The organism is Methylobacterium ajmalii (genome assembly GCF_016613415.1).
GTDB classification, from domain to species: Bacteria; Pseudomonadota; Alphaproteobacteria; order Rhizobiales; family Beijerinckiaceae; genus Methylobacterium; species Methylobacterium ajmalii.
Genome location: NZ_JACWCT010000117.1, coordinates 1 through 48,842 on the forward strand (window position 1 = coordinate 1; position 48,842 = coordinate 48,842).

Annotated in this window: 41 protein-coding genes and 1 pseudogene; 21 read left to right on the forward strand and 21 right to left on the reverse strand. The window is 72.0% G+C overall.

Going from position 1 to position 48,842, the window contains the following annotated elements; genetic code table 11:
• The 4 genes and pseudogenes from HPY23_RS21695 to serS form a co-directional block, all read right to left on the reverse strand.
• Nucleotides 1-294: pseudogene (locus tag HPY23_RS21695) on the reverse strand (peptidase M23); the annotation flags it as partial.
• A 128-nt stretch (nt 295-422) separates the two neighbouring features.
• Entirely contained in the window at nt 423-1,127 is a 705-nt protein-coding gene (locus HPY23_RS21700) for a protein-L-isoaspartate O-methyltransferase family protein (protein ID WP_091888692.1), read from the reverse strand.
• Nucleotides 1,124-1,885, reverse strand: a complete 762-nt coding sequence (gene surE / locus HPY23_RS21705; protein WP_060846546.1) for a 5'/3'-nucleotidase SurE — start codon at nt 1,883-1,885, stop codon at nt 1,124-1,126. Before surE ends, HPY23_RS21700 begins: the two co-directional genes overlap by 4 nt.
• The gene (gene serS, locus HPY23_RS21710; protein ID WP_091888694.1) at nt 1,885-3,201 is read right to left on the reverse strand and encodes a serine--tRNA ligase; all 1,317 of its coding nucleotides are present in this window, start codon (nt 3,199-3,201) and stop codon (nt 1,885-1,887) included. Before serS ends, surE begins: the two co-directional genes overlap by 1 nt.
• Nucleotides 3,202-3,623: 422 nt before the next feature.
• Here serS and argS point away from each other — a divergent pair, with 422 nt between their 5' ends.
• From argS to tatC, 8 genes are all read left to right on the forward strand, one after another.
• Nucleotides 3,624-5,381, forward strand: a complete 1,758-nt coding sequence (argS, locus tag HPY23_RS21715; RefSeq protein WP_091888697.1) for an arginine--tRNA ligase — start codon at nt 3,624-3,626, stop codon at nt 5,379-5,381.
• Nucleotides 5,382-5,565: 184 nt separating this feature from the next.
• A complete protein-coding gene (locus tag HPY23_RS21720; RefSeq protein WP_091888699.1) occupies nt 5,566-6,927 on the forward strand; it encodes an SPOR domain-containing protein in 1,362 nt (453 codons plus the stop codon).
• Between the two features lie 237 nt (nt 6,928-7,164).
• Nucleotides 7,165-8,178, forward strand: coding sequence for a beta-N-acetylhexosaminidase (nagZ, locus tag HPY23_RS21725; protein ID WP_091888701.1), 1,014 nt, complete (start codon nt 7,165-7,167; stop codon nt 8,176-8,178).
• Nucleotides 8,179-8,190: 12 nt separating this feature from the next.
• Complete coding sequence (locus HPY23_RS21730; protein WP_091888703.1) at nt 8,191-8,970, forward strand: segregation and condensation protein A; 780 nt, start codon at nt 8,191-8,193, stop codon at nt 8,968-8,970.
• Nucleotides 8,967-9,614, forward strand: coding sequence for an SMC-Scp complex subunit ScpB (gene scpB / locus HPY23_RS21735; RefSeq protein ID WP_060846540.1), 648 nt, complete (start codon nt 8,967-8,969; stop codon nt 9,612-9,614). Before HPY23_RS21730 ends, scpB begins: the two co-directional genes overlap by 4 nt.
• Nucleotides 9,615-9,823: 209 nt before the next feature.
• Nucleotides 9,824-10,150, forward strand: coding sequence for a twin-arginine translocase TatA/TatE family subunit (locus tag HPY23_RS33225; RefSeq protein ID WP_082742446.1), 327 nt, complete (start codon nt 9,824-9,826; stop codon nt 10,148-10,150).
• A gap of 209 nt (nt 10,151-10,359) precedes the next feature.
• Nucleotides 10,360-10,944 (forward strand): Sec-independent protein translocase protein TatB, encoded by a 585-nt coding sequence (tatB, locus tag HPY23_RS21745; protein WP_091888705.1) that lies wholly within the window; start codon nt 10,360-10,362, stop codon nt 10,942-10,944.
• Nucleotides 10,941-11,741 carry a twin-arginine translocase subunit TatC gene (gene tatC / locus HPY23_RS21750; RefSeq protein ID WP_060846538.1) on the forward strand — a complete coding sequence of 267 codons (801 nt, stop codon included), beginning with the start codon at nt 10,941-10,943 and terminating at the stop codon, nt 11,739-11,741. Before tatB ends, tatC begins: the two co-directional genes overlap by 4 nt.
• Before the next feature lie 64 nt (nt 11,742-11,805).
• Here the strand turns inward: tatC and HPY23_RS21755 are convergent, their stop codons facing one another.
• On the reverse strand, nt 11,806-12,681 hold the full coding sequence (locus HPY23_RS21755; protein WP_091888707.1) for an ATP-binding protein: 876 nt from the start codon (nt 12,679-12,681) through the stop codon (nt 11,806-11,808).
• A gap of 213 nt (nt 12,682-12,894) precedes the next feature.
• Here HPY23_RS21755 and yajC point away from each other — a divergent pair, with 213 nt between their 5' ends.
• The 5 genes from yajC (at nt 12,895) to HPY23_RS21780 (ending at nt 17,234) form a co-directional block, all read left to right on the forward strand.
• The gene (gene yajC / locus HPY23_RS21760) at nt 12,895-13,224 is read left to right on the forward strand and encodes a preprotein translocase subunit YajC (protein WP_048425523.1); all 330 of its coding nucleotides are present in this window, start codon (nt 12,895-12,897) and stop codon (nt 13,222-13,224) included.
• 88 nt (nt 13,225-13,312) lie between these two features.
• Complete coding sequence (gene secD, locus HPY23_RS21765; RefSeq protein WP_060846536.1) at nt 13,313-14,920, forward strand: protein translocase subunit SecD; 1,608 nt, start codon at nt 13,313-13,315, stop codon at nt 14,918-14,920.
• A gap of 91 nt (nt 14,921-15,011) precedes the next feature.
• Nucleotides 15,012-15,956 carry a protein translocase subunit SecF gene (gene secF / locus HPY23_RS21770; RefSeq protein WP_060846535.1) on the forward strand — a complete coding sequence of 315 codons (945 nt, stop codon included), beginning with the start codon at nt 15,012-15,014 and terminating at the stop codon, nt 15,954-15,956.
• Complete coding sequence (locus HPY23_RS21775; protein ID WP_060846534.1) at nt 15,956-16,360, forward strand: Mth938-like domain-containing protein; 405 nt, start codon at nt 15,956-15,958, stop codon at nt 16,358-16,360. The genes secF and HPY23_RS21775 overlap by 1 nt, the downstream gene beginning before the upstream one ends.
• A 7-nt stretch (nt 16,361-16,367) precedes the next feature.
• The gene (locus HPY23_RS21780; protein WP_091888709.1) at nt 16,368-17,234 is read left to right on the forward strand and encodes a phytoene/squalene synthase family protein; all 867 of its coding nucleotides are present in this window, start codon (nt 16,368-16,370) and stop codon (nt 17,232-17,234) included.
• 222 nt (nt 17,235-17,456) lie between these two features.
• Here the strand turns inward: HPY23_RS21780 and trmFO are convergent, their stop codons facing one another.
• The 7 genes from trmFO to HPY23_RS21815 form a co-directional block, all read right to left on the reverse strand.
• Entirely contained in the window at nt 17,457-18,902 is a 1,446-nt protein-coding gene (gene trmFO / locus HPY23_RS21785; RefSeq protein ID WP_091888711.1) for a methylenetetrahydrofolate--tRNA-(uracil(54)-C(5))-methyltransferase (FADH(2)-oxidizing) TrmFO, read from the reverse strand.
• 184 nt (nt 18,903-19,086) lie between these two features.
• Nucleotides 19,087-19,236: a DUF1127 domain-containing protein gene (locus HPY23_RS21790; protein WP_082173034.1), complete on the reverse strand. Its 150-nt coding sequence runs from the start codon at nt 19,234-19,236 to the stop codon at nt 19,087-19,089.
• A gap of 403 nt (nt 19,237-19,639) precedes the next feature.
• The gene (locus HPY23_RS21795; protein WP_158004209.1) at nt 19,640-20,446 is read right to left on the reverse strand and encodes a phosphatase PAP2 family protein; all 807 of its coding nucleotides are present in this window, start codon (nt 20,444-20,446) and stop codon (nt 19,640-19,642) included.
• 622 nt (nt 20,447-21,068) lie between these two features.
• Complete coding sequence (locus HPY23_RS21800) at nt 21,069-22,040, reverse strand: S1C family serine protease (protein ID WP_060846530.1); 972 nt, start codon at nt 22,038-22,040, stop codon at nt 21,069-21,071.
• A 214-nt stretch (nt 22,041-22,254) separates the two neighbouring features.
• Nucleotides 22,255-23,259 carry a transporter family protein gene (locus HPY23_RS21805; protein WP_091888715.1) on the reverse strand — a complete coding sequence of 335 codons (1,005 nt, stop codon included), beginning with the start codon at nt 23,257-23,259 and terminating at the stop codon, nt 22,255-22,257.
• Between the two features lie 364 nt (nt 23,260-23,623).
• Complete coding sequence (gene uvrA, locus HPY23_RS21810; RefSeq protein ID WP_060846529.1) at nt 23,624-26,629, reverse strand: excinuclease ABC subunit UvrA; 3,006 nt, start codon at nt 26,627-26,629, stop codon at nt 23,624-23,626.
• A 217-nt stretch (nt 26,630-26,846) separates the two neighbouring features.
• Nucleotides 26,847-27,311, reverse strand: coding sequence for an Lrp/AsnC family transcriptional regulator (locus HPY23_RS21815; protein WP_091888717.1), 465 nt, complete (start codon nt 27,309-27,311; stop codon nt 26,847-26,849).
• A gap of 167 nt (nt 27,312-27,478) precedes the next feature.
• Here HPY23_RS21815 and HPY23_RS21820 point away from each other — a divergent pair, with 167 nt between their 5' ends.
• Nucleotides 27,479-28,489 carry a 1-aminocyclopropane-1-carboxylate deaminase gene (locus HPY23_RS21820; RefSeq protein ID WP_091888743.1) on the forward strand — a complete coding sequence of 337 codons (1,011 nt, stop codon included), beginning with the start codon at nt 27,479-27,481 and terminating at the stop codon, nt 28,487-28,489.
• 308 nt (nt 28,490-28,797) lie between these two features.
• Here the strand turns inward: HPY23_RS21820 and HPY23_RS21825 are convergent, their stop codons facing one another.
• Nucleotides 28,798-29,658: a glycoside hydrolase family 25 protein gene (locus HPY23_RS21825; RefSeq protein WP_407942770.1), complete on the reverse strand. Its 861-nt coding sequence runs from the start codon at nt 29,656-29,658 to the stop codon at nt 28,798-28,800.
• Nucleotides 29,659-29,860: 202 nt separating this feature from the next.
• Between HPY23_RS21825 and HPY23_RS21830 the strand changes: the two genes are divergently transcribed.
• Entirely contained in the window at nt 29,861-30,304 is a 444-nt protein-coding gene (locus HPY23_RS21830) for a DUF488 domain-containing protein (protein ID WP_060846526.1), read from the forward strand.
• Between the two features lie 35 nt (nt 30,305-30,339).
• Here HPY23_RS21830 and HPY23_RS21835 read toward each other — a convergent pair whose 3' ends face one another.
• Both HPY23_RS21835 and HPY23_RS21840 read right to left on the reverse strand, forming a co-directional pair.
• Nucleotides 30,340-31,443, reverse strand: coding sequence for a glycosyltransferase family 4 protein (locus HPY23_RS21835; RefSeq protein ID WP_091888719.1), 1,104 nt, complete (start codon nt 31,441-31,443; stop codon nt 30,340-30,342).
• Nucleotides 31,440-32,321 (reverse strand): UDP-2,3-diacylglucosamine diphosphatase, encoded by an 882-nt coding sequence (locus tag HPY23_RS21840; protein WP_060846524.1) that lies wholly within the window; start codon nt 32,319-32,321, stop codon nt 31,440-31,442. The genes HPY23_RS21835 and HPY23_RS21840 overlap by 4 nt, the downstream gene beginning before the upstream one ends.
• 262 nt (nt 32,322-32,583) lie before the next feature.
• Here HPY23_RS21840 and HPY23_RS21845 point away from each other — a divergent pair, with 262 nt between their 5' ends.
• The 4 genes from HPY23_RS21845 to HPY23_RS21860 all read left to right on the forward strand — a co-directional run bounded on the left by HPY23_RS21845 (nt 32,584) and on the right by HPY23_RS21860 (nt 36,016).
• Nucleotides 32,584-33,567, forward strand: a complete 984-nt coding sequence (locus HPY23_RS21845) for a DMT family transporter (RefSeq protein ID WP_091888721.1) — start codon at nt 32,584-32,586, stop codon at nt 33,565-33,567.
• 138 nt (nt 33,568-33,705) lie between these two features.
• Complete coding sequence (gene thiE, locus HPY23_RS21850) at nt 33,706-34,419, forward strand: thiamine phosphate synthase (RefSeq protein WP_091888723.1); 714 nt, start codon at nt 33,706-33,708, stop codon at nt 34,417-34,419.
• Between the two features lie 40 nt (nt 34,420-34,459).
• Nucleotides 34,460-35,260 carry a bifunctional hydroxymethylpyrimidine kinase/phosphomethylpyrimidine kinase gene (gene thiD, locus HPY23_RS21855; RefSeq protein WP_060846521.1) on the forward strand — a complete coding sequence of 267 codons (801 nt, stop codon included), beginning with the start codon at nt 34,460-34,462 and terminating at the stop codon, nt 35,258-35,260.
• Between the two features lie 135 nt (nt 35,261-35,395).
• Nucleotides 35,396-36,016, forward strand: coding sequence for a helix-turn-helix domain-containing protein (locus HPY23_RS21860; RefSeq protein WP_091888725.1), 621 nt, complete (start codon nt 35,396-35,398; stop codon nt 36,014-36,016).
• Nucleotides 36,017-36,233: 217 nt separating this feature from the next.
• Here the strand turns inward: HPY23_RS21860 and HPY23_RS21865 are convergent, their stop codons facing one another.
• From HPY23_RS21865 to HPY23_RS21885, 5 genes are all read right to left on the reverse strand, one after another.
• Entirely contained in the window at nt 36,234-36,845 is a 612-nt protein-coding gene (locus tag HPY23_RS21865; protein ID WP_060849285.1) for an ABC-type transport auxiliary lipoprotein family protein, read from the reverse strand.
• Between the two features lie 122 nt (nt 36,846-36,967).
• Nucleotides 36,968-38,047 carry an MlaD family protein gene (locus HPY23_RS21870; RefSeq protein ID WP_091888727.1) on the reverse strand — a complete coding sequence of 360 codons (1,080 nt, stop codon included), beginning with the start codon at nt 38,045-38,047 and terminating at the stop codon, nt 36,968-36,970.
• A gap of 158 nt (nt 38,048-38,205) precedes the next feature.
• The gene (locus HPY23_RS21875; RefSeq protein ID WP_413231079.1) at nt 38,206-38,985 is read right to left on the reverse strand and encodes an ABC transporter ATP-binding protein; all 780 of its coding nucleotides are present in this window, start codon (nt 38,983-38,985) and stop codon (nt 38,206-38,208) included.
• 90 nt (nt 38,986-39,075) lie between these two features.
• Entirely contained in the window at nt 39,076-40,206 is a 1,131-nt protein-coding gene (locus HPY23_RS21880; protein WP_091888747.1) for an MlaE family ABC transporter permease, read from the reverse strand.
• A 106-nt stretch (nt 40,207-40,312) separates the two neighbouring features.
• Nucleotides 40,313-41,479: an MFS transporter gene (locus tag HPY23_RS21885; protein WP_244537635.1), complete on the reverse strand. Its 1,167-nt coding sequence runs from the start codon at nt 41,477-41,479 to the stop codon at nt 40,313-40,315.
• 178 nt (nt 41,480-41,657) lie between these two features.
• On the opposite strand from HPY23_RS21885, the gene HPY23_RS21890 reads away from it, so the two are divergent.
• Entirely contained in the window at nt 41,658-42,509 is an 852-nt protein-coding gene (locus HPY23_RS21890; protein ID WP_236012462.1) for a hypothetical protein, read from the forward strand.
• Between the two features lie 139 nt (nt 42,510-42,648).
• Nucleotides 42,649-43,089 carry a DUF1489 family protein gene (locus tag HPY23_RS21895; RefSeq protein ID WP_091888731.1) on the forward strand — a complete coding sequence of 147 codons (441 nt, stop codon included), beginning with the start codon at nt 42,649-42,651 and terminating at the stop codon, nt 43,087-43,089.
• Between the two features lie 373 nt (nt 43,090-43,462).
• On the opposite strand, the gene HPY23_RS21900 is transcribed toward HPY23_RS21895, so the two are convergent.
• Nucleotides 43,463-48,842, reverse strand: a 5,380-nt coding sequence (locus HPY23_RS21900; RefSeq protein WP_236017697.1) for an apolipoprotein A1/A4/E family protein, incomplete at its 5' end; no start/stop codon positions are given.

The following is a 48,842-nucleotide window of genomic DNA, read 5'->3' on the forward strand; positions in this document are numbered from 1 at the left end:
GGGCGTCAGCACCGGGGCGGCGGCGAGCGGCCGGCTCGTGACCGGCGGGGCCAGCGGCGCCGCGAGCGGCCGCGACTGGATCGGCGCCGAGCGCACCGGCGCCGTCAGCGCCTCACCCTCGGGCAGGCTGCCGGTGGCCCCGGGTTCCCCGCTGGCGCTCGATGAGAACGGGTTCGAGAACGGATCGAGCCGCACCGCATCGGTGCTGCAGGCCGCCGTGGCGCCCCCGATCAGCCCGATGAGGGCGAAGCGCGACAGTGTCCGCATCCCCTTGCCTGTCCCGCGATCCCGCATCGACGCACCCGTACATCCACGCAACCCTATGACCGGGATTCAAACAGGATTCAGGTTAAGCTTCCGTTGCGGGGCGGTGTTTCGGGCTCACCAAGCGGGGCGGCGGCGGGAACGGACGCGGCAGCGCGTCAGAGCGCCGCCGCGAGGCCGGGCGTCAGCGGGCCGATGCGCAACGGCGTCTCGCGCACCTGCCGCCACGGACCGTCGGCCTCCTGGGCGATGGCGACGAGCCGCGGCCCCGCCGGCGTGGTGAGGGCCCCGACGAGGCGCCCGCCGGGGTTCAGCCGCGCCAGCAGTCCCTCGGGCAGGTCGCGCAGCGTGCCGTTGACGAGGATCCGGTCGAACCCGCCGGCCTCGTCCGGCGGCGCGTATCCGTCGGCCAGCGCCACCATCGCGGCGTCGAAGCCGAGCGCGTCGAGGCGCGAGCGGGCGTTGCGGGCGAGCGTCGCGTAGCGCTCCAGGCTGACCACCTCGGCGGCGCCGAGGCGCAGCAGCAGGGCGGTGGCGTAGCCCGAGCCGGTGCCGATCTCGAGCACCCGGGCCCCCTGCGGGGTGAGCGCCGCCAGCATCGTGGCGATGACGCTCGGCGCCGTCATGGTCTGGCCGCAGGGAAGCGGCAGCGCGAGGTCGCGTCGGGCGAGGTCGCGGAAGGCCAGGGGGGCGAAGGCCTCCCGCGGCACCCGTTCCATCGCGCCGAGCACCGCGGCGTCGCGCACGCCGCGGGCCCTGAGACCCAGCACGAAGGCTGCGGTCTCGACCGCGCCGGCCGAGGCCTCGCCCGGCTCCCTGACCGATTCCGTCCCGGGTTCGCCGTCCGACGGCCCGGCGCTCACGCGAGGGCCTGGGCGTAGCGCGTCAGCGTCGGCTCGTCGGTGAGGTCGAGGCGCAGCGGCGTCACCGAGATGAATCCGTCGGCGATCGCCTTTAGGTCGGTGCCGTGGCCCGGCTCGAACCGCGCCTTGGCGAAGGCGAGCCAGAAATACGGGTTGCCGCGCCCGTCCATCCGCGCGTCGATCGAGAGCAGCGCCTGGTTGCGCACCCCTTGTGCCGCTACCGCGAGGCCCTTGACGTCGTCGGGCTCGCAATCAGGAAAGTTGACGTTGACCAGGATGCCGGGCTCGATCCCGACGTCGAGGATGCGCCGGACCGTCGCCGCGCCGTGCTGGGCGGCGGTGTGCCACTTCACGTTGGCCCGCCCGCCGATGCCGTAGGCCTGGCTCAGCGCGATCGCCTTCACGCCGAGGATCGTCGCCTCCATGGCGCCCGCGATGGTGCCCGAGTAGGTCACGTCCTCGGCGACGTTCTGACCGCGGTTGACGCCGGACAGCACCAGGTCGGGCCCGTGGTCCTTCAGGATGTGGCGGATGCCCATGATGATGCAGTCGGAGGGCGTGCCCTTCACCGCGAAGCGCTTCTCGCCGGCCTGGCGCAGGCGCAGCGGATCGTTGAGCGAGAGAGAGTGCGACACGCCGCTCTGGTCGGTCTCCGGCGCGACCACCCAGACGTCGTCCGAGAGCTGCCCGGCGATCTCCTCCAGGCAGCGCAGGCCCGGCGCGTGGATGCCGTCGTCGTTGGTGACGAGAATGCGCATCACCGATGTCCTTCGATGCGGTTGAGGCCGCCCATGTAGGGCACGAGGGCCGACGGGATGGTGATGCTGCCGTCGGGGTTCTGGTAGTTCTCCATCACGGCGATGAGCGCGCGGCCGACCGCGACGCCCGAGCCGTTGAGGGTGTGGACGTAAGCCACGCCCTTGCCCTCCTTGGGGCGGTAGCGCGCCTCCATCCGGCGGGCCTGGAAGTCGCCGCAGACCGAGCAGGACGAGATCTCGCGATAGGTCTTCTGGCCCGGCAGCCAGGCCTCGATGTCGTAGGTCTTGGCGGCGGCGAAGCCCATGTCGCCGGTGCAGAGCGTGACGACCCGAAACGGAATGTCGAGACGCTTCAGCACGGCCTCGGCGCAGGCCAGCATCCGCTCGTGCTCCTCGGTCGAGCGCTCGGGCGCGGTGACCGAGACGAGCTCGACCTTGCTGAACTGGTGCTGGCGCAGCATGCCGCGGGTGTCGCGCCCCGCCGCCCCGGCCTCGGCCCGGAAGCAGGGGGTCAGCGCGGTGAAGCGGAGCGGCAGCTCGTCCTCGGCGAGGATCGCTTCGCGCACGAGGTTGGTGAGCGGCACCTCGGCGGTCGGGATCAGCCAGCGGTTCGGCGCGCCGCTCTCCTGGGCGATCTCGGGAGAGCCCTGGATCGCCGCGAACTGGTCGTCGCGGAACTTCGGCAGCTGGGCGGTGCCGAACATCGCCTCGTCGCGCACGAGCAACGGCGGCACCACCTCGGTGTAGCCGTGCTCGCCGGTGTGCAGGTCGAGCATGAACTGGCCGAGCGCCCGCTCCAGCCGGGCGATCTGGCCCTTCAGCACCACGAAGCGCGAGCCGGAGAGCTTCGCCGCGGTCTCGAAGTCCATCAGGCCCATGGCCTCGCCGAGCTCGAAATGCTGGCGGCCTTCTTGCGCGAGGCCGCGGCCCTCGAACCGGTTCTTCTCGACGTTGTCGTGCTCGTCGCGGCCCTCCGGCACGTCGGCGCCCGGGAGGTTGGGGATCGCCGCCAGGCGCTCGGCGAGCGCCTTGCCCGCCGCGTCGGCGGCGGCGTCGAGGCCCGGCGCCTCCTCCTTGAGGCGGGCGACCTCGGCCATCAGCGCCTGGGCGCGAGCCTCGTCCTTCGCCTTCTTGGCCGCGCCGATCTCCTTCGACAGGGCGTTGCGCTTCTCCTGGGCCCCCTGCGCCGCCGAGATCGCCGCCTTGCGCGCGTCGTCGAGGCCGATCAGGGCGGTGGAGAGCGGCTCCAGCCCGCGGCGCGCCAGTCCCTTGTCGAAGGCGGCCGGGTTGTCGCGGATGGCCCGGATGTCGTGCATGGCGCGGTCCGAATCGTTGTCTCTACAGGGCCGGCGAATCCGGCCGGTGACGCCAGGACGCTTTGCAGCATCGGCTACGCGGCGACAAGGGAGAGAACAGGGATGAACGGCAGGCCTCGCGGTCGGTCGCGGCTCGCTCCTGAAATCCAATTCCTTGAAAAGGCGTGCATTTTCCCCTCTCCCTTGTGGGGAGGGGACAGGGGTGGGGGTGGTGCCGGAGAAGGCTCGCGCTCCACGCGGCACCACCCCCAACCCCTAGCCCCTCCCCCCAAGGGGGAGGGGAAGCGCTATGCTTTCATATCGATGAGGTGGTCCCCGCCTGCCCCGCTTGCCGCCGCCCGCCCCGGCGTGAGAAGAGCCCCCCGTGCAGGCTGGGGCCCCTTCGTCCCGGCCGGCCCGAACTTTGCAGAACTGGTCAACGCATGAACATCTTCGCCGCCTTCGAGGCCCGCATCGGCGAGGCGCTCGAGACGCTCACCCGCGCCGGCACCCTGCCGGAGGGGCTGGACCGCGCCCGCGTGGTGGTCGAGCCGCCGCGCGATCCGAGCCACGGCGACCTCGCCACCAACGCCGCCCTGGTACTGGCCAAGGAGGCCCGCACCAACCCGAAGGCGCTCGCCGAGGCGCTGGCCGCCGACCTGCGCACCGACCCCCGCGTTACGGAAGCCAGCGTCGCCGGGCCGGGCTTCATCAACCTGCGGCTCGACCCCGCGCTCTACGGCGAGGTGGTGCGGGCGGCGCTCCGCGACGGCGACGCCTACGGCCGCGGCGCCAAGGTGCCGGGCGGGGTCAACGTCGAGTACGTCTCGGCCAACCCGACCGGGCCGATGCATGTCGGCCACGGCCGCGGCGCGGTGTTCGGCGACGCGCTGGCGAACCTCCTCGTCGCCGCCGGCCGCGACGTGACCCGCGAGTACTACATCAACGATGCCGGCGCCCAGGTCGACGTGCTCGCCCGCTCGGCCTTCCTGCGCTACCGCGAAGCACTCGGCGAGACGGTGACGATCCCCGAGGGCCTCTATCCGGGCGACTACCTCGTGCCGGTCGGCGAGGCACTGAAGGCGCAGTACGGCGGGACGCTGCGCGACAAGCCCGAATCCGAGTGGCTGCCGCTGGTGCGCGACTTCGCCATCTCCCGGATGATGGACCGGATCCGCGAGGACCTGGCGGCCATCGGCATCCACCACGACGTGTTCTTCTCCGAGCGCACGCTCCAGGGCGGGGGCAACGGCGGCGCCGTGGCGGCGCTGATCGCCGACCTGCGCGAGAAGGGCCTCGTCTACGAGGGCCGGCTGCCCCCGCCCAAGGGCCAGCTGCCGGAGGATTGGGAGGACCGCGAGCAGACGCTGTTTCGTGCCACCGCCTTCGGCGACGACATCGACCGGCCGCTGCTGAAGTCGGACGGCAGCTTCACCTACTTCGCCTCGGACATCGCCTATCACCGCTCCAAGGTCGAGCGCGGCGCCGTCGAGCTGATCGACGTGCTCGGCGCCGACCATGGCGGCTACGTCAAGCGCATGCAGGCGGCCGTGAAGGCGGTCTCGGACGGACGCGCGGCGCTCGACGTCAAGCTGTGCCAGCTCGTGCGCCTGCTGCGCGGTGGCGAGCCGGTGAAGATGTCGAAGCGGGCGGGCGAGTTCGTCACCCTGCGCGAGGTGATCGACGAGGTCGGCCGCGACCCCGTGCGGTTCATGATGCTGTACCGGAAGAACGACGCCGCCCTCGATTTCGACCTCGCCAAGGTGGTCGAGCAGTCGAAGGACAACCCGGTCTTCTACGTTCAGTACGCGCATGCCCGCGCCGCCTCGGTGTTCCGCCAGGCCCGCGAGGCCTTTCCCGACCTCGACCTCTCGCCGGCCGCGCTGGCGCGGGCCGACCTGTCGGGCCTGACCGATTCGGGCGAGCTCGACATGATGCGCCTGATCGCCCAGGTGCCCCGGGTGATCGAGGCGGCGGCCGCCGCCCACGAGCCGCATCGCCTCGCCTTCCACCTCTACGAGCTGGCCAGCGCGTTCCATAGTTTCTGGAACAAGGGCAAAGACTTGCCGCAATTACGGTTTGTTAATCAAACCGACAGAAAGTCCACGGAGGCGAGGCTGGCCCTCGTCGCCGCCCTCAAGGGCGTGGTCGCGTCCAATCTCGGGATCCTCGGCGTCGGTGCACCCGACGAGATGCGCTGAGGCTCGGCGCCGGGATCGGCGCGCGACCGGACGCCGCGGGATGCGCAAAGGCGCGTGCCGCGGCGGGACGCGAGCGATGGGATCTGCCGGCCGCCCTCCCCATATCGGGGTGGGCGGCCGATGTCGCCGAGCCGGCCTGACAACAGCCGCGAGGTGACGCGAGGGCGAACAGGATGGTGCTGCCATGACGTCGAATGCTTCCCGGGTTCCCGTCGATTACGACGGCTTCGAGCACGATCGGCAGCCGGCTCCCGCCCAGACGGGTGCGCGGCCCGACCCGCTCGCCGAGCTCGCCCGCATCGTCGGCCAGGACGATCCGTTCCGCGCGCTGCTGGAGGCCAAGGAAGCCAAGGAGGCGACCCGCGCCGCGGAAAGCCGCGGCCGCGTCGAGCCGGTGATGCCGAACTACGGCGAGGCGGGCTTCTCCGCGCCCGACGGTGCCCTCGCCCCCGGCCGCTCCGAGCCCACGATGGGGGGGCCGTCGCATCCTCCGGCCGGCGCCTTCAACCAGTATCTCGCGGCGTCCGAGCACGAGGCCGTCGCCGATCCGGCACCGATGGCCGTCGAGGCGGAGCCCGGTCTCGCCGCCGAGCCGCGGCCCCGCGGCCGCCGGCGCATCGCCCTGGTGGGCACCGCGCTCGGCATCGTCGCCGCGTCGATCGGCGGCGCCCTGACCTGGAAGGCGTTCCACCACGGCCGTTCCGGCGCGCCGATCCTGGTCATGGCCGATCAGGCGCCGCTCAAGGTCGCGCCGCAGAATGCCGGCGGCGTCGAGATCCCCGACCAGAACAAGCAGATCTACGAGCGCGGCCCGATCGCCAAGGACGGGCAGATCCGCATCGTCAACCGCGAGGAGCAGCCCCTCGACGTGAAGCAGGCGGCCCGCGCCCTCGTGGCCGAGGCCGGCCCCGCCGCCTCGCCCGCCACCCCCGGCAACGCGCTCACCGAATCCCTCGGCGAGCCGCGCCGGGTGCGCACCGTCTCGGTGCGGCCCGAGCCGTCGCCGGCCGAGGCGCAGCGCGCCGCGCAGGAAGCCCAGCAGAAGGCCGCGCAGGCGCAAGGCGCCGCCGCCTCGCCGATCCCGACCATGACCCTGCCGACCGAGGCGACCGGCTCGACCCCGGCCGCGGCGCCCGTCACGCCGCGCAGCAGCGCGCGGGTCGTGCCGATCGCGCCCCAGACCCCGGCGGCCGCGGCGGAGACCCCGGCGCCCGAGACCCCGGTGCAGAGGCCGCCCCAGCGCGTCGCCTCCGCCGAGCCGCCGGTCACCACGCAGGCGGTGCCGACGCCGCAGGCGCCGGTCGGCGGCTTCTCGGTGCAGCTCTCGGTGCGCGCCACCGAGAAGGAGGCCGAGGTCGCGTTCAAGCAGGCCCGCGAGCGCTACGCCGCCGTCCTCGGCAACCAGTCGCCGCTGATCCGCCAGGCCGAGGTCAACGGCAAGTCGATCTACCGCGTCCGCGTCGGGCCGATGTCGAAGGAGAGCGCCGACGGCCTGTGCGGCAAGCTCAAGTCGGCCGGCGCGGCCTGCTTCGTGGCCAAGAACTAGTTTTCTCGGCCACCGGGTTTCTTGTTCGCCCGAGCCGGACTCCGTCGAAGCGAGGCTGCCTCGCCTCCGTCGGGCTTCCGGAAACCCTGCCGCTGTGGCGCCGTGCCGACAGTCCCGCACCGGCCGGACGCGCTAGAAACCGACCCCTCGAATCTGCCGGTCCGCCCGTCGGCGTCCATGCGCCGGGGCGGGGTGGCGTCCCCGTTCCAGCCCCCGAACCGACGAGAGTCGCCGTCGATGACGAGCCTTGCCCTGATCCTCGGCTGCGCCGGCCCGGTCCTGAGCGCCGACGAGGCCGCCTTCTTCCGCGCGGCGCAGCCCTGGGGCTTCATCCTGTTCAAGCGCAACATCGAGAGCCCTGAGCAGGTCCGCGCCCTCACGGAGGCGCTTCGCGAGACCGTCGGCCGGGCCGACGCCCCGGTCCTGATCGACCAGGAAGGCGGGCGGGTGCAGCGCATGACCCGGCCGCACTGGAACGCCTATCCGGCCGGCCGGACCTACCTGCGCGCCGGCGGACCCGAGAACGGCCCGGCGCTCGCGCATCTCGGCGCCCGCCTGATGGCGCACGACCTCGCGGCGGTCGGCATCAACGTCGATTGCGCCCCCGTACTCGACGTGCCGGTGCCGGGCGCCCACGACGTCATCGGCGACCGGGCCTACGGCACCGAGCCGGGCGTGGTGGCGGCCTTCGGCCGCGCGGTGGCCGAGGGCCTGATGGCCGGCGGCGTGCTGCCGGTGATGAAGCACGTGCCCGGCCACGGCCGCGCCGGCGCCGACAGTCACCACGCGCTGCCGGTGGTCGAGGCGAGCCTGGCCGAGCTCGACGCGCACGACTTCCAGCCGTTCCGAGCGCTCGCCGATCTGCCGATGGCGATGTCGGCCCACGTCGTGTTCCGCGCCCTCGACCCGGAGAACCCCGCGACCACCTCCGCGACGGTGATCCGCGAGATCGTGCGCGGCCGTATCGGGTTCGACGGCCTGCTGATGACCGACGACCTGTCGATGAACGCGCTCGCCGGCGGCTTTCGTGACCGCGCCGCCGCCGCCTTCCGGGCCGGCTGCGACGTCGGCCTGCACTGCAACGGCGTGCGGGCTGAGATGGAGGAGGTCGTGGCCGCAGCACCCATCCTCGCCGGCGAGGCCCTGCGCCGGGCCGAGGCCGCCCTGGCGCGGCTCACCCCCGACACGGCGTCCTTCGACCCCGCCGAGGCCCGCGCCCGCCTCGATGCCGGGCTCGCCGCCGCGGCCTGACGGGACGCGGCGATGCGGCGGGACGAGGCCGCGCGGGAGATCGACGAGGACGCGCCCGAGGGCGCGGCCTTCGTGGTCGACGTCGACGGCTTCGAGGGCCCCCTCGACCTGCTGCTGGAACTCGCCCGCCGCCAGAAGGTCGATCTCGCCCGGATCTCGATCCTGGCCCTGGTCGAGCAGTACCTCGCCTTCATCGACGAGGCGCGGCGCCTGCGGCTCGAGCTGGCGGCGGACTACCTGGTGATGGCGGCCTGGCTCGCCTACCTCAAGTCGCGTCTGCTGCTGCCCGCTCCGCCCCGCGGCCCCGAGCCCGCAGGCAGCGACCTCGCCGAGGCGCTGGCCGTGCGGCTGCGCCGCCTCGAAGCCATCCGGGCCGCCGCCTTGATGCTGTCGCAGCGCGAGCAGCTCGGCCGCGACGTGTTCGGCCGCGCCGCCGCCCCGCCGGAGCCCGCGGCGGGGGAGGGGGGAGCCTTCGCCGTCACCCTGCACGACCTGATCGCCGCCTATGCCCGCCAGTGCCAGGAGCGGGCCCGCGCGCAGGTCACCTTGCCGCCCCGCAACGTCTGGTCGCTGATCGACGCCCGCACCGCTCTGGAGCGCCTGGTCGGCCCCTGGGACGACTGGACCGACCTCGATTCCTGCCTGTCCCAGTACCTCGCCGACCCGAAGAGCCGCGCCACCGTGCGCGCCTCCTCGCTCTCGGCGGTGCTGGAGCTCGCCCGCGAGGGCCGGCTGCTGCTGCGCCAGGACGCCCCCTACGCGGCGATCCAGATCCGCCCGGCCGGCCCGTGAGCGCGAAACTCTCCCGCACGCCCGAGCCGCCCGTCCCCCCGTATGTCGTGCGCCTCGCCGAGGCGCTGATCTTCAGCGCGCCGGCGCCGCTCGGGCCGGCCGCGCTCGCCGCCCGGCTGCCGCCCGGCACCGACGTGCCGGCGGTCGTCGCCGAGATCGCCCGGGCCTACGGATCCCGGGGCCTGACCCTCGTCCGGGTGGCCGGCGGCTACGCCTTCCGCACCGCGCCCGACCTCGCCGGGGCCCTGCGGGGCGACGCGCCCGAGCCGCGCAAGCTGTCGCGGGCCGCGCTCGAGACCCTGGCGATCGTCGCCTACCACCAGCCGGTGACCCGGGCCGAGATCGAGGAGATCCGCGGCGTCACCACCTCGAAGGGCTCTCTCGACCTCCTCCTCGAGACCGGCTGGGTGCGCCTGCGCGGTCGCCGCCGCACGCCGGGCCGGCCGGTGACCTACGGCACCACCCCGGCCTTCCTCGACCATTTCGGCCTCGATGCCGTCTCCGACCTGCCGGGGCTCGACGAGCTGAAGGGCCTCGGCCTGATCGAGGGGCGGTTGCCGGCGGGATTCCGGGTGCCCCAGCCCGGCGACGGCGCCGATCCCGACGACGATCCGCCGCCCGGCGAGGGCGAGCCGAGCGGGTAGATTCCCCGACGCGGCATTCCGGTGCTCTCTGAGGAAGCGCCGGAGGAAACGCTTGTTTTCGCCTCCTGGCGTCCTTAGGTTCCGGCCGGACCGCGCGCTCGGCTCAGCCGGTGCGGCGACGATGAGCGTGCGGGATCAGAGGTTTGGGGCGTCCGCGAACGCCCCGTGACGAGTGCGGCAGCGAAACTGACGCTGCGCGGGAGAGAACCATGGGCGGCGCGAGTATCTGGCACTGGATCGTCGTCGGCGTGATCATCATGCTGCTGTTCGGACGCGGCAAGGTGTCCGACCTGATGGGCGACGTCGCCAAGGGCATCAAGGCGTTCAAGAAGGGCATGGCCGACGACGAGCAGGCCCCGACCACGACCGCGCAGGTGCCACACGCCCAGGTGCCGCCGGTCCAGGTGCCGCCCCCGGTCGTGCACCCCGCCCCGGTGCAGCCGGTCCACGCGCCGACCGCGGCGCCGCACACCGTGCCGACCGCCCAGATGCCGCCGCTCACCCCCCAGCCGAACACCGACCACAAGGTCGGCTGAGCCGCCGCCGTCGCGGAGGGGTGCGCGCGGCCCGGCCCGCCGCCCGTCCGCGTCGAAGATCGAAGGCCGGCGCAGGACCGCCCGCGGGCCCCGCCTCTCAACCGGAACCTGCGCGGCGCCGACTGGCGCCGGCGCCGCGGCGTGCTAGACAGCCCGCGCGGGGCGCCCGCCCGAGAGTCGCGCCGCGCGAGTAGCAGGGCCGTCACGCCATGTTCGATATGAGTTGGGGCGAGGTGATGCTGATCGGCGGCGTCGCGCTCGTCGTCATCGGCCCCAAGGACCTGCCCAGGGCTCTGCGCACCGTCGGCCAGGTCACCGGCCGCCTCAAGCGCATGGCCGGCGAGTTCCAGAGCCAGTTCAGCGAGGCGATGCGCGAGGCCGAGCTCGACGACGTCCGCCGCGAGGTCGAGGGCATCAACCGCAGCGTCGCCTCGGCGACGGCGACGGGATTCAACCCGGTCCAGACCATCCGCAACGAGATCAAGGGCGCGGTCGACGGCACGGCGGCCTACAAGCCGGCGACCCAGGCGTTGCCGGGCACCGACCCGCTGGCCGACCCCTATGCCGCGACGATCCCCGAGCCGGCGCCCGTCGACCCGGCCGCGCCGCCGGCCTACCAGGCGCCCGAGCCCGCCGCCGAGAAGCCGACCCACGAGGCCCTGGCCGCCGCGACCGCGCATCTCAAGGCCGATGCCGCCCGGGCGGCGCCGGAGCCGTCATCCTCCGCCACCCCGACGGCGGAGCCATCACCCTCGACTCCTCACGACACCGCCAGCACGGGCCGCAGCGCATGATGACCGAGGCCGATGAAGCCGAGATCGAGGCCTCGCGCGCACCCCTGATCGAGCACCTGATCGAGCTGCGTTCGCGGCTGATCAAGTCGATGCTCGCCTTCGGGGTGATGTTCTTTATCTGCTTCTTCTTCGCGCAGCACATCTACAACGTGCTGGTCTATCCCTACGTGAGCGTGGTCGGGGCCGACAAGGCGCGGCTGATCGCGACCCACTTCCTCGAGCAGGTCTTCACCAACATCAAGCTGAGCGTGTTCGGCGCCGGCTTCCTGTCCTTCCCGGTGGTCGCGACCCAGCTCTACGCCTTCGTGGCGCCGGGCCTCTACCGCAACGAGCGCCGGGCCTTCCTGCCCTACCTCGTCGCCACGCCGATCTTCTTCCTGCTCGGTGCCCTTGTCGTCTATTTCCTGGCGATGCCGCTGCTGATCAAGTTCTCGGTCAGCCTGCAGCAGATCGGCCAGCCCGGCGAGGCCACGATCGAGCTTCTGCCGAAGGTGGACGAGTATCTCTCACTCATCATGACGCTGATCTTCGCCTTCGGCATCGCGTTCCAGTTGCCGGTGATCCTGACCCTGCTGGGCCAGGTCGGCCTGATCGATTCGAAGTTCCTGAAGGAGCGGCGGCGCTACGCGATCGTGCTGGTCTTCGTCGCCGCCGCGGTGTTGACCCCGCCCGACGTGATCAGCCAGCTCTCGCTCGCGATCCCGATGCTGCTCCTCTACGAGGCATCGATCATCTCGGTCCGCGCGATGGAGAAGCGCCGCGAGCGCGAGCGGGCGGCCGAGGAGGCGGGGGGCTGAGCCCCCCCGCCCGGTGCCTGGGCAGCCCCCGGGGCCGCGCGAGCGGCGCCCGGTTCAATGACCCTCAGTCGAGCCGCTGACCCAGCCGCCCGGCGAGGTCCTGGATGTACTGGAACGCCGTGCGGCCCGAGCGCGCGCCGCGGGTGGTCGACCATTCGAGCGCCTCGGCCCGCAATTGCTCGGGGGCGATCGTCAGGCCGTGGCGGGCGACGTAGGCGTCGATCATCGCCAGGTACTCGTCCTGGCTGCACTTGTGGAAGCCGAGCCAGAGGCCGAACCGGTCGGACAGCGAGACCTTCTCCTCCACCGCCTCGCCGGGGTTGATCGCGGTGGAGCGCTCGTTCTCCATCATGTCGCGGGCGAGCAGGTGGCGCCGGTTCGACGTGGCGTAGAAGATCACGTTGTCGGGCCGGCCCTCGATGCCGCCGTCGAGCGCCGCCTTCAGCGACTTGTAGGACGTGTCGTCGCCGTCGAACGACAGGTCGTCGCAGAACACCACGAAGCGGTGCGGATCGGGCCGCAGCCATCCCATCAGAGCGGGCAGGCCCTCGATGTCCTCCCGGTGGATCTCGACGAGCTTGAGCGGCCGCTCCGGCCCGCTCGCGTTGATCTCGGCGTGGACCGCCTTGACGAGCGACGACTTGCCCATGCCGCGGGCGCCCCACAGCAGCGCGTTGTTCGCGGGCAGCCCGCGGGCGAAGCGCGCGGTGTTGTCGAACAGGGTGTCGCGCATCCGGTCGATGCCGCGAAGAAGACCCATCTCGACCCGGTTGACCCGCGGCACCGGCTGCAGCCGCCCCTCGGGCTGCCACACGAACGCGTCGGCCGCCGCGAAATCGGGGGCGGGGATCGCTGGCGGCGCGGCGCGCTCCAGGGCCGCGGCGATGCGCAGCAGCACGGGCATCAGATCGGAGACGGGGGAGGGGGTCTGATCGGTCATCGCGGAGATGCGGGCTCCTTGCGCGGGGGCGGACGAGCGGGTGGCGCCTCATAATCCCAAGGCACCGCGAACGAAAACCCGGCCGGATCGGCCGGGGACGCCCACCACCCCGCCGTTGCTTTCGGGTCGTCCGTGGCTATAGTCCGCGCGCTTTTGCAAGGCCGGCGGGGACCCGCCCGGCCCGTTTTCGTCTTGTTTCGGGAGACCTCGAGAGTGATCACGCCCGCCTTCGCGCAGGGAGCCGGGGCGACCGGCGGCACGGACATCCTCGTGCAGGTCGTCCCCTTCATCCTGATCTTCGTGATCATGTACTTCCTGATCCTGCGCCCGCAGCAGCGCCGCGCCAAGGACCACCAGGACATGGTCAAGAACGTGCGCCGCGGCGACACGGTCGTGACCACCGGCGGCATCGTCGGCCGGGTCGCCAAGGTGACCGAGGCCCCGGAGATCGAGGTCGAGATCGCCCCGAACGTCCAGGTCAAGGTGGTCCGCACCATGATCGCCGAGGTCCGGGCCAAGGGCGAGCCGGTCAAGGCCGCCTGAGCCCGCGCTGACGCTGGGAGAGGCCCGGACAAAAAGGCGCCGGGCCGCCCTATCTGACCTCCATTCGAGACCGGTTGGGACGCCGCGGATGCTCCGTATTTCCACCACGAAGGCCGTCGCGACGCTCGCCGTGATCCTCGTCGGCCTGATGCTCGCCGTGCCGAGCTTCTTCACGGCCGATCAGCGCAGCGGCTTCATCAAGTCCCTGCCGCCCTGGTTCCCGACCTGGATCGTGCCGACCCGTGCCATCGTGCTCGGCCTCGATCTCCAGGGCGGCTCGCAGATCGTGCTGGAGGTCGACCGCAACGACCTCGGCCGTACCATGGCGCAGGGCCTGCGCGACGACGTGCGCCAGGCGCTGCGCGAATCCGGCGTCCAGGCCGACGGCGGCATCCAGCTCCAGCCGCGCGGCGTGCAGCTGCGCGTCGGCGATGCCGCAAATCGCGCCAAGGTGATGCCGAAGCTGCAGGCCCTGTCGCAGCCCGTCACCGACGCCACCCTCGGCCAGACCGGCGCCCGCACCCTCGACGTGCGCGAGGAGCCGAACGGCCTGATCCAGCTCGCCTACACCGATGCGGGCTTCAACGCCCGGACCCGCCGGGCGGTGCAGCAGGCGATCGAGGTGGTGCGCCGCCGCATCGACGTGACCGGCACCACCGAGCCGTCGATCCAGCAGCAGGGCACCGACCGGATCCTGGTCCAGCTTCCCGGCGTGCAGGATCCGCAGCGGATCGAGACCCTGCTGCAGGGCACCGCCAAGCTCGAGTTCCGGCTCCTCGCCGACAGCCCGGCCGGCGACGTCGACATGCTGGTGTCCAAGGACGCCAACGGCCAGAAGGTGCCGGTGGAGCGCCGGGTGCTCGCCGACGGCTCCGATCTGACCGACGCCCAGCCGGGCTTCGACTCGAAGTCGAACGAGCCGATCGTCAACTTCAAGTTCAACCTGCGCGGCGCCCAGCGCTTCGGGCAGGCGACGAGCGAGAATGTCGGCCGCGCGCTCGCCATCGTCCTCGACAACGAGGTCGTGTCGGCGCCCCGCATCCTGCAGCCGATCACCGGCGGCCAGGGCCAGATCTCCGGCCGCTTCACGGTGCAGCAGGCCAACGACCTCTCGATCCTGCTGCGCGCCGGCGCCCTGCCGGCCAAGCTCACCATCATCGAGCGCCGGACCGTCGGCCCGGGCCTCGGCCGCGATTCGATCGAGGCCGGCAAGCACGCCACCATCGTGGCGACGATCCTCGTCGTCGTGCTGATGTTCGCCGCCTACGGCGTGTTCGGCCTCTTCGCCAACATCGCGCTGCTGGTCCATGTGGGCCTGATCCTCGGCCTGATGTCGGTGCTGGAAGCCACCATGACCCTGCCGGGCATCGCCGGCATCGTGCTCACCATCGGCACCGCGGTCGATTCCAACGTGCTGATCTACGAGCGCGTGCGCGAGGAGGTGCGGGCCGGCCGCTCGATCCCGTCGGCGCTGCAGGCCGGCTTCGACCGCGCCTTCGCCACCATCGTCGATTCGAACTCCACCATGGCGATCGCCGCGGTGATCCTGTTCTTCCTCGGCTCTGGCCCGGTGAAGGGCTTCGCGGTGGTGTTCATCCTCGGCATCCTGACCACGGTCATCACCGCCGTGACCCTGACCCGGATGATGATCGCCCTGTGGTACCAGCGCCTGCGGCCCAAGACCCTGCCGATCTGACGTCCTGCCAGCCGGGTGGCCACGAGCCACCCGGCTCATGCGCTGCGCTCCGGGCAAAGGGGCGCGCCGACACACCCTTCCGAGACCGACGATGCGCCTCCTCCGCCTCTGGCCCGACGAATCCCACTTCGACTTCATGCGCCTGCGGCGCCTCAGCTTCCCGCTCTCGGCCTTCATCTCGGTCGCCACGGTGGTGCTGTTCCTGCAGATCGGGCTCAATTTCGGCATCGACTTCAAGGGCGGTACCCTGGTCGAGCTGCGGCCGAAGCCCGGCGTCACCTCCGACGTCGGCGCGGTGCGCCACACCGCCAACGATTTCGGCTTCGGCGAGACCGAGGTCCAGGAGCTCGGCCAGGGCTCGATCTCGGTCCGCTTCCCGCTCCAGGCCGGCGGCGAGACCGGCCAGACCCTGGTGATGCAGAAGGCCCACGCCGCCTTCGACAAGGACTACGCCTTCGACCGCGTCGAGACCGTCGGCCCCCGCGTGTCGGGCGAGCTGGTGCAATCGGGCACGATCGGCGTCGTGCTCTCGGTCGTGGCGGTGCTGCTCTACCTGTGGTTCCGGTTCGAGCGCGAGCTGGCGCTCGGCGCCATCGTCGGCACCCTGCACGACATCGTCATCACGGTCGGGTTGTTCGTGATCACCCGGATCGAGTTCAACATGACCTCGATCGCCGCGATTCTGACGATCGTCGGCTACTCGCTCAACGAGACGGTGGTGGTGTTCGACCGCACCCGCGAGCTGATGCGCCGCTACAAGACCATGCCGACCGAGGAGCTGCTCAACCTCTCGATCAACTCCACCATGTCGCGCACCGTGATGACCGCGATGTCGACCGCCCTGTCGCTGCTCGCGCTGGTGCTGTTCGGCGGCGAGGCGATCAAGGGCTTCTCGGTGGTGATGCTGGCCGGCGTGGTGATCTGCACCTACTCGGCGATCTTCGTCTCGACCCCGTTCCTGATCTATATCGGGCTCCAGGCCGGCGGCCGCTCGCAGGCGCGCGACACGTCCAGCCTGAAGCAGGCGGCCGAGTAGTGGCGGGCGAGGGCGCCTCCGGGTCCGGGCGGCTGCATGACGGCTTCGTCCCGGGCCGCTACCCGATCGACGCCTATGGCGGCGGCGGCTTCCGCTTCGCCGACATGTCGCATCGCGGCTCGATCCTGGCGCTGCCCTCCGGCGTCCGGGCCTGGGACGTGACCGACCCGGACGGGATCACCCCGGAGAGCCTGGCACCCCTCCTGGCCGAGGCCGGCGAGGCCAACCTCCTGCTGCTCGGCACCGGGGCCGAGATCGTGTTCGTGCCCGATTCCCTGCGCCAGCACCTGAAGCAGGCCGGGATCGGCCTCGACGTGATGCAGACCGGCGCGGCGGCGCGGACCTACAACATCCTGATGGCCGAGAACCGCAAGGTCGCGGCCGCCCTGATCGCGGTACCCTGAGCCCATCATGAGCGAGGCCGAGCCCCGGGATCCGGCCTGGGCCTACGCCCATTGCGAGGCGCTGGTCCGCGAGGGCGATCCCGATCGCTGGTACGCCAGCCTCTACGCGCCGGCCGAGAAGCGCCCGCACCTCCATGCGCTCGCCGCCTTCAGCCTGGAGGTGGCACGGGTGCGGGAAGCGGTGTCGAGCCCGATGCCGGGGGAATTGCGCCTGCAATGGTGGCGCGACGCGCTCCAGGGCGAGGCGCGGGGCGATGTCCGCGCGCACCCGGTCGCCGCCGCCCTCGACGATACGCTCGTCAAGGCGCGCCTGCCGCGCCAGCCCCTCGTCGATCTCGTCGATGCCCGGGTCTTCGATCTCTACGACGACCCGGTGCCCTCGACGAACGACCTCGAGGGCTATTGCGGCGAGACCGCCTCCTGCCTCATTCGCCTCGGCAGCCTGATCCTGGCGGACGGCTCGGAGCCCGGGGGCGCCGCCGCCGCGGGCCATGCCGGCGTCGCCTACGCGGTGACCGGGCTGTTGCGGGCGCTGCCCTGGCACGCGCGCAGCGGCCAGGTCTACCTGCCGGCCGACGTGCTGGCCGCTCACGGCGTCACCCGCGAGGACATCGTGGCGGGCCGCGGCGGCCCGGGCCTCGCCGGCGCCTGCGCCGACCTGCGGGCGCTCGCCCGCCGCCACCTCGCCGCCTACGCGGCCGAGCGTCACACGATCGCCGCCGTCGCCGCCCCTGCCTTCCTGCCGGTCGCGATGGTCGAGACCTATCTCGGGGCGATGGAGCGGCCCGGCTACGACCCGCTCTCGACCGTGATCGAGGTGCCGAACTGGCGCCGGATCTGGCGGCTGTGGCGGGCGGCCCGGTCGGTCAAGTAGTGCACGGGTTCGTCCGCCCGGCGACAACTCTCCGGGTCATCCCGGGGCCGCGATGCGGAAGCCGGACTCCATGGTCGCGGACGCGGACCGGCGAAGCGGAGCGCGTTTCGCCTATCCCTGAATTCTCGGCGGTTCCGGATCCCGGGTGCTCGACTTCGCCGAGCCCCGGGACGCCGCGGGGGACAAGAGGGAAGACTGCCCCCAGGGAGATTGCAACCGGGGCTACTCCGCCGCCTCGGCCGGCAGCGGCTCCGGCGCCTCGCCGAGCCATTCGCCGAGCGCCGCCCGGGCGCGGTCGGTCATCGCCCGCTTCTTGGCCTGGGCCTTCTCGGGGCCGCGCAGGCGCTTGCCGTCCGGTGCCTTCGGGGCCCGGTCGAGCGGCGGGAAGAGACCGAAATTGACGTTCATCGGCTGGAATGAGCGTGGCTTGCCGGCGTCCTCGGCGGCGGTCGCATCGTCGGAGATGTGCCCGCCGGTGATGTGGCCGATCAGCGCCCCGAGCGCCGTCGTGACCGGCAGCGGCTCGAGCGAGCGCCCCGCTCGCTCGGCGGCGGCGAAGCGGCCGGCCATCAGGCCGATCGCCGCGCTCTCGACGTAGCCCTCGCAGCCGGTGATCTGGCCGGCGAAGCGAAGGCGCGGCTCGGCCTTGAGCCGCAGGGTCGCGTCGAGGAGGCGCGGGCTGTCGAGGTAGGTGTTGCGGTGCAGGCCGCCGAGCCGGGCGAACTCGGCATTCTCCAGGCCGGGAATCGTGCGGAAGACCCGGACTTGCTCGGCATGGCGCAGCTTCGTCTGGAAGCCAACCATGTTGTAGAGCGTGCCGAGCGCGTTGTCCTGGCGCAGCTGGACGATGGCGTAGGCCTTGACCGTCGGGTTGTGCGGGTTGGTCAGGCCGAAGGGCTTCATCGGGCCGTGGCGCAGGGTCTCGGCCCCGCGCTCGGCCATCACCTCGATCGGCAGGCAGCCGTCGAAATAGGGGGTCGAGGCCTCCCACTCCTTGAACGAGGTCTTCTCGCCGTCGACGAGGGCCTGGATGAAGGCGGCGTATTGCTCGCGGTCGAGCGGGCAGTTGATGTAGTCGGCGCCGGTGCCGCCCGGGCCCGCCTTGTCGTAGCGGGACTGGAACCACGCCTTGCCCATGTCGATCGAGTCGCGGTGCACGATCGGCGCGATGGCGTCGAAGAAGGCGAGCGATTCGGCGCCGGTGAGCCCGCGGATGCCCTCGGCGAGGCCGGGCGCGGTGAGCGGGCCGGTCGCCACGATCACGCTGTCCCAGGAGGCCGGCGGCAGCCCGTCGATCTCCTCGCGGGCGATGGTGACGTTCGGGTGCGCCTCCAGCGCCGCCGTGACCGCGCGGCTGAAGCCCTCGCGGTCGACGGCGAGCGCGCCGCCCGCCGGCACCTGGTGGGCATCGCCGCAGCGCATGATCAGCGAGCCCAGGCGGCGCATCTCCTGGTGCAGCAGCCCGACGGCGTTGAGCGACGCATCGTCGGAGCGGAAGGAGTTGGAGCAGACCAGCTCGGCGAGGCCGTCGGTCTGGTGCGCCTCGGTGCCGCGCAGGGGCCGCATCTCGTGCAGCACCACGGGCAGGCCGGCCTCGGCGATCTGCCAGGCGGCTTCCGAGCCGGCGAGGCCGCCGCCGACGACGTGAATGGGAAGGGATCCGGACATGACGCGGCATATCGGATCGGGCGCCACGGACGCAACACCGCCGATGCGCGGCGAATGGTGGGGCCCGGACAAGCGAACGCCCGCCGGAAGGGGCGGGCGCGCGAGACGATGGTGAGCCGGATGGCTTCGATCGACTTGGGGTACTCGGGTACGCGGTAGCTTAACGGTACGCGTGACGGTGAGCTTAGGCGACCGAGCGGGCGATGCCCTGGATCTCGAAGCGGCTGATGCCGAGATCGTCGAGCTCGCGGTCGGACAGACGCGACAGCTCGTGGACGGTCTCGCGGTAGCGGAGGTAGGAGCGGATCTTGCTGAGGATGAGGGAGACGAACATCGGTTTTGACCTCTGAGCGGGCATCCGGTGCGAACCGTTTCGGCACCGACCGCCTGCTTCTGTTGCAACGCACCATATGGGAGTTGGCTGCCGTGGTGTGAGACGGGACTGCGTAAGCCAGCCATGCACGATTCACATGCAGCGGTCAGGGAATCGTCAACAATCCCGGATGCTCGCCGATTTGGCAGCACTCTGGCGCATGAAGCGCAATTCCCACGGGGATTTAGGCACTATGCTGCAGGGCCCCGAGGGAGCGGGCTGACGCTGGGATCGGAGTGCCGCGGGATCGTAGGGACGCGCGATCGAGGCAGTCGCTGGCGACATGGTGTGCAGTGCAATGTCGGCCCGTCGCAGTGCCGATGTTTTGGGCATTCCGTGATCCGAGCCGCGCGGCCCCGGCTCCTCATCGGGTCGCCCGCTCGGCGGTCGCGACGCGCGCCGACGGGTCGGTCGGCCGGTACAGGAGCGCCGGCGAGCCGGCGAGACGATCGAGGAGGCGATAGCCGAGATCGGAGCCGCGCACCGCGAGCAGGATCGCGAGGCCGGCAACGAGATGGCCCGCCGCGACGTCCATCACGTAGTGACCTCCGCAGCCGACGGTGGCGATGGACATGATCCCGTCAAGGACGATGGCGGGCAGGCGCAGGGACGGGAAGACCCAGAACGACCATGCCGACAGGACCGCCGAGGCGGCATGGAAGCTCGGAAACGAGATGATCCCGAGTTCGGGCCGGCCCGAGAGATCGCGCAGCGCCCCCGACCGCAGCGCGTCGTAGGCCGCGACGTCCGTCGCGCCGTGGGGCCATGACGGGGTGCCGCGCCAGGCCGGATCGAGGAAGGCGACGATGCCGCGCGTCGGCGCCGCGATGCTCAGGATCGACGTGAGGAAGATCGCGATGGCGAAGGCGGCGAGATAGCGGTCGAGCGCGCGATACCGACCGGATGCGGCGTAGAGGCCGATCACCACGACCATCTGCGGGATCATGCAGCGATAGGACACGTCCAGGACGGCCCGGATCCCCGGATTGGCATCGAGCCACCGCATCCAGGCGACGTGATCGAAGCCGAGCGCCAGGTCGATTCCCCTGACCGTGTCGTCCACGAGCGGCAGCGCGAAGGCCTGCGCCTGCCACGGGAAGACGAGGGTGAAGTCGAGGATCGCCACCACGGCGACGCAGGTCTGCAGCGGTCCCGTCAGTCGATCCCGCATCCGCGATCCCGACGGCAGGCACAAGGCGAAGCACAGGCCGGCCAGAACCGCGAGCAACCACAGATCGGTCCTCCGTATCGTGAATCCGAACAAGATTGTCATGCCTTGCATCATGATGCTGCACAGGCAAAGCAAAGCGAGAAGGAACGGAGAAAGCGACGCGGTGGACGCGGTGACGGGGAATTTCGATGCCATATCGCTGCGACCTGCAAGATAGGAAGCCCATCAGGCTTTGGGCCGATTAATTTGAGATGAAAATCATTTCGGCAGATATGCGTTTATCCGAAGATACGACATATATAAATAGATCGATGACAGAAATTTATAGTGATATTCTCGGCGTGAATTGCTCTAACAATATTGAGCGAAGTCGATCGATACCGCCATCAAGACGAAAAAGTTCGCTATTTTTTCGATCGCTCGATCGGGCGGGTTGCGCCGGCTTCGGTGTCGGTGGAGCGTGCGGGAAGGCGAACGGCGCCGGCGCGGTTCCGCGGCCGCCGATGTCGGTCGGGGAGGAAGCCGCCGGCGGACCATCGTGCCGCTCCGGGCGCCGCTTGGAGGCCGGCCGCGCGCGGCGCCGGAAGACCGGCCTGGAGGCCCGAGCCGGCGCCGCCGTGCCTCAGTGCAGCCGCGGCGCGACCAAGAAGGTCGCGCGGTCGGCCGAGACGACCGGGATGCTGAGCGTGCGGCCGTCGCGGTGCACGGTGAGCGGCACGGTGATGCCGGCCGGGCCCAGCGCCCAGACCGCGCGGAGGAAGCCCGCGAGGTCGCCGACCTCCTCCTGTCCCACCGCCATCAGGATGTCGCCGGCGCGCAGGTCGGCGACCTCGGCGGGCGCCCGGGGCGACAGGCCCATCACCACGACCTGGTCGTCGATCTCGGTGGCGTAGAGGCCGAGCCAGGGCCGGGGCGGGCCGGAGACCCGCCCGAGGGTCGTCAGGTCGGCCAGGATCGGCTTCAGGAGGTCGATCGGCACCGACATGTTGATCGGGCGCCCGTCGCGGCCGCTCTGCTGCAGCTGCAGCGAGCCGATGCCGGTGAGTTCGCCGGCCGGGCCGATCAGCGCCGCCCCGCCCCAATGCGGATGGGCGGGCGAGGTGAAGATCGCGTCGTCAAGGAGGTACTCCCAGTAGCCGGCGAATTCCTGCACCGCGACGACCTCGGCGGCCACGGAGCGGGAGCGGCCGCCGGCTCCGGCCATCACCAGCTTGTCGCCGACGCGCAGGGAGGCGGCGCTGCCGATCGGCAGGTGCGGCAGGTCGAGCGACCCCAGGGCCTGCACCAGGCCCAGGCCCGTGGCGGCGTCGTAGCCGACGACGTGGCCGGGGAGGGTGCGCCCGTCATGGGCGGTGAGCCAGACCGTGTCGGCCTCGGTGATCAGGTAGCCGATGGTGAGCACCAGGCCGTCCTCGCCGATGACGACGCCGTTGCCGGCCCGCTCGGTGCCGAGGATCTCGGCCGTGTAGGCGCCGTCCGGCACCCGCGAGGACAGGGCGACGATCGCCGTCAGGGTCTGGTCGAGGTCGTACGAGTAGGCCGCCGGGCGGGGCTGCACCGAGGAGGGGATCTTCCAGTCGCCGGGCGCCGCCATCATGGTCTCCTGCCGGGGCTCGGCGCCCCGCGCGTCACATCTCGAAGGGCGTCGGGGCTCCGACGGCCCAGTCCGCACGCTCCACGTTATAGGTCGCGGGGTCCCGGCCCGACAGGCGCCCGCAACGCAGAACGCCCGGCTCGCGACGAGCCGGGCGCCGGACGGGCCTCGCCGCGGCGAGGCCCGGGGATCGCGTGCGCGATCGGTTCTTCGATCAGTACTTGCGGATGAGCGGGACCGGCGCCGGCTCGGGCGCGGCCGCCACGGTGTAGAGCGGGGCGACGACGCGGAACCAGCCCTCGGTCGAGTAGGCCTCGCGGTTCGTCGCCAGGCCGGTGACCGGCGAGATCTGGCGCGCCGAGGTGGCGACGTCGCGGGCGACCCAGGCCTGGACCGTGAACTTGCCGAAATCGTAGCCGACGAGGCCGCCGAGGGCGAAGCGGCCGCCGCCGCCACCCACCACCGTGCCGCAGGTGGCGAAGTTGCCGTTGCACGGCGCGCCGAAGGCGAGCTGGCTGCGGTTCGGCAGGTTGGCGGTGCCGTAGCCGATGGCGCCGATCTCGAACTTGCCGAACTTCTTGGTCGCGGTCAGGTCGAGGTTGAGGGCGTCGGTCGGGTACTGGCTGCCGTAGAAGCCCGGGATGCCGCCGCGGCCGCCGAAGCGGGCCGGCGTGTCGTAGAAGTTGTAGGTCAGGTTGGCGGTGACGTTCCAGCCGTCGCCGGTGTAGCTGATGGCGAAGCCCTGGCGGTAGGTGTTCGAGGCCAGGATCGGCAGGCCGCCGCCGCGGCCGGCATTCAGCTCGTTCAGGTACACGCCGGCCAGGTAGCTGACGCCGATGTTGTTGCCGAGATCCCAGGCGAAGATGCCGCCGACGAAGGTGCCGACGTTGATGCTGGTGTCCCGCCCGCCCGGAGCGCGGGAGAAGGTGAATACGGTCGGCGGAGCGACGGCGAGCTCGACGCGGGCGCCGAACACCTTCCAGGGGGTCGACCAGACCAGGACCGGGATGTTGACCGCGGTGTCGGTCGAGGTGAGGTTCGGGCCGTCCGGGCTGCGATAGGTGAACGTGTTGATCGCGTACACGCCCTCGGGCAGCGGCGCGCCGATCGCGAGGCCGACCTGCTCGCCGGGCACCGTCGTCGTCTGCGCGTAGGATGCCGTCGCCGACATGCTGAGGGACAGGGCAGCCGCCCCCGCGGCGAGCCAATACTTGACCATGAGATTTCCTTCCCAGCTACTCTCGGGAAGGGACCGCCGCTCATGCATCGACGTCGCGCGCTATGAAGTGCGCACGTGAATCGACACCTCGCTCCGTGCGGCCCCCGCCGTGTTGCGCAGTCTGAACGGGATAATCTTCCAACAGCCACGCTCCGAACGCCAGCCCTTTGCCCAGGCGGGTTGCAGAGGTTGCCTGGCCGTTGCGCAAATGACGCATTTCCGACACAGACGGGGACGGTGGAGCCGCACGATTACTGCGGCGTATTTTCGGAAAAAACATCCGCTTGCTGCGCCGCACAAGCCGCTTCGCGGCCTTGGCGGCGCAGGTTCATGGGTGTTTTGCCGGAGAACGGGCCGCCTGAAGCTACTCAGCGGCTTGCTTGCCGGGCGCCTTCCGGTTGGCCCGCTTGCCGGGAGCGGCCTTGTCGGCGACGGCTTTGCGCGGCGACGCCGCCGGGCGGCGGGCCAGGACCTCGCGCAGGAACCGGCCGGTATGGCTCGCCGCCGATTCGGCGATGGCCTCGGGAGTCCCTTCCGCCACGATGGTGCCGCCGCCGTCGCCCCCCTCGGGGCCCATGTCGATCACCCAGTCGGCGGTCTTGATGACCTCGAGGTTGTGCTCGATGACGACGACGCTGTTGCCCTGGTCGACCAGCTCGTGGAGCACCTCCATCAGCTTGGCCACGTCGTGGAAGTGCAGGCCGGTGGTCGGCTCGTCGAGGATGTAGAGGGTGCGGCCGGTGGCGCGCTTCGACAGCTCCTTGGAGAGCTTCACCCGCTGCGCCTCGCCGCCCGACAGCGTGGTGGCCTGCTGGCCGACCCGGACGTAGCCGAGGCCGACCCGGGCCAGGGTCTCGAGCTTCTCGCGGATCGCCGGCACCGCCTTGAACAGCTCGGCCGCCTCCTCCACCGTCATGTCGAGCACGTCGGCGATCGAGCGCTCGCGGTACTTCACCTCCAGGGTCTCGCGGTCGTAGCGCTTGCCCTTGCAGACGTCGCAGGTGACGTAGACGTCGGGCAGGAAGTGCATCTCGATCTTGATGACGCCGTCGCCCGAGCAGGCCTCGCAGCGCCCGCCCTTGACGTTGAACGAGAACCGGCCGGGCTGGTAGCCGCGGGCCTTGGCCTCGGGCAGGCCGGCGAACCAGTCGCGGATCGGCGTGAAGGCGCCGATATAGGTCGCGGGGTTCGACCGCGGGGTGCGGCCGATCGGCGACTGGTCGATGTCGATGACCTTGTCGAGATGCTCCAGCCCCTCGATCCGGTCGTGCGGCGCCGGGTGCTCCATCGCGCCGTTCAGCTTGCGCGCCACCGCCTTGTAGAGCGTGTCGACGACGAGCGTCGACTTGCCGCCGCCCGACACCCCGGTGATGCACGTGAAGGTGCCGAGCGGGATCGCCGCGGTCACGTCCTTCAGGTTGTTGCCGCGCGCGCCGACGAGGCGGAGCATCTGCGGCTCGGGCTCGCCGGCCTTGGCGGCCGGATTCCGCTTGGCCTTGCGGCGCATCTTCGGCACCCGCACCGACAGGGCACCGGTGAGGTACTTCGCCGTCAGCGAGTTCGGGTCGGCGAGCAGCTCGGCCGGCGTGCCCTGCGCCACGATCTGCCCGCCATGGATGCCGGCGCCGGGGCCGACATCGACGACGTAGTCGGCCTGCAGGATCGCGTCCTCGTCGTGCTCGACGACGATCACCGAGTTGCCGAGGTCGCGCAGGCGCTTGAGCGTGCCGAGCAGCCGCTCGTTGTCGCGCTGGTGCAGGCCGATCGAGGGCTCGTCGAGGACGTAGAGGACGCCGGTCAGCCCCGAGCCGATCTGCGAGGCGAGCCGGATGCGCTGGCTCTCGCCGCCCGACAGCGAGCCGGAGCCGCGCGCGAGCGTCAGGTATTCGAGCCCGACATCGACCAGGAAGGTCAGCCGGTCGCGGATCTCCTTCAGGATGCGGGCCGCGATCTCGTTGTGCTTCGCGCTCAGGTGCCCGGGCAATTCGCCGAACCAGCGATGGGCGTCCCGCACCGACAGCACCGTGGCGTCGCCGATGTCGGAGCCGGCGATCTTCACCGCCAGGGCCTCGGGCTTCAGCCGCTTGCCGCCGCAGGCCGAGCACGGCGTCTCGGCCATGAACCGGCCGATGTCCTCGCGGGCCGCGTCGCTGTCGGTCTCCTTGTAGCGCCGCTCCAGGTTCGGGATCACGCCCTCGAACGGCTTAGAGACCTCGTAGGCGCGAAGCCCGTCGTTGTAGGCGAAGCGCACCTCGTCGCCGTCCGAGCCGTAGAGCACGACCTGGCGGGCAGCCGCGGTGAGCTTCGACCATGGCGTGTCGGTGCGGAAGCGGTAATGACGCGCCAAGGCCTCCAGGGTCTGGCCGTAATAGGGCGAGGTCGATTTCGCCCAGGGCGCGACGGCGCCGCGCGACAGGCTCAGGGCCTCGTCGGCGATGACCAGCGTCGGGTCGATCCGCATCTCGTGGCCGATGCCGCCGCAGGTCGGGCAGGCACCGAAAGGGTTGTTGAAGGAAAAGAGTCGGGGCTCAATCTCGGGAATCGTGAAGCCGGAGACCGGGCAGGCGAAGCGCGACGAGAAGGTGATCGGCTCGGGGGACGCGCCGTCCTCGGGCGCATCCGCGAACGACACGACCGCGATGCCGTCGGCGAGCTCCAGCGCGGTCTCGAACGAATCGGCGAGCCGCGAGGCCATGTCGGCCCGCACCACGATCCGGTCGACCACCACGTCGATGTCGTGCTTGAGCTTCTTGTCGAGCTTCGGCACGTCGTCGATGGCGTAGTACTCGCCGTCGATGCGCAGGCGCTGAAAACCCTTCTTCTGGAACTCGGCGATCTCCTTGCGGTACTCGCCCTTGCGGCCGCGCACCACCGGGGCCAGCAGGTAGAGCCGGGTCTTCTCGGGCAGCGCCAGCACCCGGTCGACCATCTGGCTGACGGTCTGGCTCTCGATCGGCAGGCCGGTGGCCGGGGAGTACGGGATGCCGACCCGCGCCCACAGGAGGCGCATGTAGTCGTAGATCTCCGTGACGGTGCCGACCGTCGAGCGCGGGTTCTTCGAGGTGGTCTTCTGCTCGATCGAGATCGCCGGCGACAGCCCGTCGATCTGGTCGACGTCGGGCTTCGACATCATCTCGAGGAACTGGCGCGCATAGGCCGAGAGCGATTCGACGTAGCGGCGCTGCCCCTCGGCATAGATGGTGTCGAAGGCGAGCGACGACTTGCCCGAGCCGGACAGGCCGGTGAACACCACCAGCCTGTCGCGGGGGATCGTCAGGTCGACGTTCTTGAGGTTGTGCTCGCGGGCGCCCCTCACCGAGATCACGCGGGTCTCCGCGGAACGGTCGAAGAGCTTGTCGAGAGAGGCCATGCGGGAAGGCTCCGGGCCGCCAGCGACGGGGCGCGGCCAGGCTTGATGGGACCGGGGACCGGCCGGGAGCCCGCGGGGACGAGAACCCTGTCGACCGTGATGGTGACCAGATGGGGCCGCCCTGACGGATAACCAGATGGGGCTCCCGGGGCGGGGCGCCGGACAAGTCTTCGTTTACGATTAGAACAAACTGCGTACAGCGGCAACCGCCGCGATCTCACAGGCTGAGCGGCGCGTTGTCGACCACCTCCTTCATGACGAAGAAGGTCCGGGTCTGGCGCACGCCGGGCAGGGCGATCAGCGTCTCGCTGTGCAGCCGGTTGAAGTCGGCCATGTCGGAGACGCGGATCTTGAGGAAGTAGTCGAAGTCGCCGGCGACGAGGTGGCAGTCGAGCACCGTCGGCATGGCGAGCGCCGCCGCCTCGAAGGCCGAGAAGCTCTCCGGGGTGGACCTGTCGAGCACCACGCCGACGAGGACCAGCGAGCCGCGCCCGACCTTCTCGGGCGCCACCACGGCGCGAACGCCGCGCAGGTAGCCGTCGTCGAACAGGCGTTGGGTGCGGCGGTGGCAGGTCGCCGGGCTGGTGTTCACGCGCTTGGCGAGCTCGGCGTTGCCGATGCGGCCATCCTCTTGCAGGAGCCGGAGAATTTTCAGGTCGATGCGGTCGAGGCCGTCCGCCATGGAAGATCCTTCCGTTTCGTCGCTTCTGCGTGAACGTCTCTAGCACGAAGCGAGGAATTTACCCCTCGTCGTTGCAGCAGGGCCGGCAAGTTCGAGAGCACCTTTCACCCGATCGCGGCTAGGATGAAGGCGGCTTCCACACAGGACCCCCGGCGATGATTCCTTCGATGCTGTCGCAGTTCGAGCGCTACCCCCTGACCTTCGGGCCGACCCCGATCGAGCACCTGCCGCGCTTGACCGCGCATCTGGGCGGCGACGTGCAGATCTACGCCAAGCGCGACGACTGCAACTCGGGCCTCGCCTATGGCGGCAACAAGCTGCGCAAGCTCGAATACATCGTGCCGGACGCGATCGCCTCGGGCGCCGACACGCTGGTGTCGATCGGCGGCGTGCAGTCGAACCACACCCGCATGGTGGCGGCGGTGGCGGCCAAGATCGGCATGAAGTGCCGGGTAATCCAGGAAGCCTGGGTGCCGCACGAGGACGCGGTCTACGACCGGGTCGGCAACATCATGCTGACGCGGATCATGGGCGCCGAGTCTCAGCTCGTGGATGACGGCTTCGACATCGGCATCCGCGACAGCTGGAAGCAGGCGATCGAGGACGTGAAGGCCAAGGGCGGCAAGCCCTACGCGATTCCCGCCGGCGCCTCGGTGCACAAGTTCGGCGGCCTCGGCTATGTCGGCTTCGCCGAGGAGGTGCGCCGGCAGGAGGCCGAGATGGGCCTCCACTTCGACTACATCGTGGTCTGCACCGTCACCGGCTCGACCCACGCCGGCATGCTGGTCGGCTTCTCGGCGGACGGCCGCGCCCGCAACGTCATCGGCATCGACGCTTCCTGCACGCCGGCCCAGACCCGGGCGCAGGTGCTGGAGATCGCCCGCAACACCGCGGCTCTGGTCGGGGCCGGCGAGATCGTCGCCGACGACGTGGTGATCAAGGAGGACTACGCCTATCCGGTCTACGGCGTGCCCTCGAAGGAGACCGTCGAGGCGATCCGCCTCGCCGCCCGGCTCGAGGCGATGATCACCGACCCGGTCTACGAGGGCAAGTCGATGCAGGGCATGATCGACCTCGTGCAGAAGGGCTTCTTCCCCAAGGGCTCGAAGGTGCTCTACGCCCATCTCGGCGGCGCACCGGCGCTGAACGGCTACAGCTACACGTTCCGCAACGGGTGAGGCGGCGAGGGTTTGTTCGACATCGTCTCGCTCGTCGAACAAACCCCGGACCTGCCCACCTCCGCGTCATCCCGGGGCCGCGCAGCGGAACCCGGGATCCACAAACGCTGACGGTTCAAGATGAAGCGGGACGCAATCCGCCTCGTCCTCCAGCCTCGGCGGTCATGGATCCCGGGTTCCCGGCTGCGCCGAGCCCCGGGATGACATCGAGGGCTTCAGTGGGCTTGCGAGAACTCATCGGCTCCAATGAAGAAGCCCGGTCGCTCGTCGCGGACCGGGCTTCCTCGTTGCCAATACTCGGTCCAGCGTCACTTGTCGGTGCACAGCCCCGCGGCCGAGAGCCGGCGGTGGTTGCGCGGGTCGCAGTCGGTGGCCAGGAACGAGGCCCATTCGGCCTTGGTGCCGTAGAAGGCGTTGCGGTCGACGTCGCCGCGCACGCCCGGCACCCGGCCGGTCGAGGTGAACTGCCACAGCATCCAGTCGCGGTTGACGTAGCGCTGCTCCGGCTCGGCCGCGGTGGAGCGCACCCAGTGCGGGTAATCCGGCAGCTCGCCCTCCAGCACGTCCTTGTGGAAGGTGATGTCGGTGTAGATGATCGGCCGCTTGCCGGTATAGGCTTCCATCTCCCGCAGCATGTACTCGGTCATGGCGAGCGCCTGGGCCTTGGGCAGCTTCTTGGGGCAGAGCTGCGAATGGCCGTTCCACTCGACGTCGAGGACCGGGGGGAGGGCGGTCGGGTCGTTGGGGACGTTGCGCTTGAACCAGTCCATCTGGTCCTTGGCCGAGCGGCACCAGAACACGAAGTGGTAGGCGCCCCGCGGCACGCCGGCCCGGCCGGCCCCGTCCCAGTTCTCGCGGAACCGGTCGTCGACGTGGTCGCCGCCCTCGGTCGCCTTGATGTAGGCGAACTGGGTGCCGGCGCCCTTCACCGAGGTCCAGTCGATCGGGCCCTGCCACTTCGAGACGTCGATGCCCTGGATCGGGTGAAGCTTCGCCTTGGCGACGCCCGGATGGGGCTTCGCGTCGCCCTTGGTCGGGTAGAAATCGGCTCCGCCGCCGGCGCAGGCCGCCAGCGTCGCGAGGCTCGCCGCCGCGAGCGCGCGCCTGCCCCACAGGACGCCGCGCGACAGGACGGAGGACCACGGGGCGGAGGGGATCGTCGACTCCATCGGCATCGGGGCGCGGCCTGACTTCACGCTGAACACTATGGATATTCGATGCGGTAGGGCCGGTTAATGGAAGCTTGACGGAATTGGGACGGAATTTCGAAACCCGTGGCGCCAGCGCCACATAGGCCTAGGCCGCGGCTCGTCGCGGCCTTCACCGTCGGGCATAAGCCCCGGCAGGGACTGGGATTTGTCGAGACGCCGCATGGACAAGGTTCTGTTTACCATCGGGTACGAAGGCGCCGATACCGAGCGTTTCGCCGCGGCCCTGCGCGATGCCGGGGTGGCGACGCTCGCCGACGTGCGGGCGGTGGCGGCCTCGCGCAAGCGCGGCTTCTCGAAGAGCGCGCTCGCCGCCGGCCTCACCGAGGCCGGGATCGGCTACCGGCACCTGCGCAGCCTCGGCACGCCGAAGGCCGGCCGCGAGGCCGCCCGCGCCCACGACGCCGCGCTGATGCGCCGGATCTACTGCGAGGAGGTGCTGGAGACCGGCACCGGCCAGGCCGCCCTCGACGAGCTGGCGGCCTTGGCCGAGGCCGGGCCGACATGCCTGCTGTGCTTCGAGCGCGACCCGGAGCGTTGCCACCGGCGGGTCCTGAGCGAGCGGCTGGCGGGGAGGGGTTTCGAGGTGGTCGATCTGTTCGCGTGAGGCGGCCGGGTCCGATCGCTTCGGAAACGGCTTGGTCAGCCCTCGCCGACCCGCGGCAGGGAAGCGGGCGCCTCGCCCGGCAGTGGCAATCCGATGCGCCGGCGTCGCCGCTTCGTCGCGCCCTCGGCGTGGGCGGCCTCGATGTTGCCGTAGAACTGGTCGGCGCTCGCCTCCCAGGTGTAGCGCAGGGCCTCCGTCCGGCAGGCCTCGCGGGGGATCGCCAAGGCCGCCCGGGCGGCTGCACCAAGGTCGTGGTCGAGGACCCCGACGCTCGTGCCGCCGATCACGTCGAGGGGGCCGGTGACGGGATAGGCGGCGACCGGCAGGCCGCTCGCCAGGGCTTCCAGCAGCACGATGCCGAAGGTGTCGGTCAGGCTCGGGAAGACGAAGACGTCGCAGGCCGCGTAGACCCGGGCCAGGGCCTCGCCGGTGAGCGTGCCGAGGAACCGGGCGGTGGGATCGACGGCGGAGAGCCGGGCCCGGTCGGGTCCGTCGCCGACGATGAGCTTGGTGCCGGGCAGATCGAGGCGCAGGAACGCCTCGACGTTCTTCTCCACCGCGAGCCGACCGACGAACAGGAAGAACGGGCGGGGCAGGCCGACGAGCGCGTCTGGCGCCGCCTCGCCGTCGCGGGGGCGGAACAGCTCGGTGTCGACGCCGCGGGTCCAGCGCATCAGCCGGGTGAAGCCGCGCCCCGACAAATCGCGCTCGAGCGAGGGCGTGCTCACCATGGTGCCGCTTGCCGCGCCGTGGAAGCGGCGCAGCCAGGCGTAGCTCCAGCGCTCCGGCACCGGCAGGCGGGCGGCGAGGTATTCGGGAAAGCGGGTGTGGTAGCTCGTGGTGAAGGGCCGGCCCTGCGCCAGGCAGACCCGGCGGGTCGCGAGCCCGATCGGCCCCTCGGTGGCGATGTGGACGTGGCTGGGCGCCAGCGCCGGGAACCGCCGCGCGACGCCGCGGGCGGTCACCAGCGACAGCCGGATCTCGGAATAGCCCGGCAGCGGCACGCTGGCGAAGTCGAGCGGTGTCAGCATCACCGGGTCGTGGCCGCGCCGGCGACCCGCCGCGACCATGTGCTCGAGGGAGCGGACGACGCCGTTGACCTGGGGATGCCAGGCATCGGTCGCGACGAGGAGCCTCACGCGACGGCCCGGGTGTTCACGATCGGATGCTCCGGCATGGAGCGGGCGGCGGGCGCCAGTTCCTCGACCGGGGCGAGCGGGCGGCTGCGGGAGGTCAGCGGCACCGGCGCCTCGGCGCTGGCGCGCTTCCAGTCGGCGAAGCGGATCACCTCCATGGTGCCGTCGTAGTGCTCGACCACCGCCGTGCAGGATTCCACCCAATCGCCGGTGTTGAGGTAGTGCATGTCGCCGACCATGCGGCTCGCCGCGTGGTGGATGTGGCCGCAGATCACCCCGTTCGCGTCGGCCCGGCGGGCCTCGGCGATCAGGAACTCCTCGAACCGGCCGATGAAGTTGACGGCGTTCTTCACCTTCAGCTTGGCCCAGGCCGACAGCGACCAGTAGGTCAGGCCGAGGCGCCGGCGCACCCAGTTGAGGTGGGTGTTGACGAAGAGCGCCGCCGTGTAGGCGCCGTCGCCCAGCAGGGCAAGCCAGCGGGCGTGGCGCACCACGAGATCGAACTGGTCGCCGTGGATGACGAGGTAGCGCTTGCCGTCCGCCGCCTCGTGCAGGACCTGGTCCTGGATCTCGATGCCGCCGAAATGCATGTCGAGGAAGTCGCGCAGGAACTCGTCGTGGTTGCCCGGCACGTAGACGAGGCGAGACCCTTTTCGCACCTTCCGCAGCAGCTTCTGCACGACGTCGTTGTGCGATTGCGGCCAGTACCAGCCGGAGCGCAGCTTCCAGCCATCGACGATGTCGCCGACCAGGTAGATTTCGTCGGCGTCCACTTCCCGCATGAAGTCGAGCAGTAGCTCGGCCTGGCAGCCCTTGGTGCCCAGATGGAGGTCCGAGAGGAACAGGGTTCGCACGCGAAGCGCGTCGGCATCCTCGGCCACGTGCAATCTCCTTGGCGGCGTCTCGCGCCAGCCAAACCCCATTCGCGTATCACTTTGATGACGCGCGGGCAGAGCGTCGAACCTCGGCCGGGGATGCAGGCCGAGATTCGTTTGCGGAGACTTAAAGGCGACCATGCGGATCGCGCAGGTCAGCCGCTCGGGGAGGCCTCTACCTCGGCCGTGCCGATTCGTGGTTCTGACAGGACGCCGCGATCGACGCGACCGTGCCTTCCCCGCTCCGCCAAGAAAAAGCGCCCCGCCCATGGCAGCCCCCCTCGTCGTCCCCGGCCGGTCGGTCACCGGAGCTGGCGCGTCGGGGCGCGGTGCCGCCCGGCCCTATCTCGGCATCGGTCTCAAGGTCCTCTCGGCGCTCGCCTTCACGCTGATGTCCGCCGGCGTGAAGACCTTGGCTGACCGGTTCCCGACCGGCGAGATCGTGTTCTTCCGCTCCTTCATCGCCATCGCGCCGCTGCTGGTGTGGCTGCGCTGGCAGGGCGGCGTGATCGAGGCGGTGCGCACGCAGAACCTCAAGGGGCACATGCTGCGCAGCATCATCGGCGCCTGCGGCATGTTCGCGGGCTTTGCCGGCCTGTCCTTCCTGCCGCTCTCCGACGCGGTGGCGATCGGCTACGCCTCGCCGCTCCTCGTCGTGGTGCTCGCGGCCATCGTGCTGCGTGAGAAGGTCCAGGCCTATCGCTGGGCCGGCGTCAGCGTCGGCTTCCTCGGCGTCCTGATCACGCTCGCCCCGCATCTCGAATTCGGCGGCGCGGGCGGGGGCGGCACCACCGGCGCGCTGTTCGCGATCCTGGCGGCGGCCTGCTCGGCGGCGGCCACCATCCAGGTGCGCAAGCTCACCGGCACCGAGCGCACCGGCGCCATCGTGCTGTACTTCTTCCTGTTCACCTCGCTGCTCGGCCTCTCGACGGTCGTGCTCGGCTGGAAGATGCCGGGCTGGACCGACCTCGCGCTGTTCGTCGTCGTCGGCGTGCTCGGCGGCATCGGCCAGATCCTGCTCACCGAGAGCTACCGGCACGGCGACGCTTCGCTGGTCGCGCCCTTCGAGTACACCACGATGCTGTGGTCGGTGCTGATCGGCTGGTTCGTGTTCGGCCAGCTGCCCACCGCCTCGATCGCGCTCGGCGGCGGCATCGTGGCGGCGGCCGGCGTGTTCGTGGTCTGGCGCGAGCGGCGCCTGGTGGTCGAGCGGGCCCGCGAGGCCGCGGCTGGCGGGGCCCGGGCGGGCTGAGGACCCGGCGGGCCGGGTGCCCGTTGACGCCCGCGCTCGCCCGCCCTTACTCCGGGAGAAACGCCACGACGGCTCTCGCCCGATAGGAATGCCCGCCATGTCCGCACGCCGCCCCACGCCCCGCGCGGAAAATCGCCCGTGAGCGCCGGCCCGGCATCCGTCCCGGCCGCCACCGTGCCGGTGGACCTGCGGCTCTACGGCCTGCTCGATGTCGGGGTCTGCGGCGGCGACGCCAGGCACCTCGCCCGCATGGCGGCCGAGGCGGCGGCCGGGGGCTGCACCCTGCTGCAATACCGCGAAAAAACCATCGCCAACGCGCGCGAGACGGTGGAGCGGCTGCGCCGGATCCACGCGGCGCTCGAGGGCACCGGCGTGCCGCTCCTCGTCAACGACCGGGTCGACCTGGCGCTCGCCGCGGGCGCCGAGGGCGTGCATCTCGGCCAGGAGGACATGCACCCGGCCGACGCCAAGCGCCTCCTGCCGCGCGGCGCGATCGTCGGTCTCACGGTCAAGAACGCGGCCCAGGCCGACGAGCTCTATCGCCTGCCGGTCGACTACGCCTGCATCGGCGGCGTCTTCTCCACCACCAGCAAGGACAATCCAGACCCGCCGGTCGGGCTCGACGGGCTCAACCGCATCGTCTTCCGGGCACGGCTCGCCCGCGGCGCCACCCTTCCGGTCGGGGCGATCGCGGGCATCGACCGCAGCAACGCCGCCGCGACGATCGGGGCGGGCGCCGACGGGATCGCGCTGATCTCGGCCCTGTTCGGCACCGGGCAGGACGTCGAGGCGCGGGCCCGCGACCTGCGGGCGGTCGTCGACGGCGCTCTGGCGGCCCGGGGGGCGGCATGATCGGACTTTGGTCGATCTTCGGCACGATTGGAGAGAAAGCATGATCGCCGTCACGATCGCGGGCTCGGATTCCGGCGGCGGCGCCGGCATCCAGGCCGACCTCAAGACCTTCTCGGCTCTCGGCGTCTACGGCGCCAGCGTGATCACCGCGCTCACCGCCCAGAACACCCGCGGCGTCCAGGCGATCCACGACGTCGAGCCGGAATTCGTGGCGCGCCAGATCGAGAGCGTCTTCACCGACCTCGACGTGAAGGCGCTGAAGATCGGCATGCTGTCGCGCAGCCCGACGATCGCGGCGGTGGCCGAGGGGCTCGCCCGCCACGCCGCCGGCCTGCCCCTGGTGCTCGACCCCGTGATGGTGGCCACGAGCGGCGACCGGCTCCTCGCCGATGACGCCGTCTCGGCGTTGCGGGCCAAGCTCGTGCCCCACGCCGCGGTGCTGACCCCGAACCTGCCCGAGGCCGCCGTGCTCCTGGGGGAGGGGATCGCGGAGACGGAGGCCGCGATGCTGGACCAGGGGCGGCGCCTCCTGGCGCTCGGGCCGCGCGCCGTGCTGATGAAGGGCGGCCACGGCACCGGCGCCGAGAGCGTCGATCTCCTGGTCGGACCGGGCGAGGCGGTGCTGCGGCTCGCCGGACCCAGGATCGAGACCCGCAACACCCACGGCACCGGCTGCACCCTGTCGGCGGCGCTCGCCGCCGGGCTCGCCCGCGGCCTGCCGCTGCCGGAGGCCGCCCGCGCCGCCAAGGCGTATTTGAGCGCGGCGCTCGCGGCGTCCAGCCAGCTGCGGATCGGCCACGGCAATGGCCCGGTCCACCACTTCCATGCGTGGTGGAACTGACGCCCGTCCCGTAAGAAACACCCTGCGCGGCCCGATGGACCCTTGCGTGCTCCCGGCGATTGCGTTTGATGGAGCGTACGGGCGTTCGGTATGCGGAACGCCCGGCGGTGATCCAGCGGGGTTCGGGGGCAGGCGATGGGCGTCGAGCGGGGGCGGGAGCGCACCAAGGACCTGTTGACCGGGGCGCAGGTGCTGTCGGGTCAGCTCGGAAAAACCATCCAGCGGCTGCGCAAGGCCTACAACCTGTCGCTGTCGGAACTCGCCGAGCAGTCCGGCGTCGCGAAGTCGATCATCAGCCAGATCGAGCGCAACGAGACCAACCCGACGCTGGCGACGATCTGGCGCCTGAGCCAGGCCCTCGACGTCTCTATCGAGCGGGTGCTCGCCACCGGCGACGAGGAGCCCTTCATCGAGAAGTCCTCCCGGGCCGATACGCCGATCCTCGTCTCCGACGACGGCCGGATGCGGCTCGCGATCGTCGGCTGGATCAAGACCGTCGAGTGGCTGCAATGGTACGACCTCTCGGCCGATCCGGGCGGCGTGCTCGATTCGGATGCGCACCAGCGGGGTTCGGTGGAATCCCTCTCGGTCCTCGAGGGCGAGTTCGAGGTCGACGTGGCCGGCGCGGTGCAGCGCGCGAGGGCCGGCGAGACCCTGCGCTACCGCTGTGACCGTCCCCACACCGTGCGCTGCGTCAGCGAGACGACCGGGCGCGCCGTGATGGTGGTCATCATGAAGGCGGCCGTGATGGAGTGACCGCGCGAACCGTCGGTCGATTCTGCCGGCGGATATTCGCGGAACGCCACCGGATCGGCGGGAAGACCTGGACGGCGCGGGCGAACTTCCGAGCCGCCCGTGCTCGCCGCCACCGACTTCCGCCCGCGGATGAATTTCCGGTCGAATATCGCCGGCCTCGCCTCCCGCCCGAGGCGGGCGGCACCGCCTTCATCGCCCCGAGCGCCGGACGGCGTCGTCAGGCCGCCGTGCCAACCCACCGCACGATGTCGGCGAGCACGGTCGAGAGCGCCCGGTCGAGCCCGTTCGCCGCGACGCCGGCATTGACCTCGGCGACGGGCACGCGGGCCTGGAAGATCCGGGCGGCCACCACCTTGCCGGTGGCGTCGGCGACGAGCTTGGCCGAGATGTCGACCACCGCCTCGCGCGAGCCTGCCGCGATGTCGAAGGCGCGGATCTCGGTCACCAGGATCGTGTCGGCCACGACCTTGTCGCCGGGCCGGCTCACCGAGCGCAGGCGGCCGGTATTCTCCAGGCTCTGGACCAGGCGGGCCTGCATCAGGCGAGGCAGGCGATCGGCCCACTGGCCGCCGCCGAGGAACGACAGCGAGCCGCCGGCCTCGCGCACGATGATGCGGTCGGCCTCGAAGGGCTGGAGCCCGACCGGCTCCGCCACCACGATGGAGCGTCGCGCCGCGCCGCCGCGGGCCGCGCCCGGGAGGGCGGTGAGGTCGAAGGTCGTCGGCACCGCACCGCTGCCGCAGGCCCCGACGGCGAGCGCCAGGAGGGCGGCGAGGACCGGGCCGGACCGGCGGGCGCGGCGGGAGACCGGGGAGGCCGTGATCGTCATGGCGGCGAGGGGACCGAGGACGGGGTGGGCCGGAACCGGCCCGGAAGCGTGACCGAACATGCCCGGACAACGCGCGGGCCCGCGCGCGGGTGCAATGCCCGCGATGCTGCATGGCAACATGGTCAGCGACCGTTGTATTCCGGCAACGTCGGCTTGCCGCCGAAGATCACCTGGGACGGGTCGCGCTCGATGTTGCGCACGGCGTTGTTGAGGGTGTTGAGGGTGCGCTGGCCGTCGGTCGAGAGCGATTGCACCTCGCGCCGCCCGGCGCCGCTGAGGCGGGTGACGCTCTGGGTCAGGGTGGCGGTGCGCTTGTCGAGGTTCTCCGACATGGTGCGGAAGGCGCGGCCGGCATCGCGGATCGAGACCGCGGCGTCGCGGACCTCGGCAAAGGTGCTCTTGCCGGCATCCCCCGAGGCCGAGCCGAGGAAGCCCTCGGCGCCCTTCAGCACGGCGTCGAGCCGATCGGCGGAGGCGTTGAGCTTGCCGGCGAGCGTGCGGGCATCGTGCACCCCGGCCTGCACGTCCGGCGAGGCGGCGGCGAGCGCGGTCGAGAACCGGTCGACGTTGTCGATGAGGCTGGCGAGCTTGCGCCCGTCCACCGCCTTGGTCAGGGCGTCGAGGGCCGGCGCGCTGTCGCCCAGCGTCTTCGAGAACCGCTCGACGTTGGCGAGCGTCCGGTTGATCGCGCCCTCGTTGCCGGCGACCACCCGGTCGAGGCGCTGGAGCATGTCGTCGGCGCGCTGCGCGATGGTGCGGGCGGCCGCCATCAGGTCCTGGATGTCGGAGGCGTCGGCATAGATCGTCGGGACCGGGTCGTCCTTGGTCGGCGCCAGCTGCGGCGCGTCGGCGCTGCCCCCGACGAGGGCGATCGACGCCACGCCGGTCAGCATGGTCATGTCGAGGCGCGCGCGGGTGTCGACGCGCAGGGGCGTGCCCCGGTTGACCTCGACGATCGCCGTCACCCGGCGCGGGTCCTGCGGCAAGAGCCGCACGTCGGTCGCCTCGCCGACCCGGATGCCGTTGAAGGTGACGACCGCCCCCTTGGCCAGGCCCCCGACGCCGCCCGAGAACACTATGCGCACCGGCATCCGGGCCTGGTTCGACGAGGACCCGCGCAGCCAGAACGCGAAGGCGAAGCCGAGCGCGATCACCGCCAGCGTGAAGGCGCCGATCAGGACGTTGTTGGCGCGGGTTTCCATGCCTTAACGGTTTCCATGCGCGTGCGGGGTAAAGGCGGGGGCCGGCAGGGACGGGGCGAGGAGCCCGCGAGCCGGATGCTCCCGAGCGGGCATCGCGGCGCAGCCTGACGTGAGAAGCTTAAGCGGGCCCGGGCGGCGGGCGGGTGCGGCATCGCACATCAGGCGACGCCCTCCACGATTCCGCGGGATGACGGCGCCTCCGGCACCACGATCGAGCGGGCGCGCTTGCCGTGGAAGTAGGAGCGCAGCCAGGGATGGTCGGAGGCGAGCATCGCGTCGATCGGCCCCTCGGCGATGATCTGGCCGTCGCCGAGCGCGGCGATGCGGTCGCAGGCGGTGTAGAGGCTGTCGAGGTCGTGGGTCACCATGAACACGGTGAGCCCCAGCGTGCGTTGCAGCGTCGCCACCAGCTCGTCGAACTCGCCCGCCCCGATCGGGTCGAGGCCGGAGGTCGGCTCGTCGAGGAAGAGCACCTCGGGGTCGAGGGCGAGCGCCCGGGCCAGCGCCGCGCGCTTGATCATGCCGCCCGACAGCTCGGAGGGCAGCTTGTCCGCGGCGTCGGGCTTTAGGCCCACCATCTCGATCTTGAGCCGGGCGAACTCGTCGAGCAGGCGCTCGGAGAGCCTCAGGTGCTCGCGCATCGGCACCTGGATGTTCTGCTTGACGGTGAGCGCCGAGAACAGCGCGCCCTGCTGGAACAGCACGCCCCAACGCCGCTCGATCACCCGGCGCTGGGCGAGGGTCAGGCGGTCGACGTCCTCGCCGAAGACCTCGATCGTGCCCGAGCGCTTCGGCACGAGACCCAGCAGGGTGCGGGTGAGAACCGACTTGCCCTGGCCGGAGGGCCCGACGAAGCCGAGGATCTCGCCGCGACGGATGTCGAGGTCGAGCCCCTTCAGCACGGTCCGCTCGCCGAACGCGACCACGAGGTCGCGCACGCGGATCAGCGGATCGTGCGCGCCGGGCAGGCGGCCGGGAGCGGCCGACGGGGCTGTGGAGGGATGGTGCAAGGGAAAGGCTCGCCTCGCTCAGAAATCGATGGCCGCGAAGAACACCGCGAAGAGTCCATCGAGGACGATGACCATGAAGATAGACTTGACGACTGAGGCAGTGACGTGGCGGCCGAGCGATTCGGCCGAACCCTCGACCAGGAATCCCTCCACCGAGGCGATGATGCCGATGATCAGCGCCATGAACGGCGCCTTGATCAGGCCGATCAGGACGTGGCGCAGCCCGATCGCGTTCTGGAGCCGGAACGCGAAGGCCTCGAGGGAGAGCCCGCCATAGAGCCAGGAGGTCAGCGCGCCGCCTGCGAGCGCCGCGAGGTCCGCCAGGAAGGCCAGCATCGGCAGCGCCACCATCAGGGCGATGATCCGCGGGACGATCAGGATCTCGATCGGGTCGAGGCCCATGACGCGCAGGGCATCGACCTCCTCGCGCATCCGCATCGAGCCGATCTCGGCCGTGAAGGCCGAGCCGGAGCGCCCCGCCACCATGATCGAGGTCAGCAGCACCCCGAGCTCGCGCAGCGACAGGATGCCGATCATGTTGACGACGTAGCTCTGGGCACCGAAGCGCTGGAGCTGGATGATGCCCTGCTGGGTGACGATGCAGCCGACCAGGAAGGCGATCAGCATGATGATCGGCGCGCCGCGGAGCGCGATCTGCTCGACCTGGTTGATGAGCGCCGGGCCGCGGAAGCTGCGCGGCCGGGCGAGCACCCGCAGGCAGCCCGCCACCACCTCGCCCAGAAAGGCGAGGCCGGCGAGCCCCTGATGGCCGAGGCTGCGCACGCCCGAGCCCAGGTTCGCCACCGGATCGAGGGGGTGGAAGCGCCGGGCGCGCGCCGACGGCGCGGCCTCCCGGTAGGCGACCTCGCGCAGCAGGATCAGGTGCTCGGGCGAGGCCCCCGCATAGGCCGTGCCGTTGGGCAGGGCCGCGCGGGTGCGCTCCAGCACCCAGGCGCCGAGCGTGTCGAGGCGCGACAGGCCGGAGAGATCGATGATCAGGGGTGCGCCGGCGGCGCCGGCCAGCATCGCGGCGGCGGCGCCCTCGACGGCGGGCGCCTGGTCGGCGGTCCAGCGGCCGGTGAGGCGCGCGGCGAGGCCGTCGCGGACGCGCTCGAGCGCGGCGTGGGCCGGTTCGGCCCCCCGCGTCATCGGTTCGGTCGGCACGGGCCGGCCTCCCTCGTTCGCCACAGATCCCCTCGGGCCGGTCCTATACCCCGGCCTGCTAACAATTCGCAAACCATCGGAGCCGGCGGGCTCACCGCCGCGCCGCCCGCGCTGCCGCGAGCGTGAAGACGAGGCCGAGGCCCGCCACCGGCAGCATCAGCCCGAAAGCGAGCGTCCCGCCGCCGGCCCGGTAGGCCGCGCCGCTCGCGAGCGTGGCGGAGGCCGAGGCGAGGGCGGCGCAGGCGGCGTAGGCCCCTTGCGCGGCGCCGCGGCCGCCCTCGGGGGCGAGGCGCGACAGGGCCGCCATGACGCCGAGCTGCGTCGCCCCGAAGGTGAGGGCGTGCAGGGCCTGGAGCGGAAGGACCAGGGCCGGCAGGCCGGCGGCAGCGAGGAGCCCGCCCCAGCGCAGGAGCGCGGCGAGCGCCCCCAGGGCGAGCAGACGGAACGGCGCGTCGCGCAAGTACGGGACGCGTCCGGCGACCGCGAAGAACCCGATCTCGGCGACGACGCCGACGCCCCAGGCGATCCCGGTCTCGGCCGGCGACAGGCCGAGGCCGACCCAGTGGATCGAGCCGAAGGCGTAGACGGCGGCGTGGCTCGCCTGGATCGCCGCGCCGGCCGCGATGGCGAGCCACAGGGCGGCGGGCAGGCGCACCCGGCCGGCGGCACGGCGGGCCGGAGCGGACGCGGTCTCGCGGCGCAGCAGCAGCACGGCGCCGCAGGCGGAGACGAGCTCGAGGGCCGCGAGGAAGCCCGGGATGCCGCCCGTGCCGACGAGGCCGAGGAGCCAGCCGCCGAGGAGCGTCGCGGCCAGGAAGCCGAGCGAGCCGCCGAGCCGGATCCGGGCATAGTCGAGCCCCGGCCGGCGCCGCACCGCGGCGAGGCTCTGGTAGTCGAGGCAGGGCACGAGCGACGCGCCGGCGACGGCGTTGAGGACGATCACCCCGGCGAGCGCAAGCCAGGACAGGGAGGCCGCGAGCGGCATCAGGGCCCAGGTCGCGGCGAGGCCGAGGCTGCCGGCCACCATCAGGGTGCGGGGCGGCACGCCCCGGTCGATCAAGCCGACGAGCGGCGCGGTCGCGACGATCCGCACCAGGATCGGCAGGGCGACGAGGGCCCCGATCAGCTCGGGCCCGAGCCCGAGGCCGGCGAGCCAGAGCGGCAGGAACGGCATCGCCACGCCGATTCCGGCGAAGACCGCCGCGTAGAGCAGGGCGAGGCGCAGGCCGTCGCGGGGGGAGGGCGGGGGGACCGTCACGGAAACCTTTGGGCGGCGGGACCGAATCAGCCGCCCCGGGGCGGGCCTGGCGTAAGCCGCCGTTAACGCCGGGATGTCAAGCCTTAACGACGACACGCCTGATCGGGCGACGCCATGCCGGCCGATCCGGCGGGCGATTGACAGGGCAGGTGAGATGGCCGGGACTCCTTCGCTCCCCATGCCGCGGGAAGAGTACGACGTCATCGAGGGCGCGATGCTGGAGACCGCGCGCGGGCGCTGGTTCCTCGGCGAGTTCGCGCGGCGCAACCGCCACGCCGATACCGACGTGCTGCTCCAGGCGATCGGCCGGATCGAGACCGTCGTCACGGCCGAGCGCGGCCCGCCCGGGATGGAGCGCCTGCGCTTCGACCTGATCGAGATGGCGAAGGCGATCAGCCGCACCAAGTCCGAGATCGCGGCGATCCATACGCCCGACCACGACCAGAGCCAGCTCGGCGCCGCCTCCGAGGCCCTCGACGGCATCGTGCGCACCACCGAGCGCGCCACCTCCGACATCCTGCAGGCCGCCGAGGAGGTCCAGGAGGTCGCCTGGACCCTGCGCGAGACCGGCGCCGAGAGCGCCGTCTGCGACCGCCTCGACCACAACGCGACGCAGATCTACACCGCCTGCTCGTTCCAGGACCTGACGGCGCAGCGCACCAGCCGCATCGTCAACACCCTGCGCTACCTCGAGCAGCGCCTGATCGCGATGATCGAGATCTGGGCCAGCGAGGACGATCCGCCGGCCCAGGCCGGGCAGCGCGCCGAGATGCCCGAGACCGCCCTCGACCAGGACGACGTCGACGAGATCGTCGCGACCGGGCGGGGCAGGGGACGGGAGGCCGACGCGGAGGAGGCCGAGCCCGCGCCGCGGCTGCGCCTCGTCGAGCCCGCGCTCGCCGACGACGACATCGCCTTCGTGCCGGTGCGCGAGGAGGCGGCCCCTGTCGACGAGACGGTCGACCTCGCGGACGCCTTTGCCGAGATCGACGACCTCGCGGTCAACGAGAAGCTCGCCCGCTTCACCTGAGCGACGGCGCCGCACCCTCTCGACACGCGGCCGTCAGCCTCTCGGCGAGAGCCCGCCTCTCGCGGCGGGTGCGCTGCCCTCGCGGCGCCACGATCGCCGCGCAGGGAGCCCGCGCCCCCGCTCCCCATCCCAGGCCGCGATGTCCCTGCATCTCCTCAAGCTCTGCGTCGGCTGCGAGTCCATCGCCGATCTCGAGGAGTGGATCGCCGCGCGCCGGGCCGAGGCCCTGCGCCAGGGCCGCCCGCCCGAGCAGGCCCACATCACCCGCATGGTGCCCAAGCGCGGCGACGAGATCGTCGGCACCGGCTCGCTCTACTGGGTGATCCGCGGTCTCATCGCCTGCCGCCAGCCGGTGCTGGCGATCCGCCCGTTCACCGACGCCGAGGGCGTCGGCCGCTGCCGCCTCGTCCTCGACCCGGCGGTGACACCGGTCGAGCCCCGGCCGTGCCGCCCGTTCCAGGGCTGGCGCTACCTCGCCCCCGCCGACGCCCCGCGCGACATTTCCCGGAGCGCCGCCGGCGACCTCGCGGCGATGCCGGAATCGATGCGGCGGGAACTGGCCTCGCTCGGGCTGCTCTGACGAAACGCCGACGGCCGTGGACGCACGTCATCGATCCCGGCCCCGCCGGTCCGATCGGGCAGGGCCTTCACCGCGAGATTCGATCCGAAGCACGGCCAGCGTCGCGCCTCCCGACGGATCGTCGGCGCGACGCGAGGCCCGCGCCGTCGAAGCCCCACCGGCGCCGACCGCACCCGCGGCGGTGTCCGGCCGTCTCGCGGGCGGGCACGGAGCCATCGGCGGCCGCAGTGTCGGCGAACGCCACGATCGATTTTCCCCGAGGCCACATCGCCGGCTAGCGCGAATCCCAAGGACCGAATCCCGACGAAAAAGACCCCTCCGACCCGGGTAAGGGCCGGAGGGGTCTGTTCGCATCGGAACGGGAGGGGGCGCGTCAGGCGCCCTCGAACCGTCCGCTGGCATGGGCGAGCATCGTGTAGACCTTGCCGCTCTCCGAGGTGAGGTAGGCGTTGGCCCGGCGCGGGTCCTGGTCGGTGCGGGAGACCTCGCCGAGCAGGCGTTCGAACTCCCGCACGTAGTGGTCGACGGTCCGGCGGAAATCCGGCTCGGCGCGATAGCGGCGATGGATCTCGTCGAAGGTCCGCTGGCCCTCCGCCGTGTAGAGGCGGCGGGTGAACAGGTTGGTCTCGCCGCGCCGGTAGCGCTCCCACAGGTCGACCGCGGCCGGGTGCTCGATCATCCGGGCGATGTTGCTCGAGATCGAGTCGATCGCCGCGGCGCCCGCGTCGTCGGCGGACCCACCGGCCTTGGCCGTCGCGGCCGATCCGATCGCCGATCCCTTGCCCTTCTCGCCGGCCTTGTCCCCGCTCCTGGCGAGCGGCGGCACGTCCTCGTCGTCGTCCAGGGAGGCGCGCGAGAGGAGGTCGGAGAGCCAGCCGCCGGAGCCGTTGCGGCCTTGAGCGTCGCCGCCGGTGCGGGCCGCAGCCTGCGGCGCGGCCGGACGGTTCTGCCCCGCCGGGGCCTTGCCGGCGTCGGCCGACGACCGGGCCGTCGCGACCGGCGGCTTGACGGCGGGCGCCTGGGCCTTGGCCGGCGGAGCCGCCGGCTTGGGAGCCTGCGCCGGAGCTTGGGCCGAAGCTTCGGCCGCGGGCGTCGCGGCCTGCACCGGCGCCTTGGCGACGGTCGGCTGCGGCCGCGGGGCCGCTGCGACCGGAGCCGCGGGCTTCGGTGCCGACACCGCCGGGGCGGCGGCCGAGGCGGAGCGGCCGGCCTCGGCGACGCGGGGCTGCGTCACGTCGACCGAACGCGGCGAGCGCTGGACCAGGGCCGAGAGCTCGTTCAGCGCCTTGATCTGCTCGGCCACCACCCGGCGCATCTCGCCGGTGGCGTCCTGGGCCTCCTGGGGGATGGAGGTCACGCCGCGCTGCAGGTCGCCGCGGATCTCCTCCAGGGTCTGGCGGATCTCGCCCGCCATGGCGCGCATCGACTCGACCGTGCCCTGGAAGCGCTCGGCGGCATCGCCGAAGGCGGTCCGCATCTCGCCCGAGGCGCCCGCCACGGCCTGGCGGACCGTCTCGGCCGCCCGCTCGCCCTCCTGGCCGGTGCCGGCGCGCAGGCGCTCGAACGCCTCCGTCACCGCGCTGCCGGCCTGGCGGGCGCCGGTCTCGATCTCGCGGCCGAGCGCCTGGGTGCGGGCCTCGATCGTCTTCAGGGTCGCCTCGACCCGGGCGCCGACGCCCTCGGTGGCGGCCGCGAGGGCTGCCGAGCGGGCGTCGATGCTGCCCAGCAGGGTGTCGATCTCGGCCCGGCGCTCGCCGAGCGCGGCGCTCACCCGGCCCTCGGCGCCTTCCAGGGCGCCGGTGGCGGCGGTGAGGTCGCCGATATGCTGGCGGGCGGTCTCGGTCAGGGCCTTGCCGCGGGCGTCCAGCGTCGCGGCGAGGCCCGCGGCCTGGCGCAGGGCCCCGGTCGCCGCGCCCTGGAGCGCGCCGACCTGCTCGGCGACCCGGTCCGAGGCCTTGGCCGTCTCGGCCGCGATCTCGGAGAGCGCCGCCTGGATCTCCTGCACCCGGCCCGACAGCCCGCCCTCGATCGCCGAGAAGCTCTCGTCCGAACGGCCGATCAGCTCCTGCAGCGCGCCGCTGGCCGCCTCGATGCGGCCGACCAGACCGCCGAGCTCGCCGCCCAGCCGCTGGTTGACCCGGTTGAGGGCCTCGACCGCCCGGGCCGCGCCCTCGTCGGCCGACCGGCGCAGGGTCTCGGCCGCCTCGCGGGAGAGGGCCGCCAGGGCCTCGGCCCGCTCGGCGAGGAGCACGGCCGCACCGCCCATCCCCTCGGTCACCGCCCGCTCCAGCGCCTCGCTGCGCTCGGCCAGGACCGAGACCAGCTCGCTGCCGGGGCCCTCGACCAGGCCGCGCAGCTGCGCCACCTGGCGGTCGAGCCCGTCGACCGTCTCGCCGCTCGCCGCCAGCGCCGCCACCAGGGCGTTGCCGCGCTGGTCGATGGTCCGGTGCAGCGAGGCGGTGGTCGCCTCGAGGCGCTGGCCGAGCGCGCCGCCGCGCTCGTCGACGATCTGGCGCAGGGCCTCGACCCGCTCGGCGAGGTCGCGGTTGAGCTCGCCGCCGCGGCCGTCGATCGCTTCGGACAGCTCCTTGGCGGTCTCGGCGAGCGCCCGGGTGAGGGTGGTGCCGCGCTGGTCGATCAGCGTCGCGAAGGCCGCGGCGCGGCGGTCGAAGCCCGAGCCGAGCTGGGCGCTGCGCTCGTCCATCGCCGCCGCGAGGGCCGCGGCGCGCTCCTGCACGGCCGCCGCGAGGGCCGCGGAGCGCTCGTCCATGACGCCGTGCAGGTTCGCGACCCGCTCGTCGAGGGCGGCGGTGAGGGCCGCCGTGCGGGCGTCGACCAGGGCCGCGTAGGCGTCGCTGCGGTCGTCGAAGGCGTCGGCGAGCGCCTCGCCGCGGGACGCCACCAGGGCCGCGAAGGCGCGCATCCGGCCGTCGATGCGGGCCGTGAAGGCGGCCGAGCGCTCGTCGACGCTGCCCGACAGGGCCTCGGTGCGGGCCTGCATCAGGGCGGCGAGCTCCGCCGCCTTGGCGTCGACCAGGGCGCCGAAGGCGTGCGCCCGCTCGTCGACGGTACCGCCGAGGAGCGCGAGCCCGTTCTGCAGGCGGTCGGACACCGCCTCGCCGCCGGCCTCGAGCTGGCGGGAGAGGGCCTCGACCTGCCCGCCGAGCACCGCGTCGAGGGCGGCGCGGCTGCGCTCGAGGGCGGAGGACAGCTCCGCCACCCGGTCGTCGAGCAGGGCGGTGAGCGCCGCGCCGCGGCCATCGAAGGTCTCGGCGAGGTCGGCGTTGCGGGAATCCAGCAGGCCGGCCAGCGCGTCGCCGCCGCTGCGGATCGTGGAGGCGAGCACGTCGATGCGCTCCTGGACCCGCCGGGCCAGCACGTCGCCGGCACCGGTCAACTCGGCGAGCGCCCGCTGGCGCCCGTCGATCAGGCGCACGAGGTTGCCGCCGCCCTGCTCGATCGTGCCGGCGATCGCCGCCTCGCGCTCGGAGAGCAGGGCCGCCAGGGCTTCGACGCGCTCGCCGAGCGTCCGGGCGAAGGCGTCGCGGTGCCCGTCGAGGGCGTCGCCGAGGCTGGCCTCGCGCTCGGCCAGCAGGCCGGCGACGGCCCGGGTGCCGCGGGACACGGCGTCCTCCAGAGTCTCGACGCGGGAGTCGAGGAGGCCGGCGACCTCCTCGCCCCGGGCGGCGATCGTGCCGGCCAGGGTCTCGCCGCGGCGCTCCAGGCTGGTCTCGACGGCCTGGGCGCGCATCTCGATCAGCGCGTCGAGGTCGGCGAGTGCCGCGTCGACCCGCCCCGAGAGGTGGGTGCCGCCGGCCTCGGCCGCCGCCGCGAAGGCGTGGGTGCGGGCGTCGATGAGCCCGGCCAGCGCCTGGGCCCGGGCCTCCACCGCCTCGGCGAAGGCCGCGCCGCGGCTCTCGACCAGGTGGTCGAGGGCGGCGAGGCGGTCGTCGAACAGGCTGGAGAGGGCATGGGTGCGGGAATCGAGGGTGCCGACCGCCCGGCCGACCCGCTCCTCGAGGGTCGAGGCCAGGCTGTCGCCCCCCTCAGCGAGCACGCCGCGCAGGGTGCCGACCCGGTCGTCGAGCAGGCCGCGCACGGCGACGGCCCGCTCCTCGAGCGCGTCGTGCAAGGCGCGGATCCGGTCGTCGAGCCCGGCCTGCAGCGCCTCGGAGCCGCCGTCCAGCAGGCTGCGCATCGTCGCGGCCTGCTCGTCGATGAGGTGGCCGAGCGCCCGCAGCCGCTCGCCGAACAGGCGATCGACCACGGCCTCGCGCTCGTCGAGGAGTGTCGCCAGCGCGGTCGAGCGGTCGCCGAGCGCCGTCTCGAGGCGGCCGGAGCCCTCCGCGAGCACCCGGTCGGCCTCCTCCACGGTGCCCTGCAGGGCGGCCAGCACGGTCTCGCCGCGCTTGCCGATGAGGTCGGAGAGGGCGAGGCCGCCGCGGTCGAACAGCCGCGCCAGCTCGGTCATGCGGTTGGCCAGCGTGCCGAACATCGCCCGGCCGCGCTCGTCGATCTCCTGGGACATCGCGGCGATGCGCTCGTCGACGAGGGCCGCCAGGGTCTCGGTGCGGCCGTCGAAGGCGGCGCGGATCGCGTCGGCCTGGGTCGCGAGGTCGCGGCTCGCCTCGCCGCTGTGGCTTTCCACGAAGGTGACGAGCTCGCGGGTGCGGGCGCCGAGTTCCTGATCGAGGCCGCGGGTGCGGGCCTCGATCAACCGCAGGGCCTCCTCGGCCTTCACGCCGAAGGTCTCGTCGACGATCCGGCCGCGCTCGTCGAGGGTCTGGGCCAGGCCCTCGAGGCGGGCGATGACGCGGTCGTCGAAGCGGGCGGCGCCGGCATCGAGCGAGCGGGTCAGCTCCTCGGTGCGGCGGCCGAGCTCGTCGCCGATCTCGTCGACGCGGGCGGTCAGGGCGTCGCTCATCGCCTGGCTGCGGGCCGTGATGGCGCGCGCCAGTTCGTCGGCGCGGCCGTCAAGCGCCTGGGCGACCTCGCGGCCGCCCTCGGCCATCACCCGCGCCATCTCGCCGGCCCGCACGATCAGGGCCTCGTTCAGCGCCGTCGCGCGGGCGCCGATATGCTGGTCGACATGCGCCACCATGGTGCTGAAGGTCGCGCCGATCTCGGCGGTGCGCTTGGCCGAGCGGTCCTCGAGCGCGCCGAGTTGGGCCTCGACGGCCTCCCGGGCCTCGCGGGTACGCTCCGCGATGGTCTCGGCGACGGCGCGGCCCTGGACCGTGATGAGGCGGTCCATCTCCTCCAGCCGCCCGGCGACGCTCTGCGTGAGGTCGTGGGTGTCGCGGGAGATGCGGTCGGCCAGGATGTCGCCGCGGGCGATCGCGTCCTGGAGCGCCGCGAGGCGGTTCGTCAGCACCTCGTCGACGGCGCGGCCGCCGGTCTCGGCGGCGCTCGCCAGCGCGGTACCGGTCGTCTCCAGCGCCTCGTTGACGCGCGCGCCCTGGCTCGCCACCGCCACGACGATGTCGCGGCCGGCCGCGGTCAGGCGGGTCTGCGCCTCGTCGGCGTGCAGGTCGATCATGTCGGTCAGCGCGCGGCTGTGGCCGTCGAAGGCCGCACCGACCTCGGCGAGGCGGGTGTCGAGGTCGCCCGCCGCGCTCTCGGCGGCGAGCGCCAGCGCCGCCGACACGTCCTCGGCCTGGCGCGTCAGGTGCTCGACAGCGGCGCGCAGGGTCGCCCCGGTGGCGTCGGTGCGCTCCGCGACGAGGCGGCCGGCCTCGTCCGCCGCCGCGGCG

What these genes read in the sequence shown, in the direction of transcription:
- surE (WP_060846546.1), bottom strand. Translation starts at nt 1,885, where the DNA reads ATGCGCATTCTCGTCACCAACGACGACGGCATCCACGCGCCGGGCCTG.
- serS (WP_091888694.1), bottom strand. Translation starts at nt 3,201, where the DNA reads ATGCACGACATCCGGGCCATCCGCGACAACCCGGCCGCCTTCGACAAG.
- argS (WP_091888697.1), top strand. Translation starts at nt 3,624, where the DNA reads ATGAACATCTTCGCCGCCTTCGAGGCCCGCATCGGCGAGGCGCTCGAG.
- HPY23_RS21720 (WP_091888699.1), top strand. Translation starts at nt 5,566, where the DNA reads ATGACGTCGAATGCTTCCCGGGTTCCCGTCGATTACGACGGCTTCGAG.
- nagZ (WP_091888701.1), top strand. Translation starts at nt 7,165, where the DNA reads ATGACGAGCCTTGCCCTGATCCTCGGCTGCGCCGGCCCGGTCCTGAGC.
- HPY23_RS21730 (WP_091888703.1), top strand. Translation starts at nt 8,191, where the DNA reads ATGCGGCGGGACGAGGCCGCGCGGGAGATCGACGAGGACGCGCCCGAG.
- HPY23_RS33225 (WP_082742446.1), top strand. Translation starts at nt 9,824, where the DNA reads ATGGGCGGCGCGAGTATCTGGCACTGGATCGTCGTCGGCGTGATCATC.
- tatB (WP_091888705.1), top strand. Translation starts at nt 10,360, where the DNA reads ATGTTCGATATGAGTTGGGGCGAGGTGATGCTGATCGGCGGCGTCGCG.
- tatC (WP_060846538.1), top strand. Translation starts at nt 10,941, where the DNA reads ATGATGACCGAGGCCGATGAAGCCGAGATCGAGGCCTCGCGCGCACCC.
- HPY23_RS21755 (WP_091888707.1), bottom strand. Translation starts at nt 12,681, where the DNA reads ATGACCGATCAGACCCCCTCCCCCGTCTCCGATCTGATGCCCGTGCTG.
- secD (WP_060846536.1), top strand. Translation starts at nt 13,313, where the DNA reads ATGCTCCGTATTTCCACCACGAAGGCCGTCGCGACGCTCGCCGTGATC.
- secF (WP_060846535.1), top strand. Translation starts at nt 15,012, where the DNA reads ATGCGCCTCCTCCGCCTCTGGCCCGACGAATCCCACTTCGACTTCATG.
- HPY23_RS21780 (WP_091888709.1), top strand. Translation starts at nt 16,368, where the DNA reads ATGAGCGAGGCCGAGCCCCGGGATCCGGCCTGGGCCTACGCCCATTGC.
- trmFO (WP_091888711.1), bottom strand. Translation starts at nt 18,902, where the DNA reads ATGTCCGGATCCCTTCCCATTCACGTCGTCGGCGGCGGCCTCGCCGGC.
- HPY23_RS21790 (WP_082173034.1), bottom strand. Translation starts at nt 19,236, where the DNA reads ATGTTCGTCTCCCTCATCCTCAGCAAGATCCGCTCCTACCTCCGCTAC.
- HPY23_RS21795 (WP_158004209.1), bottom strand. Translation starts at nt 20,446, where the DNA reads ATGCGGGATCGACTGACGGGACCGCTGCAGACCTGCGTCGCCGTGGTG.
- HPY23_RS21800 (WP_060846530.1), bottom strand. Translation starts at nt 22,040, where the DNA reads ATGGCGGCGCCCGGCGACTGGAAGATCCCCTCCTCGGTGCAGCCCCGC.
- HPY23_RS21805 (WP_091888715.1), bottom strand. Translation starts at nt 23,259, where the DNA reads ATGGTCAAGTATTGGCTCGCCGCGGGGGCGGCTGCCCTGTCCCTCAGC.
- uvrA (WP_060846529.1), bottom strand. Translation starts at nt 26,629, where the DNA reads ATGGCCTCTCTCGACAAGCTCTTCGACCGTTCCGCGGAGACCCGCGTG.
- HPY23_RS21815 (WP_091888717.1), bottom strand. Translation starts at nt 27,311, where the DNA reads ATGGCGGACGGCCTCGACCGCATCGACCTGAAAATTCTCCGGCTCCTG.
- HPY23_RS21820 (WP_091888743.1), top strand. Translation starts at nt 27,479, where the DNA reads ATGCTGTCGCAGTTCGAGCGCTACCCCCTGACCTTCGGGCCGACCCCG.
- HPY23_RS21825 (WP_407942770.1), bottom strand. Translation starts at nt 29,658, where the DNA reads ATGGAGTCGACGATCCCCTCCGCCCCGTGGTCCTCCGTCCTGTCGCGC.
- HPY23_RS21830 (WP_060846526.1), top strand. Translation starts at nt 29,861, where the DNA reads ATGGACAAGGTTCTGTTTACCATCGGGTACGAAGGCGCCGATACCGAG.
- HPY23_RS21845 (WP_091888721.1), top strand. Translation starts at nt 32,584, where the DNA reads ATGGCAGCCCCCCTCGTCGTCCCCGGCCGGTCGGTCACCGGAGCTGGC.
- thiD (WP_060846521.1), top strand. Translation starts at nt 34,460, where the DNA reads ATGATCGCCGTCACGATCGCGGGCTCGGATTCCGGCGGCGGCGCCGGC.
- HPY23_RS21860 (WP_091888725.1), top strand. Translation starts at nt 35,396, where the DNA reads ATGGGCGTCGAGCGGGGGCGGGAGCGCACCAAGGACCTGTTGACCGGG.
- HPY23_RS21865 (WP_060849285.1), bottom strand. Translation starts at nt 36,845, where the DNA reads ATGACGATCACGGCCTCCCCGGTCTCCCGCCGCGCCCGCCGGTCCGGC.
- HPY23_RS21870 (WP_091888727.1), bottom strand. Translation starts at nt 38,047, where the DNA reads ATGGAAACCCGCGCCAACAACGTCCTGATCGGCGCCTTCACGCTGGCG.
- HPY23_RS21880 (WP_091888747.1), bottom strand. Translation starts at nt 40,206, where the DNA reads ATGACGCGGGGGGCCGAACCGGCCCACGCCGCGCTCGAGCGCGTCCGC.
- HPY23_RS21890 (WP_236012462.1), top strand. Translation starts at nt 41,658, where the DNA reads ATGCCGCGGGAAGAGTACGACGTCATCGAGGGCGCGATGCTGGAGACC.
- HPY23_RS21895 (WP_091888731.1), top strand. Translation starts at nt 42,649, where the DNA reads ATGTCCCTGCATCTCCTCAAGCTCTGCGTCGGCTGCGAGTCCATCGCC.